The sequence below is a fragment of the Paenibacillus aurantiacus genome (genome assembly GCF_042431225.1).
Classification (GTDB): Bacteria; Bacillota; Bacilli; order Paenibacillales; family Paenibacillaceae; genus Paenibacillus_Z; species Paenibacillus_Z aurantiacus.
The window spans coordinates 1-46,523 of record NZ_JBHMDO010000016.1 but is presented as its reverse complement, the minus strand read 5'-3'; the positions used below and the strand labels follow the sequence as shown (position 1 = coordinate 46,523).

The following is a 46,523-nucleotide window of genomic DNA, read 5'->3' as shown; positions in this document are numbered from 1 at the left end:
CTACTTTACTGTTTTACTACTTATTACCCCACTCACTTCCTTAACCTGACAGCATTGCCCCTCCGCTGAGGGGAACCATAGGACTTTGCCCTCTGGACTCCCTTCTTCGTGCAACCACCATTGTTCGCGCTCGGCGGGTTGCTTCGAGCTGGCACGCTTTTGTCCTAGCGGACAAAGCTTCAGTCGGTTTTGAAGTTCTAAGACATAAGCCTGTCATCTATAGGCCATGGGTGGCTTCACCGGCATGCTTTTGTCCTGACGAACAAAGCTTACGGCGCTTCTCCCCTTTGAAGGGGCACATCGATGCTATAGCACTCCCTTCGTACTTTGCCGACAACGCAAAAAACAGCCGGAATCCTCCGGCCGTCCTGTGCGAACATGCATCATTTGTTCATTCTGCATCCGAAATAATCGAGCAGGAACCGTTGGAACACCGTCGCCACGAGCGGCAGCTTCTCGTTCGAACGGTAGATGAGCCCGATCGTGCGGGTGACGCGCGGCGACTGTACCCGAACCTTGGCCGGTTGCAGCGGCCCGCTCGCGTAGAGTGCCATCTCCGGTAGCAGGCTGACGCCCATGCCAGCCGCGACCAGTCCGCGAATCGTATCGGTCTCCTCGCCTTCGAACCCGATGTTCGGCGTGAAACCCGCCGCCAGGCAGGCATCCCACACAATCGGACGCAGCGAGTAGCCAGGGCTGAACAATACGAATGTCTCGTCCTTCAGCTGGGCCAAGTCGATGACGGCCTCGCCCGCCAGCGGATGGTTCGGCGGCATGATTGCATACAGCTCCTCGGTCAGCACCGTCTGTCCGCTTACATGCTCGTGCGACTCCGGGCACGGCGAGACGAACGCAAGATCCACCTCGCCCTTCATGACATCGCGAATAAGCGACGGATACATGCCTTGCTTGAAGCGGAATTTGACGTTCGGGTGCTTCTTGCGGAACGCCGCCACGACCTCCGGAATGAGCGAGATGCCAAGGCTGTGCGGGAAGCCGAGACGAATTTCGCCGCGCTCCGGATCTAGAAATTCATGCACGTCCATCACCGCGCGCTCCAGATCGGCCAGGATCACCTCCGCCCGCTTCAGGAACAGCTGCCCGACCGGCGTCAGCTGCAAATTACGGCCCTTCTGCAGGAACAGCTTGGCGCCAAGCTCCTCCTCCAGCTGGTGAATTTGACGGCTGACCGCTGACTGCGCCACGTGAAGCTCTTCCGCCGCCTGCGTCACATGCTCCTTGCGCGCCACCTTTACGAAATAATATAACTGCCGAAGCTCCATGAAGTCCCCTCTTCCCCTCGCGCTGACAATTGCATTCCGCCGTTACTTTCTCGTATTCAGAATCCGATCATACCAGAAGATGTAGAAAAATCCGGCGACGGCCCCGCCTAGATGCGCCCACAGATTGATGTTCGGAATCAACACCGAGTAGATGACGCCGAACGCCAATATCGTATAGACAGTCTTTTTCGATGCCTCGTCGAGCGCTTTTTTGAACAACGCCAAGTACAAGAAAGCGCCGTACACGCCGTAGATCGCGCCTGATGCACCTACGCTTAAAGTCGGCTCTTGCGCGAACAATGCGGTGAACGCATTACCCATAATGCCGGCGAACAAATAGAAGAATGCATATCTGACGCTGCCCATCAGCCGCTCAAGCGGTGGCGCGAACACGAGAATTGCGAAACTGTTGAACAATAAGTGATCGAAGCCGCTGTGCAGGAAGACCGACGTCACATAGCGCCACAACTCATCCTCGCTGTAGTAGCTGCCCGGATAGACGAGCATTGCGCCTCGCTCGGTAAGGGCATGGCCGCTCACGAACCACGTATCCAGCAGATAGACGATAATATTGATGGCTATAATGACAGCAGTCACCGGATACAATCGCAGATAGGACCGAAATCCTTCATATCTCAAAAAAATCATCACATATGCTCCTTTGGCAGGTATTGGACAAGCTCAAATCAATATGCTTATAATTAACAGGGTACCGACCATCCATTAAAAGGAGGCTATTGAATCCCAATGGCACAAGAACGTACAGGCGTTGCGACGCTGAAAGGCAATCCGATCACCCTGATCGGTCCCGAGCTGAAGAAAGGCGATCAAGCGCCGGCATTCACGCTGAACAAATCCCTCGTGGAGGCTGTCTCGCTCTCCGATTACGCGGGCAAAATCAAGCTCATTAGCGTCGTGCCTTCGATCGATACCGGCGTATGCGACGCGCAAACGCGCCGCTTCAACGAAGAAGCCGGCAACCTCGGCGACAACGTCGTCGTGCTGACCGTCAGCGTCGACCTGCCAATGGCGCAAGCGCGCTGGTGCGGTGCGGCAGGCATCGACAAAGTGACCCTGCTCTCCGATTACAAGGATAACAGCTTCGGCGAAGCCTACGGCGTGCTGATCAAAGAACTTCGTCTGGACATGCGTTCCATCTTCGTTATCGATGGCAACGACACGATCCAATATGTCGAAGTGCTGAGCGAAATGACCGAGCATCCGAACTACGAGCAAGCGATCGAAGCCGTTAAAGCTCTCGTATAACCCTACATACGAACCTATACGCGAATCGTGGCAAAGAAAAAGCGAGTGAGGGCTTTCCCTCCTCGCTTTTTTGTTACGCGCCGGAAGTTTTGTAGGCGCTTAATTTCTTGTCCAGCGTGCGATAGATATCCAGAATAATTCGGTAATTAGAGCCCAAATCGCCGAAAGAGCCGCGGGATGCGGAATAAATATCGACGGCCGACGTCACCGGATTGACGGCAATGACGGATACGGTAATATCCATCGTGCGTCCGGTCATGGTCCGCTTCTCCAGTACGATCTCACCGACCGACTGTACTTCGTGAAGCACTTTGTACCCTTGCATCTTCTTCAGGGTTGAGACAACCTCTTCCCAAGCCTTATCCTTCGAAAGTTTGTAATAATGGGATTTCAGTAACGGATCTTTTGCCTTATCGCCAGTCAATTCGTGACTGCGCAGCAACCCCATCAGGGTGCGCTTCAACAAAGATGATCTCCCCCTCCGACATCTATGTACGCTACATGTTATGATAGCACATATAAACGCATAAAAAAAAGGGGTTGCCCCCTTCTTGCTTGAAAGATGGAACCCGCTAAAGCCGTCCGACTTGCTTGTTTCTGAACCCGCTCTCGCAGGTGGGTGTCCGCAGAACCGGATTTGAGATCCCTTCCGTAAAGGGCGTGTCAGCCTCGTTTCGATGTAGGACTCCCGTGAAACAGCCATTGGTTCAAAACAATTTAAAGTCGTAACGAGCAAAAGCAGGATGTATTGCTATTATAGCCGTATGCGAAGCAAAAGTAAACGTGGCCTTCTCGGCTAATTATTTCCGGCTGTGCTGCTCATGGCTGTCGTCGAGCGGCATGCCGATCTCATCGGCTTCCTTGCGCGCCTCTTCCGCTTCAGCGGCAGCCGCTTTCTCCGCCTGCATTTGAAGCTTCATATAGATGCCGTAGAAATTCCAGAACGCAATCGCTGCCACCACGCTGCCCGTGAAGAACGGGATAAGGAACATCAATTTCGGGCTGCTCAAGCTGATGTAGATGACCACGCCGCACATGACGGCCGTCGAGATCGAGCGGAACGGCCGGCCGATCGTGATGAATAGCGCATTCTTAATAAGCTGGAACGTCTTCATATGATAGTGCACAACCATCGAGAAGAAGTTAAAGAGCGAGACGCCGAGCAATATCAGCAGGGCGATAAACAAATACGAAACAAATTGAAGGTCCTTCAGCTCCCCGCCATACACTTGGAAGTCGACGATCATGACCGCGAACAGAACAACATAGATGATGCCGGCAATCATGCTCTGCAGATAACTGTCCTTGTAATTACGGAAGAAGGTCTTCAGGAGCGGAGCGTCGACTTCGCCCATAACCCACTTACGAGCTACGCCGAACATGGCCGACGTCGCGGGGAACAGCGTGAATGGCGCCACGATGCCCGCTAGGATGAACCCTTGCTTCATGAAGTCTCCGGCCTGCTCTTCCGAGACGGTTCCCGTCGCGACCGCCATGAAATGGGTAAACACCAAAAACATAAACGGTAAGGAGCAAATCACCCAGAGGATGTTCGTTACCGATAGGCGCATAATCCATTCGGATATTTTGTAAAGTCCACCCATCATGCCTTTCATTTCCATGCTAGCTTATCCCCCTGACCTTTCGCCCGGCCGGCCGGTTATTCGCCCGCTTTCGGGGCCGCACCATGCGCAAGCGATTTCATAACCCTATCATAATATAGGTTGGCCCCATAACGCCAGCGCCCATTTTGTCCGGGTATAGGCCATTGCCTTTGCGACGTCGACCTATCCGCATATAGATATAGTGTACTTCGGATTCAAACAACTTTCTAAGGGAGGCATCATCACATGAGCAATGTCGGTTACGGCGCAGGCGCTAGTGCGGCCAGTTTCATCCTCGTTCTGTTCATCCTACTGGTCATCGTTTCCCGCGGTGTCCTGTACTAATTCCCTGACGGTATTCATGCACCATCCCATAAAAATAAAAGGAGGCAATTTCATATGAGCAATGTTTACGGTGGCGGATACGGTGGCGGATACGGTGGCGGTATCGGCACGGCGGCAGGCATTATCCTCGTTCTCTTCATCCTGCTGGTAATCGTTACTCGCGGCGTTCTGTACTAAGAATGCCCGACAAGCACAATTAGCAGAACACACAGTTAAACGACAAGGAGGGGAATCCACATGAGCAACGTTTACGGCGGAGGTATCGGCACAGCGGCAGGCATTATCCTTGTTCTCTTCATCCTGCTCGTCATCGTCACGAAGGGCGTCCTGTACTAATACCAGTGACCCCCTGGCTGTACTTAGCCAGGGGGTCTTCCCCAAACGATCACACAAGGGAGGGAAACCATCCATGAGCAACGTCTATGGCGGCGGCGGCTACAACAGCGCGGCATTTATCCTGGTCCTCTTCATCCTGCTCGTTATTGTCACAAAAGGATTCCTGTACTAGGAGTGCGGCGAGAATTAAAAAACGGGGCGTCTCCCAGCCGATCTAGCGGCGGGAACGCCCCGTTCTTGTATTCATCCGCGCGTAGCGCGAACGAACATTATCCTACATAGCACAAAGCTTATTGCTCTTGACGCGGGCGACGGTATTCGCCGCTCGAGCTGCGGCCGCCGCCGCTGCCGCCGTCACGGCTACCACCGTAACCGCCACGGTTGCTGCTGCTGCTGCTTCCGCCATCACGGCTGCCGCCGTAACCGCCACGGCTGCCGCCACCGCTACCGCTGTATCCGCCACGGCTATCGCCGCTGCGTCCGCCTTCGGAACGTCCGCGAGGGCCGTTGCCGCTGCGGTTGCCGCCGCCGAATGGACCGCCGGAGAAACGGCGTCCGTTCGAACGAACATCCGGTCTGCGTTTCTTCGCGCGAATCGGATCTTCCGGCGTCAGTTCGATGTTCACGTCTTTCTTCTCGCCCGTGATCAGTTTGATCGCGGCAGCCAGGAGGTTAACGGAATCGTACTGCTCTAGCAATTGGATCGCGATGCCTTTGTATTCGTTAATGCTCTCTTCTTGAACGAATTCAAGAATCCGCTCAGCCGTTACGCGTTGTTTGCCTTCGATCGCTTCGGCAATGCTTGGCAGCGGCTTCTTCGGAATTTTGTGGCGCGTCACTTTCTCGATGAAGTGCAGGTGATCGATCTCGCGCGGCGTGACGAACGACCAAGCCGTACCTTCTTTGCCTGCGCGACCCGTACGGCCGATGCGGTGAACATAGCTCTCCGGATCTTGCGGCAGGTCGAAGTTGATAACGTGCGTTACGCCAGATACGTCCAGACCGCGCGCAGCCACGTCAGTAGCAACGAGCACGTCGATGCTGCCGTCGCGGAACTTGCGCATAACCGCGTCACGTTGATTCTGGGACAAGTCGCCGTGCAGACCGTCAGCAGAGTATCCGCGCTTCTGGAGTGCTTCGCTCAGCTCATCGACGCGGCGCTTCGTGCGGCCGAAGATGATGGCAAGCTCCGGCGATTCCATGTCCAGCAAGCGGCTAAGCGCTTCGAACTTCTGGCGCTCGTGCACTTCGATGTAAGCTTGATCGATCAGCGGTGCGCTGACTTGTTTTGGTATAACCGATACGTGCTCAGGGTTCTTCTGGAATTGGGCGGCAAGACGCTGAATGTTCGGCGGCATTGTAGCCGAGAACAGCATGGTTTGACGTTCTTCCGGTACGAGAGAGAGGATGCTCGTGATGTCTTCCATAAAGCCCATGTCCAGCATTTCGTCGGCTTCGTCTAGGACAACTGTCTGCACGTCGTCGAGCTTGATGGTCTTGCGGTTGATGTGATCAAGCAGCCGTCCCGGCGTGCCGATGATGATTTGAGGACGTTTCTTCAGCGAGCGGATTTGGCGACCGATCTCTTGTCCGCCGTAGATCGGCAGCGAGCGGAGACCTTTGTACTTCGTCAGCTTTCCGATTTCTTCCGATACTTGGATCGCCAGTTCGCGCGTCGGCGTCATGATGAGAGCAACGATCCGATCTTCGCTTGTCGGGATTTTGTTAATAAGCGGTATCGAGAACGCAGCCGTCTTGCCCGTTCCCGTCTGAGCTTGACCGATTAAATCGCTGCCGGTGAGCGCAATAGGAATGGACTTGGATTGAATTGGGGTTGCTTCTTCAAAACCCAATTCCGTAATGGCCTGCAACACTTTTGGTTCCAAGCCGAATTCAGCAAATGTTTTCAAACTAACTCAAACTCCTTTAATCTGCATCCACAGAAAATATACAGTTTATTATAGCACAGTTACCTTTACGAATACCAGCTAACGGCAAAGTGGCATAATATCCGGTAAAAGGTCCGGCCATTGAAATTGGGGTATTCTGGCGTTTCTTGTCGAAACAGCATACAATAGGGTTCGAAAACATAACATGTCGAGAGGAACGTTTCCACAGATGTCGATTCAACATGCGCGCACCGCGGCTGCCGTCGCCATAAGCTCCTTGCTCATCGCGTTCGGATTCAACCAGTTTCTGATTCCCCACAAGATGATCAGCGGCGGCGTATCCGGCATTACCATGATTATTAGCTATGGCACGGGCCTGCATATAAGTTGGCTATATTTCGTGCTCAACATTCCGATATTGCTATGGGGCTGGAAGCAACTCGGCGCCCGCTTCGTCGGCTGGAGCGTGTTCTCCGTCATTGCGACGACGCTCGCCCTTCAATTCGTTCCGGTCAAACCCGTCGTCGACGATCTGACGCTCGGAGCCGTGTTCGGCGGCATCATCGTCGGGTTCGGCAGCGGACTCACCCTTCGCGAAGGCGCCTCTTCCGGCGGCTTCGACATCGTGGCAGCGATCATTTCGCGCAAGCGGGACATGTCGCTGGGCATGCTCATCTTCCTGATGAATGGCCTTATTATCGCAGGACTCGGCGCCATGACAGGCGATTGGGATATCGCGCTGTACTCGCTTGTATCGATTTTCACAACTGGCAAAATCATCGATCTGATCCATATCAGCCATATCAAAATCACGGCTTACATCGTCACCAACGAACCGGACGCGATGGTCAAAGCGATGATCCCGCTTCACCGCGGGGTGACCATTATCCGCACGCGCGGCGCGTACACGCAGACCGAGCGCGACATGCTGATGACCGTGACGACGCGCTACGAGCTGGCGGAGCTCAAGCGCATTATCGAACAGACCGATCCGCGGGCATTCGTCAATCTGGTCGAGACGGTAGGCATCATCGGCCAGTTCCGCAGGTAACGCGCGAGGTTACGCGCGACTGGCCCCGATAGTGTGCCAATATCGCAGTACCCGGCATTCATGGAATTTCTAGCCTGACCCTAGGTTTTTCAAGCAGCCGCTGATATAATAAGGATATCCCGTAGTGCATACGTGTTTCATGCCAAGCGTTTTACCCTACTCTCTACCGGAAAGGGTGATGCTTCAATGGATATGGAAACTGTTAAACTGTCGCGGATCGTGGAGAAGCTTGCACCGGAGCTGATCCCATTTCTTACCAAGCGCGAGCTGAATCTGAATATTGTGCTGCGGGACGGAATGGGCATTCTGGAACCGGAAGACGCGATGGAGATTGTGCAGCACAGTATATGCGAGCACCAGAAGGAAGTTTTACTGCAATAGCAGCTGATGAATATGAAAGTCCAGAGAACGGGAACGCCCTTCGGCGTTCCCGTTCTTTTTTGTCGTCCGATTCCGATGGGACAAGGACGGTTAATATCCTTCCAAATACCTCTGTGACGCTAGCTCAAACTGCTTTATAATTTGGTTGAAATGCGATTCGCATCAAGGGAGAGGACAGCGATGGATACGATATTAGCCTTCATGCTTCTGTTCTACCAGCTGCTTGGCGGCAGCTCGGGTGAACAGTCGACCGCAGCCCGCGAGACGCTGCATACGATCTACGCGGCGAGTTTGAGCGCTGAGACGGGAACGGTCTCTCCCGCCAGACCGGCAAGCGGGACTGGGCCGGACGTTCAACCGGCTGCCGCCATGAAGAAGGATCCGCAGCCGGGCTCGCCGAAAGTCAAAGGCATCTACGTGACCGCGCACAGCGCCGGCGGATCCCGAATGGCAACACTGCTTAAGCTGCTCGACGATACCGACCTGAACGGGATGGTCATCGACGTCAAGGACGATTACGGCTACATTACGTACCCGACCGAGAACCAAGAGCTGCTCAAGCTTGGCAAGCCACAGAAATACATACGCGATATGCCCGCCTTGATGAAGAAATTGAGCGACCACGACGTATATCCGATCGCGCGTATCGTCGTCTTCAAGGACACGATCCTGGCTCGCAGCCATCCCGAGCTGAGCTATCGCCGCCAAGACGGTTCGGTCTGGGCGAACGGGAAAGGCGACAGCTTCGTCAACCCGTACAAGAAGGAAGTCTGGGATTACAATATCGCGATCGCCAAGGAAGCCGTTAAGCTCGGCTTCAAGGAAATTCAGTTCGATTATGTCCGCTTCCCGGAAGGTTTCGAGAAGAAGGCGGACAGTCTCGTATTCGACAAGACGAAGGAAAGCCGCGTCGACGCAGTTGCCGGGTTCGTCAAATACGCCAAGGCCCAGCTGGAGCCGCTTGGCGTGCGCGTGTCCGTCGATATATTCGGCTATGCCGCTTCGGTTCCCGCCGCGGAAGGCATCGGCCAAGATTTCGTCAAGATCTCGAAATACGTCGACGTGATCTGCCCGATGGTGTATCCGAGCCATTACAGCACCGGCTGGTTCGGCGTCAAGGAGCCGGATACGAATCCGTACGCGACGATCAAAGGCTCGATGGTCGACACACACAAGAAACTGGATCCGATCGGGTCCTTCAAGCCGGTCATCCGGCCGTGGATTCAGGACTTCACCGCCAGCTGGCTTGGCAAGGGCCACTATATCAAATACGGCAAGACAGAAGTCGAGGCGCAGATCAAAGCTTTGAAAGATACCGGCATCGACGAGTACTTGCTCTGGAACGCAGGCAACAAATATACCTCGGACGTTATCTATTAATTCTACCCTTACGAAAAGGCAGCTCCCTTCGTCATGCATCATGGCAGGGAAGCTGCCTTTTTGCAATGCCTGGGAGCCGAGCTGGCCGATTCGCAAACAAAAAAGCCCTACGGATCCGGCGCTCATCGGCGCCTTGTCCATAAGGCATCTGTACTGTTCTATTATAGCGACAAGCGGCTTGCCAGGTTATACATGTCCATGTTGAATGGCTTCTTCGTGTGGACAACCTTGTCAATATCCGTCACGACAAGCTCACCGTTGATGATGCCGCACGCTTTGCCCGAGTCGCCTTCCATCAGCTTGCGCACCGCGAAGTCGCCCAGCTGGCTCGCCAGGATCCGGTCGTTGTGCGTCGGGCTGCCGCCGCGTTGAATATGGCCGAGCACCGTCACGCGCGGCTCGATGCCGTTGCGCTGCGTGATGCCTTGCGCGATATCTTCGCCGCTGCCGACACCTTCCGCGACGAGGATGATGCTGTGGCGTTTGCCGGATTGGAAGTTCTCCTGCATTCTGCGCGCGACCAAATCCAGGTCGAACGGCACCTCCGGTACGAGAATCGTCTCCGCGCCGCTAGCTAGACCCGCGTACAGGGCGATATCGCCGCAATGACGGCCCATTACTTCCACGACCGAGGAACGCTCGTGCGAGGTCATCGTATCGCGCAGCTTGTTGATCGCGTCAACCACGATGCTCACCGCCGTGTCGAAACCGATTGTGTAGTCCGTGAACGGAATGTCGTTGTCGATCGTGCCCGGCAGACCCATCGTCTTGATGCCTAGCTTGCTCAACTTGTTCGCGCCTTGGTAGGAGCCGTCGCCTCCGATGACGACCAAGCCGTCGACGCCGCGTTCGCGCAGGATGTCTGCGCCTCTCTGCTGCCCTTCCGGCGTCAGAAACTCTTTACAGCGCGCGGTCTGCAGAATTGTGCCGCCGCGTTGGATGATATCACCCACGCTGCGCAGGTCCATCGGACGCAGATCGTCGTTGAGCAAACCTTGATAGCCGCGCTGCACGCCGTAGACTTCGAGACCGTGGTACAGGGCGCTCCGAACGACCGAACGCACAGCCGCGTTCATGCCCTGCGAGTCGCCACCGCTTGTAAGTACTGCAATCGATTTTACTGCTGTCATAATCTTCCACTCCTCAAGATGACATATGTCTATGGTTTAAGATTGTTGCTTGCGAATCCATACGCTGTTCCCCCAGAAGAATAATCGGGTGAGGGGACTACCCCGCATCAGCCTTCTCGATACGAGGCGGACGCTGTCTTGCATCCGCACTTTCGGATCGGAAAGGTAGAGCGCGAGCAGCCCTTCGATAATCATCCGGTGAAACCGCCACGCAGGCAACCTTCGAACATCCGCTCTCGCGCGCTCGACGAACTCGCCAAGCCGCATGATTAGCTGAGTCTGATCGTCATAGTAATTACAGAAGTTCAAATCTCCGCCAACTCGGTCCTCCTCTTGATCGATTAAGTAATCGAGCAGAATATGGAGACCGCATACATGCGGAAAATAAGCGCTTCGAATTCCGCTCGCTTGACTCTCGGTGAGCGCCGGGTCGCAAGCCGCCTGGAACAGCATGAACATCCCGAGAGTCGAGCCCGTCGCCGCCGCGAATTCGTTCCAGCGCAGATCACCGTAACGCTTCTGATGGACGTCCCACCATGCAAGCAGCTTGGGTTCTCGCAAATCCTTGCGGATATGCTTGTACACCTGGAGATCCCCGTACAACTCCACCAGCTCCCGGACGTGGGGCTGCGCGCTCTTGTACCCCGGCAGCATGCGGATGCTGCGCTGGCAAGTGCGAACCAGCTCTCCCAGATAACCACCGTCCTCGCGTTCAGCCCGCAGCGCGTAATAATCTCGCGCTTGCGCATCCGGATCGACTGCATCCAGCATCGATTGATGCAATAGGCGGAAATCGTCCGGATCGAGCGAAGTGCTTCTATCGCACAGATTATCCAGGTAATCGCTGATGGTCTGGAGCGATACGATGAGCGGAATCAAGATGTGCCGGTTGCCCAAATCGGCCGCGGCATAGACGCCGCCGCCTTGGCAGTGGAATTCCTTGCTCGCCATGCTGGCGAGCGCCTGCGTCCGAAGCTCTCCGTCGGGGATCGCCTCAGCCAGCTCGCGCAGTCGGCCGAGCTCAGCCTTCACTTCCGGCAAAATGTATTTGTACATGCGGTACATCAGTTTCACGGGCGAAGCCGGAACGCGTCTTCTCGATATTAAACGGTTCATGATGTGAGGCGTCCTCCTTCGACCGCGGTCCGACTAGGCATGACGGCGTGGCTCAATCTCCTGATCGATCCGGTACCAAATATGCAAATCGTTGATTCTGCTGGCCAGTTCGGCAATATCCGAATTGAGCAGGCACGACCGCTCGAAATCGTCTTCCTCGCAGAGGAGCGCCTGCTTCTCATTGATGAGAACCTCGAACCGGACCACCAAATCCGGAATACGTCCGCGGATAGTCTCCCACTGCTCAACGATGGCCGTCCGTTCGGCCTCGCTATAGCCGTCCCATTCCCGCGTAAGCGTCGGAAGGGCGATCCCAAGCCTTTCGTTAAACACGAAAACATGATTCACCGTACCAACCCTCCAGCACTAATGTACCATTTCATACCGTAATAATCCAGTCTATTGCGCGCAGGCCGCTTTCAAAAGTCAGACTTCCGCCCCTCCCTGCAATTTCCGAATATTATGCAACAAACAAGGCGCAAGCGTCCGTATTATCCATGCTATACTGATTTACAAAACATTCATGATATTGTCAGACGGAGGTTACACGCGATGGAAGCAACAGAACCGGTCCCCGACGCTTCGCGGCCAGGCGATCAAGACCCGCGGGCGCGGCGCGCAACGGCGGCTAAAGAGACGAACCTGCTTCGTTCCTTCACCTTCTCGGTATATATGACGCAGGCAGTTATCGTTTCGTTCCTGCCCCTTTATTTCATGGATAAAGGGTTCAGCACGTCGCAGATCGGGATTCTGTATTCGACAGGACCGTTCATCTCGATTTTCGCCAACCTGCTTCTAGGCATCGCCAGCGACAAATACCGGACGCTCAAGAAGATCTTCCACCTGCTGCTGATCGGCCAACTGATCATGGTCGCGCTGCTGTTCCAGAGCACGGCTTTCGCCAGCGTCTGCTTGGTGATGGTCGCGTTCTACTTCTTCCAGACGCCGATGAACCCGCTAACCGACAGCTTAATCCTGCTCTCCACCCAGTATACCGGCAGACCTTATTCACTCGTGCGCATTTTCGGCTCGCTCGGCTTCGCCTTGTCGGCGTACGGGTTCGGGCTGCTGCTCAAGCAGACCGGCTCGGATTTGACACTGGTGCTGGCGCTCCTGACGGTCGGCACGACGCTCGCCTTCTCCTTTACGCTGAAGGACTATCAAGGCTCGCTTCGCAAAATGGAATTCGGCGGCTTCTTCCAGCTCATCCGCAAGCCCGATATTCTGATCTTCTTCCTGATCGTGCTCGTCATCTCGATCTCGCACCGGATGTACGAAGGGTTCCTAGCCGTGACGATGCGAGAGATGGGCGCGAGCGATTCGCTCGTCGGGCTTGCTTGGCTCGTCTCGGCCGTCAGCGAAATCCCGATTCTATTCTTGCTCGGCAAGTACGGCCACAAATACAAAGAACTGCCGCTGCTCGCCATCGCTTGTATCATGTATGCCATTCGTTTCTGGCTCGTCAGCATCATTGACACCCCCGAGTGGATCATCCCGGTGCAGGCGATGCATAGCGTGACGTTCGGCATCTACTTCGCCACGGCGCTTCGCTATCTCTCAACCGTCATTCCCGACGAATTCCGTTCCTCGGGTCAGGCCGTCTACGCGATCGTATGGTCCGGCTTCGCCGGCATTATTAGCGGCACGGCGGGCGGCAGCGTGTTCGAATACTTCGGCCGGTCGCGCTTCTACCAGCTTGCCATGGCGCTTGCGCTGTTGGCCGCAGTCGGCTTCCTAACGAAACATATGCTGAACCGTCGGGCGGAGAACCGCTTGCCTTAATCGTGAGGACAAGTACAGCGGAATCGGCCGCATTAAGAATGCCGCATAACAAAAAGAAACCCCTGACTCGTCAGGGGTTTTTGGCTTATTCGTGCTTTATGGGAGCGTCCAGACGGATGGTATCGCGACAACCGAAGGTTGCGCCATATCCGCCTTCGAACGTTTCGCTTACAGCTTGATTACGTTCGCAGCTTGTGGTCCACGGTTGCCTTGCGTAATTTCGAATTCGACCGATTGACCTTCATCCAGCGTCTTGAAGCCGTCGCCTTGGATCGCGGAGAAATGAACGAATACGTCGTCGCCGTTCTCCACTTGGATGAAGCCGTAGCCTTTCTCTGCGTTAAACCATTTTACTGTTCCTTTCAATTGAACAACCTCCTAAAATAAGTCGCCGCTTGCGCGTGCGATTGGTCCAAGTATACACCTGCTGGCAAGGAATTGCAATCAAAGCTTAATTTGCAAGCCCTGTTCCGAACCTGGAATAAAGGGGAGCGCCGAACGATACAGCTCCGGTGTGCCTCCCAACCTGCTGGCTGCTTTCATTATATGCGGCAAGTGCGGATACGGCTCCCATTTTAGCGACAGGAGCGGATATATTTTGACGGTGCCGCCCGGCGCGCAGACGCGTATCATTTCCGCGACGGCCCGTTCATGGAAGTCTGGTCCAAATTGATCGGCATACAAAAACAAAAAGTGGCTGCACAGTACGAGACTGAACCGGTCGTCCTCGAAAGGCAGCTCCGGCAGCGCGCCCGCTTCATATCGCGATCTGCCTGCTGGGCTCGCCAAATGATCGGCGAACTTCCGCAGCGACGAGACGCGCCCCTCCCGGTGACGGTCGATATCCCCGTAATACGTCCAATCGAATTGCCCCGCGAGCGCGGCAAGCTTAGCGGTCGACGTCTCGATCTCCTCGCGCGCTTCGGCGATCCATGCATCGGCATCAGGCAAGCCGTATCTCGGATCGAGCGCCATGCCCTGGAAGCCCCGTGCGCACAGCTCCGCCGTGAAGGATGAACCTCCGCCGGCGATATCCAGCACCTCGCCTTGCGAAATCTGCGCCTCGTTCAAATCGAACATCCGCATGTATTCGTCAAACCCGCGGCACGTCATGGCCACGCCTACCTGCGCGTATTCCTGCTTCGTACTCATCTTCTCTCATCTCTCCTCGGCTCTTCTATACTCGGCTCAACTCTGCTCATCCTGCGGGCGAATAAGATCCCGCTGGATTTCCACATTTTAACACGGGCTGCATTTGATTTCTACCCCTCGTTATCGCTATCATGGTAGGATAACCTTTTCTTATAATGGAGGCTTTCTATATGTTCAAAAAACACCAAATCTACAAAACGGATAACTACAATATGCTTTCCGTCGAAGTCCAGGGCAAGACGCTTGTCGTTCGCGAAATTTCCGATCAATGGGGCGAGGAATGCCATACGTTCGTCAGCCGTCCGCAGCTGATGCACTGGGCGGAGAACCGCTTCCGGGCCGAGGATTTCGTCGGCCGTGAGGACGAGCTGGCCGAGATTATGGCGCGTTTTCGCGAAGTTTAGGCGAAATGTTGCTCCCGGCATAGCCGGGTGCAAACCAATTGGATGGGCGAAATGTTGCATCCGGCATAGCCGGGTGCAAACCAATTGGATGGGCCAAATGCTGCTCCCGGCACAGCCGGGTGCAAACCAATTGGATCGGCCAAATGTTGCATCCGGCTTTGCCGGAAGCAAGACAATTGGCCGTTGCAGGAAATATTACCCTTCCTGTCGAATAACAGTCACCGTGCACGCATAGGTTGTGCGAAAGGGAGATTACTGCCGTGGACATGTCCGCAACGATTATTTTTATCATCGCCGCCTTTTCGCTGGGCCTGATCGTCATCTTGCAGCGGAACAACATTCCGCCAAGCTTGCGCAGAGGACTTGCGATCGCCTCGATCGCATTTATCTCGTTCGCCTTTTTCTTGATTGTTTATAGCCTGGCAACGATGGGGTCATAATGAAGCCGCGGACGGGTCACACTAGGGGCAAACCGGTAATTGGAGCGTGATTCCAGTTGAAATGGCTGCCCCTAGTTCTGTCCCTGTCTTTGCTGCCGGGCGCTTCCGCCGTCTCGGCTAAGCCCCCCGGCGCGTCAGCGGACTCATCCACTATATACCAACCGAGGAGGATACCGATGAATCACGTACCGAAACGTTCCGAAACCGCACCCGAGCACCGCTGGAAGCTGGAAGACCTTTTTGCCGATCAGTCTGCATGGGACAAGGAGTACGCGGAAGCGAAAGAACTGATGAAAAAGGTGTCCGCCTACGAAGGCAAGCTGGCCGATTCGAATCAATTGAAAGCCTGCTTCGAGCTGGAAGACGAACTGTCCCTCCACGTGGAGCGGCTCTACGTCTATGCCAACATGAAGCATCACGAAGACACCGCCGAGCCGACGTATCAGGCGCTCTCCGACAAATCGAAGAAGCTGTCCGTCGAGACCGGCGAGTCGCTCTCGTTCGTGACACCGGAGGTGCTCAGCCTCTCCGATGACCAATTGAACGCGTTCATCGCCAACCCCGATCTGGCCAAATACCGCCATACCCTCGAGGAGATGCGCCGCCAGAAAGCCCACGTCCTATCCAAATCCGAGGAGCAGCTGCTCGCGCAAGTCGGCAACGTCAGCCAAGCGCCGAATACGATCTACAGCATGCTGAACAACGCCGACCTCAAGTTCCCGAAGGTGAAGAACGAAGAAGGCGAAGAAATCGAGCTGACGCAGGGCCGCTACATTCAATTCCTCGAGAGCAAAAACCGCGAGGTGCGCAGCGCCGCGTTCAAAGCGATGTACGATACATACGGCAAGCTCAAAAACACGATCGCCTCCACGCTGAACGCGAACGTGACGAAGAACATTTTTTACTCGCGTGCCCGCAAGTACCCTTCGGCGCTGGAGATGTCGCTGTACGGCGATAACATTCCGAAGAGCGTCTACACGAACCTGATCGACACGATCCACAAGCATTTGCCGCTTATGCACCGCTACATGGAGCTGCGCAAGAAGCTCCTCAAGGTCGACGAACTGCATATGTACGATCTGTTCGCGCCGCTCGTGGACGAATATAAGCTCGACATCACGTACGAGCAAGCGAAGAAAACCGTGCATGAGAGCTTGAAGCCGCTGGGCGAGGATTATTTGACCGTGCTGCAGCAAGGTTTCGACAACGGTTGGATCGACGTGTACGAGAACGAAGGCAAGCGCACCGGGGCTTATAGCTGGGGCGCCTACGGCACGCATCCTTACGTCCTGCTCAACCATAAGGACAATTTGAACAGCATGTTCACGTTGACGCACGAGATGGGCCACGCGCTGCATTCCTACTACTCGGACGGCAACCAGGACTACCGCGACGCGCAGTATACGATCTTCCTCGCCGAGGTTGCCTCGACGTTGAACGAAGCGCTCCTGATGGACTATCTGCTCAAGAAGTCGACCGATCCGAAGGAAAAAATGTACCTGCTCACCTACTACGCCGACCAGTTCCGCACGACGGTGTTCCGTCAGACGATGTTCGCGGAATTCGAGAAACTCATTCACGAGAAGGCCGAAGCCGGCGAGTCGCTCACTCCGCAGGAACTGAGCAAGATCTACTACGACCTCAACGTCCTCTACTACGGACCGGGCATGGTCGTCGACAAAGACATCGAGATGGAGTGGGCGCGGATTCCGCATTTCTACACGAGCTTCTACGTGTACAAATACGCAACCGGCTTCTCGGCGGCGACGAGCTTCTCGAAGCAAATTCTCGAGGAAGGCGCCCCGGCCGTCGACCGCTACCTCGGCTTCCTGAAGAGCGGCGGCAGCGACTTCTCGATTAATATCCTGAAGAAAGCCGGCGTCGACATGTCCTCGCCAGAGCCGATCGAGCAAGCAATGAGCGTATTCGAGGACTTGATCGGCCAGATGGAAGAGCTGACGAAATAACCGGCTGCTCAAGCCGCGGCGGAGGCGAACGTCACCGCAGCTTAAGGCATTCCAGTCGAATCGGGATGCGCCGTCCTTCGCGGCGGCGCGCGATTCGTGCCGGAGAGATGTGAAAGAAGCTTTGCCCTTCAAATCCGGGTTACCGGACCGATGCGGCAAAGCTTCTTTCATTTGTGTTGGCCGCGCAGCAACGAACCAGACTCGCCTTTGCCACAGCGGCAAAGACGATGAACGCCTAATGAGCGGCATATGCATATAAGAAGCCTACCGCCTTGCGCTAGCCGGTCTGCACGTTAGCCGCGGCCGCTAGCCGAGCAGTACGCCAATCCCGAAAGCGACCAGTCCCGCGGCCGCGGAGGACACCATGTTGACCGCGTCGTTGGTCATGAATCCAAAGCCTCTCGTTCGGCGCGTGGCGATACCGCAATGGCTCGCCCGCTCCGTCTCCGCCCCGCAAGCGGGACAGCTGTACATCGCCTGCACCGTCGCCCCGAGGAATGAATCCGCGAAGGCGCCGAACAGCCCCCCGATCGCGGCAGCTGCGATCACCGCAACAGCCGGGTAGCCCATATCTCCGGACAGCAAGACGACGCTCACGCCGATTAATAGTGCCCCGCCTGCCGCGGCCGCGCTTCCAAGCGGCGTCACGCCACCGCTCGTACCAGCCTTGACGACCTTGCCGCTTAAGAGCGACCGCGGCGCCGAGCGGCTAAGCGCGCCAATCTCGGTTGCCCACGTGTCGGCATTCACCGCCGCCATGACGCCAGCGAACGCATACAGCCATCCTTCTGCGGGCCAGAGAGCGTTCGCCGCGCAGAGCGCCAGGCCCAGCCCGCCGTTCGCCCACACTTGTCCGGCATCCCGGCGTCCGCTCTTCGCGTAGTTGGCTTCGGCGGCCTGCTTCTGCCGGTGCCGCTTCTTCCACTTCGACCAAAAGGAGGAGGAGACGAAGAAGACGAGCAGCGTCCCGATCCACACCGGGGACCCGAACGCCATGAAACCCGCCCCCATCGCGAACGCGGACCAAGCCCCGCTGGCCGACAGCGCCCGCGCCCGCCACGCGGCGGCACCCGCCAGGCCGCTGCCCGCCAGTATCGCAAGCAGTCTCACCCACCAGATGTCCATCCAATCATGCATTGCTTCATTCCCCATTTCCTGCTACATTAATCGTAAGCTCCCTCTAACTTCGTTCGACACACCGCAACTATATTCGACAGGAGTTCATAGATCCATGTCGAATTGCTACTAATATCAATTTCCTTCTTAGAACCTAACCCGCCACTTATTAACAGCAAGGAGTGTCTCGCATTGCCAAATGAACGACGCGATAACGCGGGCACCGACGGCCCTCGCAAAGAGCATACTCCCGAACAGCTGCTTCGGATTATATTCGAATATACCGCCAAGATCGCGCATGAACGAAGCTTGGACAGCGTGCTTCTCCTGATGGCCGACATGGGCCGCGAGATGATCCTGGCCGACCGCTGTACCGTCTGGCTGATCGACCAAGCGCGCGGCGAATTGTTCACCAAGGTCGCCCACGGCGTAGAGCATATCCGTATTCCGCTCGGTTCGGGATTCGTCGGGTACGCGATCTCCTCGGGTGAACCCCTTCTTGTTGAGGATGCGTACACCGATCCGCGGCACAACGCCGACAACGACCGCAAAACCGGTTATCATACGAAATCCGTTATCACCGTTCCCTTCGTCGGCAGCGACGGCAGCATCATCGGCGCCTATCAGGCGATCAACAAACAGACAGAGGATGCACAGTTTACCTCAGCTGACCTCGAGCGTTTGGTCCTTGCCGCGTCATACGCCGGCAAATCGCTCGAATCGGTCATGCTGCATGAGGAAATCGCCGCCACGCAGCGCGACATTATTTTCGCCATCGGAGAGATTGGCGAGAATCGGTCGAAGGAAACCGGCAACCACGTCAAGCGCGTTGCGGAATACTCCTACGTCTTGGCCAGGGGCTACGGATTGAGCGAGGAAGAAGCCGAACAGCTCAAAATCGCCTCGCCGATGCACGATATCGGCAAAATCGCAATTCCCGACGCCGTTCTGCTGAAGCCGGGCAAGCTGTCTGAAGCCGAATACGAACTGATGAAAGAGCATACGGAAATCGGCTATTCGCTGCTTCGCTCGTCCGGCCGCGCGCTGCTCAACATCGCCGCGACCATCGCCTACCAGCATCACGAGAAATGGGACGGAACGGGATACCCACGCGGTCTCCGCGGCGAGGAAATCCATTTGTTCGGCCGAATTACGGCGATTGCGGACGTATTCGACGCGCTAGCCAGCGACCGGGTCTATAAGAAAGCGTGGGAACTCGGCCGAATTCTGGCGCTGTTCCACGAGGAGCGCGGCCGTCATTTCGACCCGCGCCTGGTCGACGTCTTCTTCAAGCTGCTGCCCGAACTGCTTGATATTCGCGACCGCTATAACGACTAATAGAACCGGCCTCCTTGCGGATGCCGGTTCCTTGGCGTTCTATAAGCCGAATGCCTGCGCATACCGATCCGGATAATTCGTACAAATCATCACTCCCGGATGAATGCCAGCCAGCTTTCTCATCGTCTGCGCATCGTTCACCGTCCATACCATGACCTCTACGCCTTCCTCCTTCATCACGGAAACCAGCGGTGCGGACAAGAAAAAATGGCCGAGCGACAGGAAGTCGGCCTTCAGCTCCCGCAAATCGCCGACAAGCGTGGAAGGCGCGCCATCGATGATGAGGCCGGTCCGAATGTCCTCGGAGAGCGCGCGTACTTTGCGCAGCGCCTGCTGGTCGAACGATGTGATGACCGCGTCGTGCTGAAGCCCCTTATCGTACAGCAGCTCGACCACGCGGCGTTCCAGCTCGGGATACCGGCCGCCGTACGTCTTCAGCTCGATGTTCAGGCGGCACCGGCCGATCGTCTCGTCCAGCAGCTCGGCGAGCGTTGGGACGCCTTCGCCCGCGAACGTCTTGTTGAACTTCGCGCCAGCGTCGAACTTCGCAAGTTCGGCCGCCGTGAATTCGCCCACCCGTCCGCTCGCGGTCGTCGTCCGTCTCAGCGTGTCGTCATGGATGATGACCGGCACGCCGTCCCGGGACAGCTGCACATCCAGCTCCATCCATTGCACGAAAGGAAAAGAAAGCGCCTTGCGGAACGCCGCCATCGTATTCTCCGGCGCGAGTCCGGATGCGCCGCGATGCGCGCATGCTTGTACCATTGACATCTACTCCTTCGCTTTCACGTAGCCTTGCGTATCGACCGTTGCGCCAAAGGAATTGCCGGAGAGACGGGCAAGCAGCGCCTTCGCCGGTTCGCCTTCCAGCGGAACGGGCTGCGACTGTTCGGACCGCATCGGGTGAAACTGCAGCTCGCAGCTGCCGGTTTGGGTACAGACGGCGTCGAGCACGCCTGTGTCTTTCGTTTTGTCGGTCTTCGTCATATTAAATATATAATTGCCTAAGCTGTATGCGATCCACTTGCCCTTATACGTCTCGAAACCTTGAAGCACATGCGGATGGCTGCCGATGACAAGATCGGCCCCCGCGTCGATGAATCTTCGGCCAAGCTGCTTCTGATATTCCTGTGGCTTGTCGTCTTTCTCGATTCCCCAATGCACCATGACCACGACCAAATCCGCTTTCGCCTTGGCCGCTTTGATCGCTTCGATCCCTTGCTTCGCCTCGCCGTAAGCTTCCGCGACGCCCGCGCGATCCGGGGCAGCCTTCCACGAGCCGACTGGCAGTACGCGAGATAGCCCGACGTAGGCGACCTTGACGCCTTTCGCTTCCAGAATCACCGGCTCGTAAGCTTCCTGATCGTCGCTCCCTCCTCCCGTATTCGGGAGGCCTGCTTCATCCAAATACCCGATCGTATCGAGCAGTCCTTCTACGCCTTGGTCGAGCGTATGGTTGTTGGCGAGACTGACGACGTCGAAGCCGGCTTCCTTCAGCGCCGGCAGCGATTCCGGCGTGCCCTTGAAGACGAACTGCTTATCCTGCGCCGGCGTGCCTCGCTTCGTGATCGGATTCTCTAGATTACCCGCCATCAAATCCGGTCCCTGCAAATACGAAAGCGACTTGGCGTACGGGTAATCGTACCCGTTCTTCGCCATGAGCGCCTGGACGTTGGCCGCGAGCAGAATATCGCCGACGAACGATAACCGGACCGTCTCGCCGGACGGTTCCGGGCCGCCTGCGCCTGCTCCCTCCTCGTCTGCCGGCATGCCGGGGCTGGGATCGCCCGCGCCGTCATCGCCAGCCGAAGGCGAGTCCGGCTGTTCGTCCGGCTCGCGCGCCGCCGCTCCCTCGCCCGTGCCGGCAAGATCCTCATCCGCCGCTCCGGCGTTCTCGCCAGCTGCGCCATCCGCCCCTGCGCCGGAATCAACCTCTCCCTCGTCCTCGCCGGCTTCGTCCGTCGGTTGTCCGGCTGCCCCGTCCTTGACGGCTTCTTCGCCGCCGTTCTCGCCGTCCCCAACCGAACCATTCTCGGCCGCCGTGCCTTGCTCCCTTACGCCTCGAAGCGAATCGAGCCCTTCCTTGCTTTCGCTGCCTGTCAGATAGAAGGCCGCTATCAATACCCCTATGACAGCCAGCATCGACATATTCACGATAAACAGTCGCTTCATCCGCCTGCTTTTTCGCTGCTTGTCCTGTTTGTGCGACTCCGAGCGCGATACGTGCATCGATCCGAACCCCTTAGCAAACACATTTTTTAGGATAATCCATATCATTATACCAGCGCTCGTCCGCTCCCGTAAGGGGCTTCTTATCCGGCTGGCGAATAAAGGATCTCGCCCGCTGACTCCGAAGCGGCCAGACGGCCGGATCGTGCCAAATACACCAGGTGAGCCAGCGTCTCCGCCATCGCGAAGCGGAGATTGTGGGCACTACCCGCGATCCGTGCGCCGAACAACGCCTCGCACAGTGCGTAGCCCGTCTGCATGCCCGCGGCTGCCAGCTCCTCGATCTGAGCCAATCGCCGGTCGTGATGCGCTGCGATCGCCCGAATCCGGCCGCCAAAATCGGCGAACGGGTCCCGATGGCCCGGGAAGGCGAGCCGAACCTCAAGGCGGCCGAGTTCAGCCAGCGAATCGAGGAAGCGCGCTAGCGGATCGGCGTCTTCGCCGGGCACGACGCTAATGTTCGGCGTGATGTCCGGGAGCACCTGATCGCCGCAAATCATCCAGCCGGCCTCCTCCGCGTAGAAACACAGCTGCCCGCGGGCGTGACCCGGCGCATCCAGAGCGACCCAATCCACTCCCCCCATTCGCAGCCTCTCGCCTGCTTCGAGATACGTCACTTCCGGCTGCGGCGTCACCCGCTCCACGAAGCTCTCGAGATGCGCCGCGACCGCCTCCAGCTGCGGGGCCGGCATGCCGTGCAGGGCGAACAAACCAATCAGCTCGGCGTTGAACGAACGGTTCTCGCCCCACAGCCGCTTCGTATACGCGTGCGATTGCCTGGACATTCGCACCGGGGCGTCCGAACGCTCCTGGAACCAACCCGCGAGCCCGTAATGGTCCGGATGCTGGTGGGTCAGCACGATCCGACGAATATCCCCGAAACCGAAGCCAAGCTCCTCCATCGCTCGCGCCCACGCGGCCTCCGCCTCTTCCGTGCGCAGCCCCGGATCGATGAGCGTATAGCCGCCCTCTTCCGGAACCAAATAGCTGTTCACCCATTTGAGCGAGAACGGCAGCGGGATTTTGACCTGGATAATGCCGCCCGGCCAAGTCGTGATTCCTTCCGTCTCTTTAGCGGTCCGTGCCATCAAGCCTTCACCCTCCCTGCGATAATCATCCGCTGGGATGCGTCCGGAGCATAATGGGCTCCGCCGTAATTCCCGTAGACGCGATCAATCCTCAAGCCCGCTTGATCAAGCGCCTGCTCGAACCATTCGAGCGGCAGCAGACGCACGCGCTCCTCGTACGTTCTGGCTGGTTCGCCGGGCAAGCCGATCCCGATTCGCTTCGTCACCCAGCCCTCCGCAATTGACCGGCATTCCTCGATGACGAGTCCCGTCTGCTCGTCAATCCGGCGCGAGTGCGGCACCAGATGCTTCTTGACGTACGCCGGATTCATGAAGTCGATCAAGAACTGCCCGTCCGGCCGCAGGACGCGCCGGATCTCGCGCAGCACTTGGTCGTTGTCCGCTTCCTCCTCAAAATAACCGAATGACGTGAACAGATTGACCGTCGCCCGGAACGCCGCGTCACCATATGGGAGCTCGCGCATGTCCCCTTGGCTGAACGTCACGCGCCCTTCTTTGTTATGCGCCTTCGCCTCTGCGAGCAGTGCCTCGGACAAGTCGACGCCGCTGACGCGATAGCCCATGTCCGACAGCGCCTGCGCGTGCCGCCCCATCCCGCAGCCGATATCCAGTACCTCGGCCCCTTCCGGCAGCTGCAACCAGCCGGCCATCCGCTGCGCTTCCGCCGCCGCCTGCGCTCTATTCCGGTGTCTGTATACGATCATATAGTCAGAGCCGAAGCTCCTCTCGAACCACGCCTTCATCGTTACGCCCTCCCAAGCCATCACCGTGAATGATTCTCGTATTATTGTACTGTACCCGCCGCATATCTGGCAAAATCTGCGTAGATTTCTGGCATACTTTGCCTCCCTTCCGGCGCATACTAACCAAACTGTGGTCAATCTGCATGCAGTGGAAGGGAGGCGCGAACACGATGCTTAACCGGATCGGCACCATGATGGCGCAAGCTAAGGATCTGAATACGCACCGGCTTCAGAACAAGGAGAGGATCATCGAGGTGGCCTACATCTCCTCGCTCTGCGACGAAAGTAAAGTGAGCGATTTCATTATCGTCCCTTTCATGAAAGAAGAAGAAGATTACTTGACGACGCTCACCCATAACCCGAACTTCACCGAGCTGGACGACGTGGCCAAATGGACGGACACGCTGCTTCGCGGTTTCGTGCTGATCTGCGCGGAGCAGCGAATCTTCACGCTTGACGCGGCCCGGATCATCCGCAACTCGAGCCCTCAGACCCAAGTCGAGACGGCCATCATGGGCTCCCAAATTTCGCTCAGCGAAGACTTGATCGACTCGATCAATATTATCCGCAACCGCTATCCTACGCCGGAGCTGAGCGTAGAAGAGTTATCGCTCGGGAACTTGTCGCGAACGCGCACGATGCTCTTGTTCGACAACAGGCGGGTCGACCCGACCGTGCTCGCGAATGTACGGGAAAGTCTGCGCAAGCTGGACGTCGATTTCGTCCAGGCGGCCGGACAGCTGGAGCGGCTCATCAGCAGCCGCAAGCGCAGCCTGTTCCCGACGATGCTCATCACCGAACGCCCCGACCGGATCACGAGCAGTCTCCAGGCCGGCAAAGTCGTGCTCTTGCTTCAAGGCTCCGGCTTCGCGCTCATTCTACCCGCGACGTTCTTCGATTTCATGCACGCGGTCGATGACGAGTACGATTCCTTCTGGATGACGCGCTTCCTGATCGTTCTGCGGTACGGCGCCGTCATTCTCACCGTCCTGCTGCCTTCGCTATACGTCGCGGTCGTCTCGTACAATCCGGAGCTGTTCCGGGTGCAGCTCGCATTCTCGATCGCGGGCAGCCGCTCGGCCGTGCCCTATCCTTCGTTCATCGAAGTCATGATCATGCTGTTCATGATCGAATCGCTGATCGAGGCCAGCGTCAGGCTGCCCAAATATATCGGCTCCACCGCCACGACCGTCGGCGGTCTCATCCTCGGCCAAGCCGCGCAGCAAGCGGGCCTTGTCAGCAGCATCATGATCATCGTCACGTCGGTCGTCGCCATCTCGAACTTCGTCATCCCGGTGAACAACATGTCATTTGCGATCCGATTTTTGAAATATCCGCTTCTCGTGCCCGCGATCTTCTTCGGCCTTAGCGGCGTCACGGTCGGTATTTTCGTCTACATCGTGTACTTAGCGGATTTGCGCAGCTTCGGCAAGCCCTACTTCCGGATTATCGGGCCGACGAAGAGGCATACGGGCGACATCGGGCAGGTGAAGCCGTCTTGAGCCGTTATTTCTACTATCACATCATGCTCGTCGCGCTGCTGAATCTGATGCTGTTCGTTCCCCATATCCTGATCCGCTATCGGTTCCATGGTGCCCTGACGTCCATGGCGCTGTCGGTCGTCATCGGAACGGGGCTGTGTTTGATGTTTACGTCGATCATGTGCAAATTTCCGGGCCAAGGGCTGCCGGAAATTTTGAAGCAATTTCTGCCGCGCTCGGTCATGCTCCCGTTCATGCTCTTCATGGCGATCATGTGGATCATCGGCCCTTCCATCGCGGTCGTCACGTATGCGGTGCTGATTAACCGGTTCATCAACCCGGATACGAGCCCGCTCCTCGTGCTCGTGCTGCTGTGCGCGGTCTGTCTCTACGCGGCGACCCGCCCGACGATGACGATCATTTTCCTCATTGAAATGGGGATCGTGCTCAACCTGCCGCTCATTATGTTCATCCTGTTCAAAGCGGTGCGCAGTGACGCCATCAACTGGGACGCGATCCACACGGTCGCCAACTATTGGACGCAGATGCCGAAGTGGAACGCCATCGGCGCGGCATCCTACATTTTCACCGGGTACGTGAGCATGGCCATCTATAATCGCACCATGCCGCCGAACGTGCGGATTCGACACCGCTGGACGATTCCGCTCATCGGTATGCTTGTGCTAGGACTCACCTTCTTCGTGCCCATCGGCTTTCACGGGACGGAGACCGTGGACGACTACCTTTACGTGTGGAGCTTGACGGCGGATTCGATGGTCATGAACTACGGGTTCATCGAACGCGTCATCTTCGTGTTCCTCATCATGTACTTGAATTTGACGCTCATCTATACGGCGTCCGGCTGGCATCAAGCGATCGAATTTCTGAAGGGGCTGGCCAAAGACTACAAGCCCGACATCGACAGCGTTCCGATGAAACGTGCCGGAATGCTCATCGGCGCCGCCATCGTGGCGGCTACGGTGCTCTACCTGTACTTGTTCAACGAGAAAATCACCTTCGAGCTGTCCGAATACTGGCTCGGCTTCCGGCTGATCGTCGAGATCGGAACGGTGGCGTTCTTGTTCATACTCGTGCGAAGGGGGAAAACCCGTTCATGAGGGGAAAAGGGCTTCTGGCGGTTCTGCTGCTGACGCTCCTTATGCCGCTACTGGCCGGATGCGGCTTCAAGGATATCGATAAGCGCTTCTTTATCGTCGCGCTGGGCATCGATCCCGCCGATGAAGGCAAGGGCTTCAAAGTGACGCTGCGGCTGGCCGTCCCTTCGCCCAAGATCGAACCGGGATCTGCGCTGTCGCAAGTGAAGACGCTCCAGGCGACGACAATCGCCGAAGCCGTGCGGCTGGCCAAATCGCATGTGGACAAGGAGCTGGATTTTGGCCACTGTAAAGTGTTCGTGCTCGGGGAGAAGCTGGCCAAGACGAACTATTCCGATGTGATGGAATGGATGACGCGCAGGCGGGACATTCAATCCGTCTCGTATTTGGCCATCGGGCGCCCGGACGCCCAGACGATCGTGAAGATCGCGCCCAAAACCGAGCGGTACCCGGGCAATTCACTGTTCCTTGCGTTCGGCGAGGATGGGACAGAGTCGTCCTATTCCATCTCCACCTATCTCTTCGACTTTAATCGTCGTTTCGGCGAGCACGGCATGGACCCGGTCCTGCCGCTCATCCGCAAGTCCCCGCAGGAGGAGGATTATTTCATCTCGCGGATCGCCTTGCTGGATAAATCCAAGATGGTGATGCTGCTGACGCCGCAGGAATCGCAGCTATACAACCAAATCGCCAACCATTTCAAGAAGTCGACCATCCGCGCGACGATTGATGAAGAGCAAGTCGTGCTGGCTGCTAACTCAGTCTCCTCCCGCTACGATGTGGTCAGCGGCGCGGGCGGCACGCAAGTGCTGCGGCTGAAACTGAAGGTCAGCGGCCTGTTCGAAGAGGCGCCTATCGGCATCTACAATCAGAACTGGCAGAAGCTCGAGCAGAAGTTCGGCGAACAATTGGCGGGACAAATTAAGCGGATGCTCGTCAAAATCCAGAAAGCCGGGGTCGATCCGTTCGGCTTCGGACTCCGGTACCGGGCCACGCACGCGGGCAACGAACAAACCTGGAAAGATTGGCAGAAGATCTACCCTCAGCTCGAGTTCGACGTGAAGGTCGACGTTCATGTGGAAGGCACGGGGTTGTCGAGATAACGGACTTCCGTCATCGGCGCGAAAAGGAACAGGCGGTATATGCCTCTCGCGCGAGAGGCATATACCGCCTGTTCCGAAATATTGCGCATCTTATGCTAATACGCCGTCAACAATGCGCCGCGCAGCTCGCCCAGCGTGCCCGCGCCGACGCCGAACATCGCCGTCCGCAGCTCGAATTCGATCCGCGCCATCTGGTCGTGCACCGCGCTGCCGCGCATGCCGTCCGCCGACGCGCAATCAGTCGCCCCGCCAAGCAGCGTCCGGCCGTAACCGGCCAAATCAGCGCCAAGCGCGATCGCCTTCGCAGCCTCGACGCCAGTCTCAAGACCGCCGCTTGCGATGACCGTGTGGGCAGGCAGCGCCTCGCGTACTTCGCGGACACATTCAGCGGTCGGGATGCCCCAGTCGGCGAAGGCTGCGGCCGCTTCAGCCCGCATCGCGTCCCGCGAACGATATTTCTCGACTTGGCTCCAGGACGTGCCGCCTGCGCCAGCCACGTCGATGAACGCGACGCCAGCCTCCGCCAGCCGAACCGCCGTGCGGCCGTCGATGCCCCAGCCGACTTCCTTCACCCCGACCGGAATGCCAGCCTGCTTGCAGACGGCCTCGATCCGGGCAAGCAAGCCGCGAAAATCGGTGTCGCCTTCCGGCTGAAACACTTCCTGCATGCTGTTCAGATGCAGAACGAGCGCGTCTGCTTCGGCCAACTCGACCGCCCGGCGGCACTGATCAACGCCATAGCCGTAATTAAGCTGCACCGCGCCGAGGTTGGCGATGATCGGCGAAGTCGGCGCAACATGGCGCACGCGGAACGTATCCGCCAGCCCCTCGTCCTCGACGGCGGCGCGCATGGAGCCAAGCGCAATCGCCCAGCCCCGCGCCTCAGCGGCCTCCGCCAGGCGGTGGTTAATGGCCGCGGCCTCGGCCGTCCCGCCCGTCATGGAGCTGACGAGCAGCGGCGCCTGCAGCGAGCGGCCCAGAAAGCGGGTATGTAAATCGATGTCGGCAAAGCGGATCTCCGGCAGCGCGCAGTGGCGAAAACGGTACCGTTCCAGCCCGTTGCCGGCTGCTTTGCTTTGCACATCTTCCTCCAGACAAATCCGGATATGTTCGGCCTTGCGCTTCGCGGTCTGGTTGCCCGGCGCAGCGCCCGGCTGTTGGTCTGCCATCCAGACTCCTCCCCTGTTCCTACGTGTGCGGCATTGTCATGATGTCTTTCCACGCGTTTTCTACCATCATGACATATCAGGTACGGACCCGCAACCAAGCCCAAAAGTACATGAGCGGTTTATGTGTCTCATGTTCATCATTATGACACATATGATTGTAATGATCATTTTTGTGATTTTTATAATCATTTTTATTGTTATCTCGATCTTGATCTATTACAATAAAGGTATTAACTTTGCATTTCATCTGAATATTACGCATACATGCAACGACCCATTCCTTAGGAGGTATACCTATGATTATCCGCTTGTTCGACACCCGAGAAGAACTGGACCAGTACGCGGCTGGGCTGTTCGTCGAATTGCTAAGCGTCAAGCCGGACGCCGTGCTGGGCCTTGCAACCGGCTCGACACCGATCGGCATTTATGAAAAAATAGTAGACAGCTACAACAAAGGACAAGTGACGTTCAAGGACGCAACGACCTATAACCTGGACGAATACGTCGGCCTGCCGCGCGAGAACGAGCAAAGCTACGCCTATTTCATGAACCACCATCTGTTCCGCCACATCGACATTCCGGCGGAACGGACGTATCTTCCGAACGGTCTGGCCGCCGATCCCGCCGCGGAGTGCGCGCGTTACGATGGGATGCTTTTGTCCCGCCAGGTCGACATTCAGCTGCTCGGTCTTGGCCATAACGGCCACATCGGCTTCAACGAGCCGGACCGCGAGCTGCACGCCGGCACGCATATCGTCGATCTTCAGAAAGAAACGCTGGAAGCGAATGCGCGTTTCTTCGCCTCAATGGATGACGTGCCGAAGCAAGCGATCACGATGGGCGTCGGTTCGATTCTGAAAGCGAAGACGATTCTGCTCGTCGTCAAAGGCGCCGACAAGGCCGAGATCGTCAAACGCGCGCTGCAAGGTCCGATCACGACAGAGGTCCCGGCCTCGCTGCTGCAAACGCACGCGAACGTCATTGTCCTGCTTGACCAAGAAGCAGGGAGGTTGCTGCATGATGTCCAAATCCCAAGCATGGCGAATCGGTAACGTTCATATCGTTGCGGACGGCGCAACGTTCGAAGGCGAGGTCGTCGTCGAAGACGGCGCGATCACGGCCGTCTCCCCGACCGACGTGTCGGCAGAACGGCCGGCCCATCAAGCCGATGCCCCTTATATTGACGGCGAAGGCGGCTGGCTGCTGCCCGGCTTTATCGATGTGCACGTGCACGGCGGCTATGGCGCCGATTTCATGGATGCGACGCCGGAAGCCTTCGATACGATCACGAAATTCCACGCTTCCCACGGTACGACCGGCATGTTGGCCACGACGGTCACGCAATCGCCTGAAGCGCTTGAGGCCGTCGTCAAGACTGCTGCCGCATACCGGGAAGGCGTGATGCCGTATGCGTCGCTGCTCGGCGTCCATCTCGAAGGCCCGTTCATTAGCGAGAAGTGGTCCGGCGCCCAGAACCCCGCTTACATCGTACCGCCGCATACGGAATGGCTGAAGCGCTGGACCGTGGTGTATCCGCAGATTATCAAGATGATGACGCTCGCACCCGAGAAGGAAGGCGCGTACGAGACGATCCGCTGGCTGACTGATAACGGCATCGTTGCGGCTTGCGGCCATACCGACGCGCTGTATGAAGAGATTAAAGGCGCGGCAGAGCACGGCTTGCGGCATGCGGTGCACACCTACAACGCGATGCGCGGCCTCCATCACCGCGAACCCGGCACGCTTGGCGGCGTCCTGACAACCGATACGATCAGTGCGGAGATCATCGCGGACGGCCAACATGTCCATCCGGCCGCCATCGACGTGCTGCTGCGCGCGAAGCCCGCGGATAAAGTGCTGCTCGTCTCGGACGCGATCTCGGCAGCCGGCCTCAGCGACGGCGACTACGATCTCGGCGGCCTGCCCGTCATCGTCAAGGACGGCATCGCACGCCTCGCGGAAGGCGGCAATCTGGCCGGCAGCACGCTGACGATGATGAACGCGTTCCGCTTCATGCTCAGCAACACGAAGCTCACGCCCGCGGAGGTCAGCCGTCTCGCCAGCGGCAATCCGGCGCAACTGCTCGGCATCGCCGACCGGACAGGCTCGATCGCGAGCGGCAAACGGGCCGACCTCGTCTGGACCGATGCCGACTTCAACATCCGCCGCACCTGGGTGAGAGGCTGCGAAGTGTATTCAGGTGACTAGCATCCCGCATATGTGGGAGGGCTGAACCCGTCTTGCGCCTACAACGACAAAAAGAAAGACCATGAGCGACGCCCTTACGGCGAATCTCATGGTCTTTATTCTTGTTAGAGGTTAAGGGGAAACGTTCAGGTGAAGCCACACGTAGCCCATAGTCTACAGGCTTATGTCCTAGGATTCCCTTCAAAACCCACTGAAGCCTTGTCCGAGAGGACAAAAGCGTGCCACGCTTAAGCCACCCCGCCGACCGCGAACAATGGTTGCTGCTCGAAGAAGGGTGTCCAGAGGGCGAAGTCTGAGCGTTTTCCAACGGAAAGCGCACTTCGGAAGCATATGCTTGGTTCCCCTCAGCGGAGGGGGAAGGGGGAGGAGGCAATAAATGTGGAGTAAAAGGGGCGAAGCCCTTTATTCAACCACATGCACGCTAATGCCGTGCAGCCGCGCGGCCGACTCCAGATGATGCGGCAGCGGCGCATCGGTGATGAACCCCTGCAGCTCCGCTATCGACGCGATCGAGAACAGGGAAGTTCGGCCGACCTTCGTATGGTCGAACATCGCGTATGTCGCTTGCGCCCGGCGAATCATCGCCTTGGCGATATGCGCTTCCTGCTCGGAATACGTCGTAATGCCGCTCGTCGACGAGACGCCGTCCACGCCGAGAAACATCTTGCCGATGTTCAGCTGGCTGATCATGCCTTCGCCGAGCGGACCGCACAGCTCGAAGCTGTTGTGCCGCATCATGCCGCCGGTCACAACGACGCCGATCTCGCTTCCGGCCAGCTCCATCGCGACGTTCACCGCATTGGTGACGACCGTGATACCCCGCCTGGTCTTCAGCATCTTCGCGAGCAAATAATTCGTCGTGCCCCCGGATAACCCAACGACGTCGCCCTCTTCGATGAGCGAGGCGGCCGCCGCCGCGATCCGCTCCTTCTCGAGGTAAGACAGTCCTTCTTTCTCCGCGAAAGGAAGTTCGCGCACCGCGTTCATGCCGTCGTACATCGCGCCGCCGATCGTCCGGATGACCGGTTCGGTCTTCTCCATCATCTCCAGGTCGCGGCGGGCAGTCGCTTCGGATACGCCGAAGCGCTCGACCACCTCCGGAATGGTGATGCGGCCTTGGCGCTTCAGCACGTTCATGATCTGCTCCCGCCGGCGTCTGCCTTTGGAAGCCTGCGCATCCATCGTCATTTAACGTTCCACCCAGCCTTGTCCTTGCAATCGGCGCTCGACGGCGCTCCACTCTGGCAGCGCTTCCCAGTCGCCGCGCATCTGCACGACGAGCGAGCCGTTGATGCTGCCGATTCTGACCGCTTCCGTCGGGCTCTTCCCTTGCAGAATGCCCGCCAGGAAGCCTGCGCAGAAGCCATCGCCCGCACCAACCGTATCGATCACCTGATCGGCTGGATAGAACGGTACGCTCGTCTCCTTGCCATCCTCAAGCACGACGGTTGTGTCGCCGACGCCTTTAATGACGGTGACGGCAGACAGCGCGGCAAGCTTCTCTTTCACTTGCTCGTAATCATCCGTATCATACAACAACCGAAGCTCGTCCCAGCCTGGCAGGAAGTAGTCCGCTTGCTCAGCAAGGGGCAGCACCACATCTCGGGCCTCCTCGATCGTCCACAGCTTCAGCCGCAGGTTCGGATCGAAGCTGACCTTCACGCCCGCCTCTTTCGCCGCGGCTACCGCCGCAAGCACCGTGCGGCGCGCGCTCTCGCTAATCGCGAGCGTGATGCCCGTGACGTGCAGCAGCTTGCATCCCCGGATGTAATCCAAATCCAAATCCTCCGGGCGCATCCGGCTTGCCGCGGAATGCTTGCGGTAATAATGGACGGCCAGCTTGCCTGCCACGGTCTCGCGGAACATGAGCCCCGTCGACTCTCCCTCGACCAGCCGGGCGCGGGACACGTCGACGCCTTCGCCGCGCACCCGCTTCAGAATTGTGCTGCCGAACGGGTCCTGCCCGAGCGCGCCGAACCAGCCGACCGCGCAGCCAAGGCGCGCCGCGCCGATCGCGACGTTGCTCTCCGCGCCGCCGAAGCTCTGCTCCAGTGAGGCCGCGCCTTCCAAACCCCGATATTCAGGCGACATGAACAGCGCCATTGTCTCTCCAAACGTGAGCAAATCCGGTGATTGCATCCTCGAACTCTCCCTATTAGAACGGCGTTATTAGTCTTTCAGAATCGGATATTTCATGAAGTAGATGATCACCAGGTACAGCACCAGCACGACGATGCTCAGCACGCGCGCTTTGGCGATGTGCGCCGATGCGCTGCTGCCGGATTGAATCTCGATCGCGATGCGTTTGAGCGGCTTCGTGATGATGCCGCCGAGCGCGGCGATCGCCAAGAACAGCAGCGTAATAATGATCATCCAGATGACGGCGTAATCGCCCTGCGACATCAAGTATCCGCCCGTAAGCAGCTGCAGAACAAGGAAGTATTGGGCGATGCGGTTCGCGGAGACAAGCCCTTCCGCCAGACCGGCTTGTCCGGCTCCAGCCAGCTTGGAAGCCCGGCTGACGAGCGTCGGCAGCACGAGATAGAAGCCCATCCCCGCCGCGCCGATAACGTGCAGCAACAACATAATTTTAAACATTGCATTTCCTCCTGAGTGGTAATAGGCACCTTCATGCCTCTAATGCACAATCCCCATAATTATACTAAAGAAAGCTTAGTTTTCAAAGCAATCACGCTTGATTCGCCGTCAACTTCTGCTTCGTCAACACGGCCTTAATCGCGAAATAATCGATCTCCTCCGGCAGCAAATCCTTGATCGGCCGCAGCTTGTCCGCGCCAGCTTCCTGCGCAGCCGCCAGAATGAGTCTCTCCTGCTCCTCCGAGAAGAATTGCCGCCAATCGACCTCTTCGCCCTCTTCCGCGCACCGAATGATATGATTCTCGACCGTGACACGGCTCATGTCCCGCAGGGCGGCGATATCCGATAGCGAGCGTCCTGCCTGCAGCAGCGCCAGCGACTGGTAGTGGCTTGGCAGTTCAGCATTCTCTTCGAGCAGAGCGGCAGACTCATCGTCCGGAGGCGTTGGTACAGATGTAGCCGACGCTCCGGAAAGCGTGGCCACCGCCCGGTCTGCCAAGTCCGCTTGCCCCTGGGCATCCGGCCCGCCTTCAGCGCCTTCACGCTGGTTGGCCGTATCGAACGAACCACTTGCCAGCCCGTCCGAAACCGCACCTGCCCCGCCTTCCCGGAATCTCCGCACGATCTCCAGCACCTCGAAGCCGTACTTGCGCACCTTCGCTTCCCCGACGCCCTTCACGCCGAGCAGCTGTTCGCTGTTCGCCGGCGCGACATCCGCGATCTCGCGCAGCGCCGCGTCGAAGAACAGCATGAACGGCGGCACATGCTCCTTGGCCGCGGTCTGCCTGCGCCATTCCCGAAGCGCTTCGAACAGCGGCGAGTTCGCGACTGACGGACCAGATGCGCGGCGCTTGGCCGCCGTGCTCCGCTTGCGCAGGACCGTCTTGCTGCCCTCGAGCACCGGCAGCGCCTCCTGCGCGAGCGATACGGTCGGATATTCGCCGTCGCTAATCCGCATGTAGCCTTCGGCCACGAGCCAGTACAGCCAATCGGAAATTTCTTTCTCCGCCCAATTCGAGAATAGCCCGTACGTGGACTGGCGGTCCAAGCCTAGCTCGAGCAGACGCTTGTCCCTGGAGCCTTTGAGCACTTTGGCCGCCATCGTCACGCCAAAACGCCCCTTCAACCGGCCAACGCACGACAGTGCCTTGCGCGCCTCTTCCGTCATGTCGACCTTCTCGCTTTGATCCAGGCAGTTGCTGCATTTGCCGCACGGCGTCACGTCCGCCTCGCCGAAGTAGCTGACGATATATTGCAGCAGGCAGCGGTCCGTCCGGGCGAAATGCATCATCGTGTACAGCTTCGCCGACTGGATCGACCGCCGCTGCGGATCCTGGGTGCCGCGTTCGATCAGGAACCGCTGCACCTGTACATCCTGCGGCTCGAACATGAGCAAGCAGTCGCTCTCTTCGCCGTCGCGTCCCGCGCGTCCCGCCTCTTGGTAATACGACTCGACATCGCTCGGCATCTGCCAATGGACGACGAAGCGGACGTTGGGCTTGTCGATCCCCATGCCGAAGGCGTTCGTCGCGACCATGATCCGGATGTCGTCGAACCGGAATTTCTCCTGCGCGGAAGCACGCTCATGATCCGACAAGCCGCCATGGTACTTATCCGCCGCAAGGCCGAGCTTCTGCAGATCCGAGCATACTTCTTCGACTTCCTTGCGCGTCGCCGCGTAGATGATGCCGGACTGATCCTGCCGCTGGCGGAGGAAGTCTCGTAGAAATTTACGCTTGTCCACCCCGGTCACGACGGACAGCGACAGGTTCGTCCGGGCGAACCCGGTGACGAATACGTTCGGCTCCCGCAGGCCGAGCATGTCCGCGATATCGCGGGATACCTCCGGCGTCGCCGTCGCCGTGAAGGCCGCTACCGGCGGCCGGTGCTCCAGCCGGCCGATCCAATGCGCGAGTTGGCGGTAGCTCGGCCGGAAATCGTGCCCCCATTGCGAGACGCAGTGCGCCTCGTCGATCGCGATGAGCGGGATTTGGAGCTGGCTGGCGAGCGATTCGAACATCGTGCCGTCGAGCCTCTCCGGCGCAACGTACAATAGTTTATAGGCGCCCTGCGTCAAGCCGCGCATGACTTCCCGGTAGGTCGCGGCGTCCAGCGAGCTGTTCAAATAGGCAGCCGGCACGCCGAGACGCGTCAGCGCATCGACCTGGTCCTTCATCAGCGAGATGAGCGGCGAGACGACGATCGTCGTCCCCGGCAGCATGAGCGCCGGAAGCTGATAGCAGATCGACTTCCCTCCGCCCGTCGGCAGAATCGCCAGCGTATCGCTGCTCCCCAAGATGCCGCTAATAATTTCGCTCTGTCCCTTGCGGAACGCATCGTACCCGTATACCTGCTTGAGCAGCCGCTGGGCTTCTTCCATCATCGTGTTTCCCCCTCCCGTATCAGGCAAAAAGGACCCTGACGGTTCATCCCGCCGGGGTCCCATGTACTTCATGAGTATAGTGGAACTATGCGCCTGTTACAACCTGAATGACGCTGCGAACGGAATTGGCGGATTTCTCCAGAGCCGCCTTCTCGTCCTCCGTCAGCTCCAGCTCGAACACCTTCTCGATGCCGTCGCCGCCGAGAATGACCGGTACGCCCATGAAGAGGTTGTCGTAGCCGTATTCGCCCTGGAGCAGCGCGATGACCGGCAAGATCCGCTTCTTGTCCTTCAAGATCGCCTCGGTCATCTGGACGAGCGATGCGGCCGGCGCGTAGTACGCGGAGCCGTTGCCGAGCAGATTAACGATCTCGCCGCCGCCGACGCGTGTGCGCTGCACGATCGCTTCGATCCGGTCGGCCGGAATCAGCTTCTCGATCGGAATGCCGCCGACGTTGGAATACCGGACGAGCGGCACCATGTCGTCGCCATGGCCGCCGAGCACGAAGCCGCGCACGTCTTCGACCGACACGTTCAGCTCCTGCGCGATGAACGTACAGTAGCGCGCCGTGTCGAGCACGCCGGACTGGCCGATCACGCGGTTCTTCGGAAATCCAAGCGCGTTGTATGCCACGTATGTCATGGCATCAACCGGGTTCGAAAGGATGATGACGTATGCGTCGGGGCTCGTCGTCTTAATGTTCTCGCAGACGGACTTGACGATGCCCGCGTTCGTGTTCACGAGATCGTCGCGGCTCATCCCCGGCTTGCGCGCGATGCCCGCCGTGATGATGACCACCTCAGAGCCTTTCGTGTCGGCATAATCGCTCGTCCCTGTGATGCGGGCGTCGATGCCTTGGACCGGCGTCGATTCCAGCATGTCGAGCGCCTTGCCCTTCGTCGGGTTCTCCAGCTGCGGGATGTCGACCAGCACGACGTCGCCGAGTTCCTTCTGCGCCAGCATAAGCGCCGTCGTGGCGCCGGTGAAGCCTGCGCCGACCACAGTAATCTTGTTACGTTTAATCGCCATATCACGAACCTCCAATGTCCATATTGTAAAGGGTTGCGTACAAAAACGTCTGCCCCATGCAGACGCGCGTTTCCCGGCAAGTACAACCGAATTACGTTAGTCAGTATGGGGCAGATGACTTGGCTTTTAAACTAATAGAGGTTGTTCAAAAAGTCGCCAATTGATCACGAAGCATATCAAGGCGTAAATTACGCATCGAATCTGGCGGTCAGGCTTGAAGTCCGGCGCTCATTTAGGTTTGCCTAAACTCCGCTCCTCCCTCTTCGCCTTCTCGCCACCTTCTCGGTGCTGAATCGTCGACTTTTTGAACGCTCACCCTTATGTGCGTACGATTACAGGTTCGCGATGATTTGGTCTGCGAACTCGGAGCACTTCACTTCGGTCGCGCCTTCCATCAGACGAGCGAAGTCATACGTGACCGTTTTGTTGTTGATCGACGTTTCCATGCCTTTGTAGATCAGGTCAGCCGCTTCCTGCCAGCCCAGGTGCTCGAGGAGCATAACGCCGGAGAGGATAACGGAACCTGGGTTCACGACGTCTTTGTCCGCATACTTAGGCGCAGTGCCGTGCGTCGCTTCGAAGATGGCGTGTCCCGTCAGGTAGTTAATGTTCGCGCCTGGCGCGATGCCGATGCCGCCAACTTGCGCAGCCAGGGCGTCGGACAGGTAGTCGCCGTTCAGGTTCAGCGTCGCGATGACGTCGAAGTCGGTCGGACGTGTAAGTACTTGCTGCAGGGCGATGTCGGCGATTGCGTCTTTCACGATCAGCTTGCCGGCTGCTTCCGCTTCCGCTTGCGCTTTGTTCGCCGCGTCCACGCCTTGCTCTTCTTTAATGCGGTCGTATTGACCCCATGTGAAGGTTTGCTCCGCGAACTCTTGCTCGGCCACTTCGTAGCCCCAGTTCTTGAACGCGCCTTCGGTGAATTTCATGATGTTGCCTTTGTGAACGAGCGTCAGCGATTTGCGGCCGTGTTTCAGTGCATATTCGATTGCGGCGCGCGCCAGACGCTTCGAACCTTCTGCCGATACAGGCTTGATGCCGATACCGGAAGTTTCCGGGAAGCGAATTTTGTTCGCGCCCATCTCGTTCTGGAGGAACTCGATCACTTTCTTCACTTCCGCGGAGCCTTCTTTGTACTCGATACCTGCATAAATGTCTTCCGTGTTCTCGCGGAAGATGACCATGTTCACGAGTTCAGGGCGCTTAACCGGGGAAGGTACGCCGTTGAAGTAGCGGACAGGACGCAGGCACACGTACAGGTCAAGCTCTTGACGCAGCGCAACGTTCAGGGAACGGATGCCGCCGCCGATTGGCGTCGTCAGCGGGCCTTTGATCGCAACGATGTATTCGCGGATCGCTTCAAGCGTGTCGTTAGGCAGCCATTCGCCATATGTGTTGAATGCTTTCTCGCCGGCGAACACTTCGTACCATGCGATTTTCTTCTCGCCGTTGTACGCTTTCTCTACAGCAGCGTCCAGTACGCGCTTGGAAGCTTTCCAGATATCGCGGCCCGTGCCATCGCCTTCGATGAACGGGATGATCGGATTGCTTGGTACTTGCAGGACGCCGTTGTCGATCGTAATTTTCTCGCCTTCAGTTGGAAGCGCAAATTTCTCGAGTTTCATGAGTAGAATTCCTCCTTCAATATAGTAGAGATGAATAGCGGCGATCACAGCATGACGGGTGTCCGCGGCCCAGGCTCCTCGCCCGATGCGCAGACACCCTCCACGTGAAGCGGTATGTAAGCAAAAGCCGGGCATGCTCCGAGGCGGCACGTCTCATGAATCGAGGTGCCGTATCGGGATGCGCCTGCTTTGTCTATTGCCGCTCGGCGATCGGCGTAACCTTCTGGTTCACCGGCCCCGTGTATTCGGCGCGCGGACGGATAAGACGGTTGTTCTCGTATTGCTCGAGAATGTGGGCTGTCCATCCCGATACGCGGCTGATGGCGAAGATTGGCGTGAACAGGTCGCGCGCGATGCCAAGCGTAGTATATACGGAAGCGGAGTAGAAGTCTACATTAGGCTTGAGACCCTTCTGGCCTGTAACGAGTTCTTCGATCTTCACCGACATCTCGTACAGCTCCATGTTCCCGGTCAGCTTGCCCAATTCGCGGGACATCTTCTGCAGATGCTTCGCGCGCGGGTCGCCGTTCTTGTAGACGCGGTGGCCGAAGCCCATGATTTTCTCTTTGTTGGCGAGCTTCTCATTAATCGTCGATTCAACCTTGTCGAACGATCCGATTTCCTCGAGCATCACCATAACCGCTTCGTTCGCGCCGCCGTGCAGCGGACCTTTAAGCGCGCCGATCGCGGACGTAACGCCGGAGTAGATATCGGAGAGCGTTGCGACGGTAACGCGAGCCGCGAATGTGGACGCGTTCAACTCATGATCGGCGTGAAGCACGAGTGCTTGGTCGAGCGCCTTCACCGCAACCTGGTCCGGTTCTTGTCCGGTCAGCATATAGAGGAAGTTGTGCGCTACGGATACGCCGGACTTCGGAGCGATAGGCTCCTTGCCTTCACGGATGCGCGCGAAAGCAGCCACGATCGTCGGCAGCTGCGCCTGCAGCTTGACCGCTTTCTTCAAATTCGCCTCAGGCGACATGTCCTGCGCGGATTCGTCATACAACGCCAGACTCGAGATTGCCGTGCGCAGCGCCGCCATCGTGTTCGTGTCCTTCGGATACAGCTTAAGCTGTTCGATGACTTGCGACGGAATCGCAGCATATTCGCCCAGTTGCTTCACCAGGCCGTCCAATTCGGACTGCGTCGGAAGCTTGCCGTACCAGAGTAAATATGCGACTTCTTCAAAGGAAGCGTTCTCTGCCAGATCGTCAATATCGATCCCGCGATACGTCAGCACGCCGTCAACAATGGAGCTGATGGACGATGTCGTGGCGACGATGCCTTCCAGACCTTTGGTTGCTGTCATCTTTCTCTCTCCTTTAATTCGGGTATCCTTGCGGCAACAATTGAACAATAATTGGAATTTTAATCCGAATCGTCCCTTCAATCATATCGGATTTTGACAGGGAAGTGAACAAAATCGGACATAAAAATGCTTTATCGCCGTCATCAAAAAATATTGTTGTTTCCCGCACGGACGTTTGATTCCCCCGAAGCGGTGCGGGTATATAACCATACTGACTCAGTTTGCCTCATGTTTGGACAAAATACACGCGTCTCCCGCGGCGCTCCAAAAAAATCGCAGCTTGTGAATAAACGACAATTCCGCCTATTCAAATCCTAGAACGGCGCCTTCTTTAAGCGGCATGCGAGTAGTGGTAAAATGTTGGCATGGCAAAAACTGAACAGACCATACGATCAAATTATCCCGACCGGAGGCACACATGACGGAACAACGCATCGGCATCATCGACATCGGCTCGAACTCCATTCGCCTGGTCGTCTACGAACGGACGTCGCACGGCGCTCATCGCGTCATCGATGGCAGCAAGCGGGCGGCAAGACTATCCGAGCAAATCGACGAGCGCGGCAATGTCCCGGAAGGCGCCATCTCCGACTTAGTCGATATGATGAACCACTTCCGGCTTATCTGCGCGCATCACCGCACCGGCTATATTCGCACGGTCGCGACGGCCGCGATCCGCAACGCCGCCAACCGCGCAGACGTGCTGCGGCGCATTGAAGCCGAAGCCGGCTTGAAGGTTGAACTCCTCACCGGCGAAGAAGAAGCCGCCTACGGCTTCCTTGGCATGATTAATTCGATGGATATTACGGACGGCTTCCTCATCGATATCGGCGGCGGCAGCACCGAAGTCTCGCTGTTCCGCGACCGCACGCTGGTGCAATCCGTCTCGTTCCCATTCGGCTGCGTCAATCTCACCCGCCGCTTCGCCCCGAAGGGCGTGCTGCAGGACGAGGACTTGCGCGCGCTGGAAGCCTACGTGGAAGACGCCGTGAGCAAGGAGCCCTGGATCAGCTGGTCGCCGGACCTGCCGCTCGTCGGCGTCGGGGGCACGATCCGCGCGCTAGGCAAAGTCCACCAAGCCCACGTGAAGTATGCGTTCCAGAGCCATCACAATTATCCGATCCCCGCCGCCGAGGTCGACGACTTGTTCGAACAGACGCGCAAGCTGCCGCTGGATAAGCGCCGCAAGCTGCCGGGCTTGTCCAAAGACCGGGTCGATATTATCGTGCCCGGGATCGCCATTGCGCGCGTGCTCGGCAAGGTGGCCCGCTCCTCCCACTACGTCGTCTGCGGGACGGGGCTTAGGGACGGCCTGTTCTACGATACGCGATTTCCCGAGCAGCCCAGGCAATCCGACGTGCTAGCCTACAGCGTCGGCAATCTGGCCGCCCTCCATCCCGCCATGCCCAGACAGCATGTCGCGCAAGTGAACCGGACCGCACTGCAGCTGCTGGAGTCGCTTCGCCTTGTCCAGCCGTTGCCCGAGCGGGCCAGACTGTGGCTGGATACCGCCTCGTCGCTGTTCCGGATTGGCGCGAGCATCGACTATTACGAATACGCCAAGCATACCTTCTATCTGATGATCAATTCACAGCTGTGGGGGTTATCGCACCGCGAGCTGCTCATCTGCGCGGCCATTGCCTCCTATAAGAGCCGGAACCGGGCCAAGCTGCTCGCCGCCTCCTTCCGCCCGATTCTGGATGAGCACGACGTGCAGCTGATCTCGCTGCTCGGCACGGTGCTGCAGCTGGCGGTCGCGCTCGACCGCAGCGAGACGCAGGCAATCGGCCGCCTGGACGTGGCGATCGAAGGACCGAAGCTGCTGCTGTCGGCCACGCGCGCGGAAGGCGCGCTCGCCGTGGAACGCAAAGAAGTCGACGGCTTAGCCGACGACTTCAAGAAGGTGTGGGGACTGACGCCTCATCTGGCGATACCGCACTTCCGCTAGAACGTGCATTCCTCGCCTAGCGCTTCCAGACGCGGATGCGCTTGGCGACGAATTGGCTGCGCAGAGGATCGCCTTCAAGCGGCGTCCGGACGTAAGTTCCGCTCGGCAGCAGCTCCCGCGCTTTAACGTTATCGTTCAAGTTCAGCTCGATCACATTCAGCAGCATGCGCCGAAGCGACGAATCGAATACCGGACAGAGCAGCTCGATACGACGAGTCAAGTTACGCGTCATCCAGTCGGCGCTGGAGAGAAACACTTCATCCTCGCCGCCATTGTGGAACACCATAATGCGGGAGTGCTCGAGGAACCGGTCGACGATCGAGATGACGCGTATGTTCTCGCTCTGTCCCGGCACGCCGGGGCGCAGACAGCAGACGCCGCGCACGATCAGGTCGATGCGCACGCCCGCCTGCGACGCCTCGTACAGCTTATCGATCATCTCCTGATGCGATAAGCTGTTCATTTTGGCGATAATGCGAGCCGGGCGTCCTTCCGCGGCGTGCGCCTTCTCGCGGTCGATCAGCTCGAACAGCTTCTCCTTCAAGTCCGTCGGCGCGACGCCGAACGCTTTCCATTCATATGGCGAGGAGTAGCCCGTAATCTCGTTGAAAAGCGCGGAAGCGTCCGCCCCGATGACCGGATGGGAGGTGAAAAGTCCGAAATCGGTATACAGCTTCGCCGTATTGTCGTTGTAGTTGCCCGTGCCCACATGTACATACCGGCGCAGCATCTGCTGCTCCCGCCGGACGACGAGCAGGATCTTGGCGTGCGTCTTAAGACCGACGAGACCGTAGACGACGTGGCAGCCCGCCTTCTCCAGCTGTCTGGCCCAAGCGATGTTGCGCTCTTCGTCGAAGCGCGCCTTCAGCTCCACGACGACGGTTACTTGCTTGCCTTCCTCGGCCGCATTGGCCAGTGCCTGCACGAGCGCGGATTGGCCGCTTACGCGGTATAGCGTCATTTTGATCGCGAGCACGTCCGGGTCATGCGCGGCATCCGTCACGAAGTCGTTTACGGCTTCGAACGATTCGTAGGGATGGTAGGTCAGCACGTCCTGCTGCCGTAGCACCGCGAACATGTCGTCCGAATGTTCGAATTCTTGCGGATATACAGGCTCCATCCGCTCGAAACGAAGCGAATCGTATCCCGGCAGCGAGCTAGAGAAGCGCATGAGGAAGCTGAGATCGAGCGGTCCGTCGATTTCGAACATGTTATCGGACAGCTCCAGCTCTTCCTTCAGCAGCTGCAGCGCGTACGGATGCATCCCCTTGGCGTATTCCACGCGTACCGGCATGCCCCACCGTCTGCGGCGGAGCTCCTTCTCGATCTCTTCCAGCAGATCCTCGGCGCCTTCTTCGTTGAGCGTCAAGTCGGCGTTGCGCGTCAGCCGGAACGGATGCACCGCGATCGGCGTGTATCCATTGAACAAAGTATCGATGTGGCGTTCGATCAGATCTTCCAGCAGGACGAACTCCGACTTCTTGCTGCCGGTTCGCCCCGGCACGACGACGAAGCGCTGCAAGATCGACGGCACCTGGACGATCGCGAAGAACGGCTCTTCTTCCGGCGGCTGATCCTCTTGGTTCAGCAGCACGGCCAAATACAGCTCCCTCGTATGCAGCAGGGGGAACGGACGGCTTTGATCGACGGCCATCGGCGTCAGCACCGGAAAGACGATTTCGTAGAAATAGTCGTCGATCGCCTTCGTCTGCGCGGCGTTCAGCTCGTTAATATTCCGGAAGCAGATGCCTTCCTTCGCCAAGCCGCGCATCACTTCGCGGAACGTCCGGTATTGGTCTTGAACCATCTTGCCTGCTCGTTTAATCAAACGTTTCCACAGTCCGGCCGGCGTATATCCGGTAAAATCCTTCTTCGTGTATCCTGCCTTCATCTGATCCTGGATGCCTGCCATCCGAACACTCATAAACTCGTCGAGATTGCTGGAGACGATCGCCAGGAACTTGGCTCGCTCGAGCAGCGGATTATCGGCATCCTGCGCTTCTTCCAGCACTCTGCGGTTAAACTCTATCCAGCTCAAATCGCGGTTCACATACGGGGGCAGCGGTCTGTTCATTCCAATGATCCTCCTAAGAACACGTTCCGTTATCGATCAATCTTGCTTGCGTACTGGCAAAAACATGAGTCTGTCCCAGTATGAGGGCTGAATATTCGAGACATGTTAATGAATTGTAAAGAGAACGTTAACGAGAGGCGTTTACTCCGTTTTTTTGTCAATTTTGGTCGTGTCTGGACGGCAATGCTACAATCGTTGTATGACGACAATCGGGGGGAAGCTCATGGATCGGACCACCTCACGCCGGCTTTGGCGAGCGCTGTTCGTGCTGTTCGTACTTGCCGTAACCATCCTGCTGCTTATCTACGTCACGCCGCTCGTGTATCCATTTGTAATCGGCTGGCTGCTCGCTTATGCCATCAATCCGCTCGTCACCGGCATGCAGCGCAAGTGGAAAGTCCCACGTTGGATCGGCGTCACCGTTACGCTGCTGCTGTTCGTAGCCGCGATGCTGACGGTCGTCTCGGCGCTGGTCACGCGGATCGTCGTAGAGATCATCCACCTCTCCAAATCGCTCAACAGCACGATCGAGTGGTGGAGACGTCAATTCGAGCAATTCATCGCCGCGCCGGAAATCCAGGATTTTATCGATAAGCTCAGCACCTTTTACAAAGAAAATCCCAACTACCAAGATACGATCAATTCGCGGATATCCGATACGGCCAATCTAGTGGCATCCAAAAGCTCCGCGATCCTGACGTCCATCCTGAACGGTATTGTCACGCTGATCTCTTCGCTTCCGAACGTCGCCACCATTCTCGTGGTCGTGCTCTTGGCCGCCTTCTTCATCAGCAAGGACTGGTACCGGCACGTGACCAAGATGTCGTCCTGGTTCCCGCAGACCGTCCGCCAATCGACCTCGGTCGTCTGGACCGACCTGCAGAAGGCGCTGTTCGGCTACTTGCGAGCCCAATTCATCATGATCTCCATTACCGCCTGCGTCGTCATCGCCGGGCTGATGATCCTGAACGTCGAATATGCCATCTCGATCGGCCTGTTGATCGGCCTTGTCGACCTGCTCCCTTACCTCGGGGTTGGAGCCGCCATGGTGCCGTGGATCGCGTATACGTTCATCTACGGCGACATCTCGCTCGGCATCGGCCTGTCGATTCTATACGCCGTCATTCTGGTCGCACGCCAAATGCTCGAGCCCAAGGTGCTCGCAAGCAGCGTCGGACTCGACCCGCTTCCCACGCTCATCGCCATGTTCGTGGGCTTAAAACTGTTCGGCGTCTTCGGGCTCATCATCGGTCCGGTATCGCTCGTGATTCTGTCTGCCATTCACAAGGCGAACGTGTTCCGCGATATTTATAGCTACATCATGCGGGGGGCCAAGTAGCGGCCCCTCTTCGCATGCATACGGATTACCACCTGCGAATCGTAAAGGTTCCCCGCCCGATCTGCTTCTCGATGAACCGGTAAATTAACTTCCGGTAAATCGGCCGCGTGAGCGGGAACAACAGCGTAATGCCGACGATATCCGTGAAAAAACCCGGCATGAGCAGCATTAACCCGCCGATGAGGACGCACAGGCCGTCGAGCATGGCGAATCCCGGCGGCTGACCACTTTGAATTTGGCGCTGCACCTCGGTTAAAGCCTTGCGCCCCTCGGATTTCGACAGATACGCCCCGGCAAAACCGGTGATCAAAATGAGCAGGAACGTCGCCCAGCCCCCGATCAGGTGGCCCATCTGAATAATGCCCCACATCTCGATTGCGGGAATGATGATAATGGCCGCAAAGATCCATTTCAGCATGCTACTCGCCTCCTTCTTCGCGCACAGCCCGCTGAAGCGCGGCGTATTGCGCCGGCATCGCTTTGTCGAGCCGGCTCGGACGAAACTCCGCGTTCACCCACACGTGCTTGGTGCCGCCCTCCACCAGCAGCTCGCCCGGCGGGAACGCGCCTACGAAGCGTCTTCCTTGCCACGCTTCCTCCGGGACGCGCCTTACCTCCGATCGGAACGAAATGCGAACCGGCGAGAATTGTTCGACTGCCGTGCAGACAAGCACCGTATCGTCGTATTTGGCCGGCAAGATAAACTTGCAGGCGAGATCGACGACAGGCAGCAGCAAGCCGCCAGCCTCGATCTCCTTGTACGAAATGCCCAAATGCCGCACGAGCTCCGTCCGGCCGATCTCGAACCAGGTCGCATAATTGCCGTGGAAGACAACCCCCATCTGGTCGGTCTCCTGGTAACGCACCCGCAGCGGATGCAAATACCACACAAGCGACTTCTCCTCCTTGCGTTGCTCCATTTGCCTTCTCCTCTCTGCCTCTCCAGCTGACGATAAGGGCTTCGCCCGTCCAAACCCTTTTTTTCCTCGCCCCTTGTAGTTACCTCCCCCTAGTTGGTCCCTCCCCCTTCCCCCTCCGCCGCAATGCTGTTAGGTTAAGCTTTACAGGCTGCGCCGTTTGATGGAGGAGTACCTATTTGCG

General features: G+C 57.8%; 45 protein-coding genes, 1 other RNA gene and 2 pseudogenes. 21 read left to right on the top strand and 27 right to left on the bottom strand.

The annotated features are described in order from the left end of the window. Positions 1-383: 383 nt before the first annotated feature. Together gltC and ACFFSY_RS08930 are read right to left on the bottom strand one after the other, a co-directional pair. Positions 384-1,283, bottom strand: coding sequence for a glutamate biosynthesis transcriptional regulator GltC (gltC, locus tag ACFFSY_RS08935; protein ID WP_377492937.1), 900 nt, complete (start codon positions 1,281-1,283; stop codon positions 384-386). A gap of 42 nt (positions 1,284-1,325) precedes the next feature. Next, positions 1,326-1,931, bottom strand: coding sequence for a rhomboid family intramembrane serine protease (locus tag ACFFSY_RS08930; RefSeq protein WP_377492935.1), 606 nt, complete (start codon positions 1,929-1,931; stop codon positions 1,326-1,328). 99 nt (positions 1,932-2,030) lie between these two features. Here ACFFSY_RS08930 and tpx point away from each other — a divergent pair, with 99 nt between their 5' ends. After that, a complete protein-coding gene (tpx, locus tag ACFFSY_RS08925; protein WP_377492933.1) occupies positions 2,031-2,549 on the top strand; it encodes a thiol peroxidase in 519 nt (172 codons plus the stop codon). 107 nt (positions 2,550-2,656) lie between these two features. Beyond that, positions 2,657-2,695, top strand: a pseudogene (locus ACFFSY_RS08920) (hypothetical protein). Positions 2,696-2,724: 29 nt separating this feature from the next. On the opposite strand, the pseudogene ACFFSY_RS08915 reads toward ACFFSY_RS08920, so the two are convergent. From ACFFSY_RS08915 to ACFFSY_RS08905, 3 genes and pseudogenes are all read right to left on the bottom strand, one after another. Next, a pseudogene (locus ACFFSY_RS08915) lies at positions 2,725-2,997 on the bottom strand (DUF1499 domain-containing protein); the annotation flags it as partial. 114 nt (positions 2,998-3,111) lie between these two features. Next, a non-coding RNA gene (gene ssrS / locus ACFFSY_RS08910) (6S RNA) lies at positions 3,112-3,297 on the bottom strand. Positions 3,298-3,349: 52 nt separating this feature from the next. Further along, positions 3,350-4,171 carry a YesL family protein gene (locus tag ACFFSY_RS08905; protein ID WP_377492931.1) on the bottom strand — a complete coding sequence of 274 codons (822 nt, stop codon included), beginning with the start codon at positions 4,169-4,171 and terminating at the stop codon, positions 3,350-3,352. Positions 4,172-4,399: 228 nt separating this feature from the next. Between ACFFSY_RS08905 and ACFFSY_RS08900 the strand changes: the two genes are divergently transcribed. From ACFFSY_RS08900 to ACFFSY_RS08885, 4 genes are all read left to right on the top strand, one after another. Continuing rightward, positions 4,400-4,498, top strand: coding sequence for a dihydroorotate dehydrogenase (locus ACFFSY_RS08900; RefSeq protein ID WP_377492929.1), 99 nt, complete (start codon positions 4,400-4,402; stop codon positions 4,496-4,498). Positions 4,499-4,552: 54 nt separating this feature from the next. Continuing rightward, positions 4,553-4,675: a dihydroorotate dehydrogenase gene (locus ACFFSY_RS08895; protein WP_377492927.1), complete on the top strand. Its 123-nt coding sequence runs from the start codon at positions 4,553-4,555 to the stop codon at positions 4,673-4,675. 60 nt (positions 4,676-4,735) lie between these two features. Next, positions 4,736-4,834 carry a dihydroorotate dehydrogenase gene (locus ACFFSY_RS08890; RefSeq protein ID WP_377492925.1) on the top strand — a complete coding sequence of 33 codons (99 nt, stop codon included), beginning with the start codon at positions 4,736-4,738 and terminating at the stop codon, positions 4,832-4,834. A gap of 73 nt (positions 4,835-4,907) precedes the next feature. Next, positions 4,908-5,006, top strand: coding sequence for a YjcZ family sporulation protein (locus ACFFSY_RS08885; RefSeq protein ID WP_377492923.1), 99 nt, complete (start codon positions 4,908-4,910; stop codon positions 5,004-5,006). A 118-nt stretch (positions 5,007-5,124) separates the two neighbouring features. Here the strand turns inward: ACFFSY_RS08885 and cshA are convergent, their stop codons facing one another. Further along, positions 5,125-6,744, bottom strand: coding sequence for a degradosome RNA helicase CshA (gene cshA, locus ACFFSY_RS08880; protein ID WP_377492921.1), 1,620 nt, complete (start codon positions 6,742-6,744; stop codon positions 5,125-5,127). A gap of 208 nt (positions 6,745-6,952) precedes the next feature. Here cshA and ACFFSY_RS08875 point away from each other — a divergent pair, with 208 nt between their 5' ends. The 3 genes from ACFFSY_RS08875 (at position 6,953) to ACFFSY_RS08865 (ending at position 9,535) form a co-directional block, all read left to right on the top strand. Next, positions 6,953-7,774: a YitT family protein gene (locus tag ACFFSY_RS08875; protein ID WP_377492919.1), complete on the top strand. Its 822-nt coding sequence runs from the start codon at positions 6,953-6,955 to the stop codon at positions 7,772-7,774. A gap of 186 nt (positions 7,775-7,960) precedes the next feature. Continuing rightward, entirely contained in the window at positions 7,961-8,155 is a 195-nt protein-coding gene (locus ACFFSY_RS08870) for a hypothetical protein (RefSeq protein ID WP_377492917.1), read from the top strand. Between the two features lie 180 nt (positions 8,156-8,335). Continuing rightward, positions 8,336-9,535, top strand: coding sequence for a putative glycoside hydrolase (locus ACFFSY_RS08865; RefSeq protein WP_377492915.1), 1,200 nt, complete (start codon positions 8,336-8,338; stop codon positions 9,533-9,535). Between the two features lie 161 nt (positions 9,536-9,696). Here the strand turns inward: ACFFSY_RS08865 and pfkA are convergent, their stop codons facing one another. Genes pfkA through ACFFSY_RS08850 form a run of 3 tightly spaced genes read right to left on the bottom strand, consistent with a single transcriptional unit; the run spans position 9,697 to position 12,129 of the window. Then, positions 9,697-10,665 (bottom strand): 6-phosphofructokinase, encoded by a 969-nt coding sequence (gene pfkA, locus ACFFSY_RS08860; protein WP_377492913.1) that lies wholly within the window; start codon positions 10,663-10,665, stop codon positions 9,697-9,699. 36 nt (positions 10,666-10,701) lie between these two features. Beyond that, positions 10,702-11,781, bottom strand: a complete 1,080-nt coding sequence (locus ACFFSY_RS08855) for a tetraprenyl-beta-curcumene synthase family protein (RefSeq protein ID WP_377492911.1) — start codon at positions 11,779-11,781, stop codon at positions 10,702-10,704. 33 nt (positions 11,782-11,814) lie between these two features. Continuing rightward, positions 11,815-12,129 carry a hypothetical protein gene (locus tag ACFFSY_RS08850; RefSeq protein WP_377492910.1) on the bottom strand — a complete coding sequence of 105 codons (315 nt, stop codon included), beginning with the start codon at positions 12,127-12,129 and terminating at the stop codon, positions 11,815-11,817. Positions 12,130-12,333: 204 nt separating this feature from the next. On the opposite strand from ACFFSY_RS08850, the gene ACFFSY_RS08845 reads away from it, so the two are divergent. Further along, positions 12,334-13,563 carry an MFS transporter gene (locus tag ACFFSY_RS08845; protein ID WP_377492908.1) on the top strand — a complete coding sequence of 410 codons (1,230 nt, stop codon included), beginning with the start codon at positions 12,334-12,336 and terminating at the stop codon, positions 13,561-13,563. Between the two features lie 168 nt (positions 13,564-13,731). On the opposite strand, the gene ACFFSY_RS08840 is transcribed toward ACFFSY_RS08845, so the two are convergent. Together ACFFSY_RS08840 and ACFFSY_RS08835 are read right to left on the bottom strand one after the other, a co-directional pair. Continuing rightward, positions 13,732-13,929: a cold shock domain-containing protein gene (locus ACFFSY_RS08840; RefSeq protein WP_377492906.1), complete on the bottom strand. Its 198-nt coding sequence runs from the start codon at positions 13,927-13,929 to the stop codon at positions 13,732-13,734. Positions 13,930-14,007: 78 nt separating this feature from the next. Beyond that, positions 14,008-14,715, bottom strand: a complete 708-nt coding sequence (locus ACFFSY_RS08835) for a class I SAM-dependent methyltransferase (RefSeq protein WP_377492904.1) — start codon at positions 14,713-14,715, stop codon at positions 14,008-14,010. A gap of 170 nt (positions 14,716-14,885) precedes the next feature. Between ACFFSY_RS08835 and ACFFSY_RS08830 the strand changes: the two genes are divergently transcribed. The 3 genes from ACFFSY_RS08830 (at position 14,886) to pepF (ending at position 17,526) form a co-directional block, all read left to right on the top strand. Next, positions 14,886-15,119, top strand: coding sequence for a hypothetical protein (locus ACFFSY_RS08830; RefSeq protein WP_377492902.1), 234 nt, complete (start codon positions 14,886-14,888; stop codon positions 15,117-15,119). Between the two features lie 260 nt (positions 15,120-15,379). Beyond that, positions 15,380-15,559, top strand: coding sequence for a hypothetical protein (locus tag ACFFSY_RS08825; RefSeq protein WP_377492943.1), 180 nt, complete (start codon positions 15,380-15,382; stop codon positions 15,557-15,559). Between the two features lie 176 nt (positions 15,560-15,735). Continuing rightward, on the top strand, positions 15,736-17,526 hold the full coding sequence (pepF, locus tag ACFFSY_RS08820; RefSeq protein WP_377492900.1) for an oligoendopeptidase F: 1,791 nt from the start codon (positions 15,736-15,738) through the stop codon (positions 17,524-17,526). A gap of 306 nt (positions 17,527-17,832) precedes the next feature. On the opposite strand, the gene ACFFSY_RS08815 is transcribed toward pepF, so the two are convergent. After that, complete coding sequence (locus tag ACFFSY_RS08815) at positions 17,833-18,663, bottom strand: DUF92 domain-containing protein (RefSeq protein ID WP_377492898.1); 831 nt, start codon at positions 18,661-18,663, stop codon at positions 17,833-17,835. A gap of 171 nt (positions 18,664-18,834) precedes the next feature. Here ACFFSY_RS08815 and ACFFSY_RS08810 point away from each other — a divergent pair, with 171 nt between their 5' ends. Beyond that, on the top strand, positions 18,835-19,980 hold the full coding sequence (locus tag ACFFSY_RS08810) for an HD domain-containing phosphohydrolase (protein WP_377492896.1): 1,146 nt from the start codon (positions 18,835-18,837) through the stop codon (positions 19,978-19,980). 39 nt (positions 19,981-20,019) lie between these two features. Here the strand turns inward: ACFFSY_RS08810 and ACFFSY_RS08805 are convergent, their stop codons facing one another. The 4 genes from ACFFSY_RS08805 to ACFFSY_RS08790 form a co-directional block, all read right to left on the bottom strand. Then, positions 20,020-20,745, bottom strand: a complete 726-nt coding sequence (locus ACFFSY_RS08805; RefSeq protein WP_377492894.1) for a glycerophosphodiester phosphodiesterase — start codon at positions 20,743-20,745, stop codon at positions 20,020-20,022. Positions 20,746-20,751: 6 nt separating this feature from the next. Further along, positions 20,752-22,209, bottom strand: coding sequence for a CapA family protein (locus ACFFSY_RS08800; protein WP_377492892.1), 1,458 nt, complete (start codon positions 22,207-22,209; stop codon positions 20,752-20,754). An 83-nt stretch (positions 22,210-22,292) separates the two neighbouring features. Beyond that, entirely contained in the window at positions 22,293-23,297 is a 1,005-nt protein-coding gene (locus ACFFSY_RS08795; RefSeq protein ID WP_377492890.1) for an MBL fold metallo-hydrolase, read from the bottom strand. After that, positions 23,297-24,040, bottom strand: a complete 744-nt coding sequence (locus ACFFSY_RS08790; RefSeq protein ID WP_377492888.1) for a class I SAM-dependent methyltransferase — start codon at positions 24,038-24,040, stop codon at positions 23,297-23,299. Before ACFFSY_RS08790 ends, ACFFSY_RS08795 begins: the two co-directional genes overlap by 1 nt. A 170-nt stretch (positions 24,041-24,210) precedes the next feature. On the opposite strand from ACFFSY_RS08790, the gene ACFFSY_RS08785 reads away from it, so the two are divergent. The 3 genes from ACFFSY_RS08785 to ACFFSY_RS08775 are packed head-to-tail and all read left to right on the top strand — an operon-like array spanning position 24,211 to position 27,739. Further along, complete coding sequence (locus ACFFSY_RS08785) at positions 24,211-25,542, top strand: spore germination protein (protein ID WP_377492885.1); 1,332 nt, start codon at positions 24,211-24,213, stop codon at positions 25,540-25,542. Then, on the top strand, positions 25,539-26,639 hold the full coding sequence (locus tag ACFFSY_RS08780; protein ID WP_377492883.1) for a hypothetical protein: 1,101 nt from the start codon (positions 25,539-25,541) through the stop codon (positions 26,637-26,639). The genes ACFFSY_RS08785 and ACFFSY_RS08780 overlap by 4 nt, the downstream gene beginning before the upstream one ends. Continuing rightward, positions 26,636-27,739 carry a Ger(x)C family spore germination protein gene (locus ACFFSY_RS08775; RefSeq protein WP_377492881.1) on the top strand — a complete coding sequence of 368 codons (1,104 nt, stop codon included), beginning with the start codon at positions 26,636-26,638 and terminating at the stop codon, positions 27,737-27,739. Before ACFFSY_RS08780 ends, ACFFSY_RS08775 begins: the two co-directional genes overlap by 4 nt. 95 nt (positions 27,740-27,834) lie before the next feature. Here ACFFSY_RS08775 and fni read toward each other — a convergent pair whose 3' ends face one another. After that, a complete protein-coding gene (gene fni / locus ACFFSY_RS08770) occupies positions 27,835-28,908 on the bottom strand; it encodes a type 2 isopentenyl-diphosphate Delta-isomerase (protein ID WP_377492879.1) in 1,074 nt (357 codons plus the stop codon). 296 nt (positions 28,909-29,204) lie between these two features. On the opposite strand from fni, the gene nagB reads away from it, so the two are divergent. Both nagB and nagA read left to right on the top strand, forming a co-directional pair. Continuing rightward, positions 29,205-29,960, top strand: a complete 756-nt coding sequence (nagB, locus tag ACFFSY_RS08765) for a glucosamine-6-phosphate deaminase (RefSeq protein WP_377492877.1) — start codon at positions 29,205-29,207, stop codon at positions 29,958-29,960. After that, complete coding sequence (gene nagA / locus ACFFSY_RS08760; protein ID WP_377492941.1) at positions 29,929-31,116, top strand: N-acetylglucosamine-6-phosphate deacetylase; 1,188 nt, start codon at positions 29,929-29,931, stop codon at positions 31,114-31,116. Before nagB ends, nagA begins: the two co-directional genes overlap by 32 nt. A gap of 402 nt (positions 31,117-31,518) precedes the next feature. Here the strand turns inward: nagA and ACFFSY_RS08755 are convergent, their stop codons facing one another. The 7 genes from ACFFSY_RS08755 to citZ all read right to left on the bottom strand — a co-directional run bounded on the left by ACFFSY_RS08755 (position 31,519) and on the right by citZ (position 40,061). Then, a complete protein-coding gene (locus ACFFSY_RS08755) occupies positions 31,519-32,298 on the bottom strand; it encodes a DeoR/GlpR family DNA-binding transcription regulator (RefSeq protein ID WP_377492939.1) in 780 nt (259 codons plus the stop codon). A 6-nt stretch (positions 32,299-32,304) separates the two neighbouring features. Next, positions 32,305-33,255: a sugar kinase gene (locus ACFFSY_RS08750; protein ID WP_377492875.1), complete on the bottom strand. Its 951-nt coding sequence runs from the start codon at positions 33,253-33,255 to the stop codon at positions 32,305-32,307. Between the two features lie 30 nt (positions 33,256-33,285). Then, positions 33,286-33,714, bottom strand: coding sequence for a hypothetical protein (locus ACFFSY_RS08745; protein WP_377492873.1), 429 nt, complete (start codon positions 33,712-33,714; stop codon positions 33,286-33,288). A gap of 91 nt (positions 33,715-33,805) precedes the next feature. Further along, complete coding sequence (gene recQ / locus ACFFSY_RS08740) at positions 33,806-36,097, bottom strand: DNA helicase RecQ (RefSeq protein WP_377492871.1); 2,292 nt, start codon at positions 36,095-36,097, stop codon at positions 33,806-33,808. A gap of 85 nt (positions 36,098-36,182) precedes the next feature. Beyond that, the gene (mdh, locus tag ACFFSY_RS08735) at positions 36,183-37,127 is read right to left on the bottom strand and encodes a malate dehydrogenase (protein ID WP_377492869.1); all 945 of its coding nucleotides are present in this window, start codon (positions 37,125-37,127) and stop codon (positions 36,183-36,185) included. A 332-nt stretch (positions 37,128-37,459) separates the two neighbouring features. After that, positions 37,460-38,752, bottom strand: coding sequence for an NADP-dependent isocitrate dehydrogenase (gene icd, locus ACFFSY_RS08730; RefSeq protein WP_377492867.1), 1,293 nt, complete (start codon positions 38,750-38,752; stop codon positions 37,460-37,462). A 193-nt stretch (positions 38,753-38,945) separates the two neighbouring features. Continuing rightward, complete coding sequence (gene citZ / locus ACFFSY_RS08725) at positions 38,946-40,061, bottom strand: citrate synthase (RefSeq protein ID WP_377492865.1); 1,116 nt, start codon at positions 40,059-40,061, stop codon at positions 38,946-38,948. Between the two features lie 418 nt (positions 40,062-40,479). Between citZ and ACFFSY_RS08720 the strand changes: the two genes are divergently transcribed. Further along, on the top strand, positions 40,480-42,009 hold the full coding sequence (locus ACFFSY_RS08720; protein WP_377492863.1) for a Ppx/GppA phosphatase family protein: 1,530 nt from the start codon (positions 40,480-40,482) through the stop codon (positions 42,007-42,009). A gap of 16 nt (positions 42,010-42,025) precedes the next feature. On the opposite strand, the gene ppk1 is transcribed toward ACFFSY_RS08720, so the two are convergent. Continuing rightward, entirely contained in the window at positions 42,026-44,083 is a 2,058-nt protein-coding gene (gene ppk1, locus ACFFSY_RS08715; protein WP_377492861.1) for a polyphosphate kinase 1, read from the bottom strand. 223 nt (positions 44,084-44,306) lie between these two features. On the opposite strand from ppk1, the gene ytvI reads away from it, so the two are divergent. Then, positions 44,307-45,422, top strand: coding sequence for a sporulation integral membrane protein YtvI (ytvI, locus tag ACFFSY_RS08710; RefSeq protein WP_377492859.1), 1,116 nt, complete (start codon positions 44,307-44,309; stop codon positions 45,420-45,422). Between the two features lie 25 nt (positions 45,423-45,447). Here the strand turns inward: ytvI and ACFFSY_RS08705 are convergent, their stop codons facing one another. Next, on the bottom strand, positions 45,448-45,840 hold the full coding sequence (locus ACFFSY_RS08705; RefSeq protein ID WP_377492857.1) for an FxsA family protein: 393 nt from the start codon (positions 45,838-45,840) through the stop codon (positions 45,448-45,450). Between the two features lies 1 nt (position 45,841). Beyond that, positions 45,842-46,342 carry an acyl-CoA thioesterase gene (locus ACFFSY_RS08700; protein WP_377492855.1) on the bottom strand — a complete coding sequence of 167 codons (501 nt, stop codon included), beginning with the start codon at positions 46,340-46,342 and terminating at the stop codon, positions 45,842-45,844. Between the last annotated feature and the right edge of the window lie 181 nt (positions 46,343-46,523).

What these genes read in the sequence shown, in the direction of transcription:
- gltC (WP_377492937.1), bottom strand. Translation starts at nt 1,283, where the DNA reads ATGGAGCTTCGGCAGTTATATTATTTCGTAAAGGTGGCGCGCAAGGAG.
- ACFFSY_RS08930 (WP_377492935.1), bottom strand. Translation starts at nt 1,931, where the DNA reads ATGATTTTTTTGAGATATGAAGGATTTCGGTCCTATCTGCGATTGTAT.
- tpx (WP_377492933.1), top strand. Translation starts at nt 2,031, where the DNA reads ATGGCACAAGAACGTACAGGCGTTGCGACGCTGAAAGGCAATCCGATC.
- ACFFSY_RS08905 (WP_377492931.1), bottom strand. Translation starts at nt 4,171, where the DNA reads ATGGAAATGAAAGGCATGATGGGTGGACTTTACAAAATATCCGAATGG.
- ACFFSY_RS08900 (WP_377492929.1), top strand. Translation starts at nt 4,400, where the DNA reads ATGAGCAATGTCGGTTACGGCGCAGGCGCTAGTGCGGCCAGTTTCATC.
- ACFFSY_RS08895 (WP_377492927.1), top strand. Translation starts at nt 4,553, where the DNA reads ATGAGCAATGTTTACGGTGGCGGATACGGTGGCGGATACGGTGGCGGT.
- ACFFSY_RS08890 (WP_377492925.1), top strand. Translation starts at nt 4,736, where the DNA reads ATGAGCAACGTTTACGGCGGAGGTATCGGCACAGCGGCAGGCATTATC.
- ACFFSY_RS08885 (WP_377492923.1), top strand. Translation starts at nt 4,908, where the DNA reads ATGAGCAACGTCTATGGCGGCGGCGGCTACAACAGCGCGGCATTTATC.
- ACFFSY_RS08875 (WP_377492919.1), top strand. Translation starts at nt 6,953, where the DNA reads ATGTCGATTCAACATGCGCGCACCGCGGCTGCCGTCGCCATAAGCTCC.
- ACFFSY_RS08870 (WP_377492917.1), top strand. Translation starts at nt 7,961, where the DNA reads ATGGATATGGAAACTGTTAAACTGTCGCGGATCGTGGAGAAGCTTGCA.
- ACFFSY_RS08865 (WP_377492915.1), top strand. Translation starts at nt 8,336, where the DNA reads ATGGATACGATATTAGCCTTCATGCTTCTGTTCTACCAGCTGCTTGGC.
- pfkA (WP_377492913.1), bottom strand. Translation starts at nt 10,665, where the DNA reads ATGACAGCAGTAAAATCGATTGCAGTACTTACAAGCGGTGGCGACTCG.
- ACFFSY_RS08855 (WP_377492911.1), bottom strand. Translation starts at nt 11,781, where the DNA reads ATGAACCGTTTAATATCGAGAAGACGCGTTCCGGCTTCGCCCGTGAAA.
- ACFFSY_RS08845 (WP_377492908.1), top strand. Translation starts at nt 12,334, where the DNA reads ATGGAAGCAACAGAACCGGTCCCCGACGCTTCGCGGCCAGGCGATCAA.
- ACFFSY_RS08835 (WP_377492904.1), bottom strand. Translation starts at nt 14,715, where the DNA reads ATGAGTACGAAGCAGGAATACGCGCAGGTAGGCGTGGCCATGACGTGC.
- ACFFSY_RS08830 (WP_377492902.1), top strand. Translation starts at nt 14,886, where the DNA reads ATGTTCAAAAAACACCAAATCTACAAAACGGATAACTACAATATGCTT.
- pepF (WP_377492900.1), top strand. Translation starts at nt 15,736, where the DNA reads ATGAATCACGTACCGAAACGTTCCGAAACCGCACCCGAGCACCGCTGG.
- ACFFSY_RS08815 (WP_377492898.1), bottom strand. Translation starts at nt 18,663, where the DNA reads ATGCATGATTGGATGGACATCTGGTGGGTGAGACTGCTTGCGATACTG.
- ACFFSY_RS08805 (WP_377492894.1), bottom strand. Translation starts at nt 20,745, where the DNA reads ATGGTACAAGCATGCGCGCATCGCGGCGCATCCGGACTCGCGCCGGAG.
- ACFFSY_RS08800 (WP_377492892.1), bottom strand. Translation starts at nt 22,209, where the DNA reads ATGCACGTATCGCGCTCGGAGTCGCACAAACAGGACAAGCAGCGAAAA.
- ACFFSY_RS08795 (WP_377492890.1), bottom strand. Translation starts at nt 23,297, where the DNA reads ATGGCACGGACCGCTAAAGAGACGGAAGGAATCACGACTTGGCCGGGC.
- ACFFSY_RS08790 (WP_377492888.1), bottom strand. Translation starts at nt 24,040, where the DNA reads ATGAAGGCGTGGTTCGAGAGGAGCTTCGGCTCTGACTATATGATCGTA.
- ACFFSY_RS08785 (WP_377492885.1), top strand. Translation starts at nt 24,211, where the DNA reads ATGCTTAACCGGATCGGCACCATGATGGCGCAAGCTAAGGATCTGAAT.
- ACFFSY_RS08775 (WP_377492881.1), top strand. Translation starts at nt 26,636, where the DNA reads ATGAGGGGAAAAGGGCTTCTGGCGGTTCTGCTGCTGACGCTCCTTATG.
- fni (WP_377492879.1), bottom strand. Translation starts at nt 28,908, where the DNA reads ATGGCAGACCAACAGCCGGGCGCTGCGCCGGGCAACCAGACCGCGAAG.
- nagB (WP_377492877.1), top strand. Translation starts at nt 29,205, where the DNA reads ATGATTATCCGCTTGTTCGACACCCGAGAAGAACTGGACCAGTACGCG.
- nagA (WP_377492941.1), top strand. Translation starts at nt 29,929, where the DNA reads ATGTCCAAATCCCAAGCATGGCGAATCGGTAACGTTCATATCGTTGCG.
- ACFFSY_RS08755 (WP_377492939.1), bottom strand. Translation starts at nt 32,298, where the DNA reads ATGGATGCGCAGGCTTCCAAAGGCAGACGCCGGCGGGAGCAGATCATG.
- ACFFSY_RS08750 (WP_377492875.1), bottom strand. Translation starts at nt 33,255, where the DNA reads ATGCAATCACCGGATTTGCTCACGTTTGGAGAGACAATGGCGCTGTTC.
- ACFFSY_RS08745 (WP_377492873.1), bottom strand. Translation starts at nt 33,714, where the DNA reads ATGTTTAAAATTATGTTGTTGCTGCACGTTATCGGCGCGGCGGGGATG.
- recQ (WP_377492871.1), bottom strand. Translation starts at nt 36,097, where the DNA reads ATGATGGAAGAAGCCCAGCGGCTGCTCAAGCAGGTATACGGGTACGAT.
- mdh (WP_377492869.1), bottom strand. Translation starts at nt 37,127, where the DNA reads ATGGCGATTAAACGTAACAAGATTACTGTGGTCGGCGCAGGCTTCACC.
- icd (WP_377492867.1), bottom strand. Translation starts at nt 38,752, where the DNA reads ATGAAACTCGAGAAATTTGCGCTTCCAACTGAAGGCGAGAAAATTACG.
- citZ (WP_377492865.1), bottom strand. Translation starts at nt 40,061, where the DNA reads ATGACAGCAACCAAAGGTCTGGAAGGCATCGTCGCCACGACATCGTCC.
- ACFFSY_RS08720 (WP_377492863.1), top strand. Translation starts at nt 40,480, where the DNA reads ATGACGGAACAACGCATCGGCATCATCGACATCGGCTCGAACTCCATT.
- ppk1 (WP_377492861.1), bottom strand. Translation starts at nt 44,083, where the DNA reads ATGAACAGACCGCTGCCCCCGTATGTGAACCGCGATTTGAGCTGGATA.
- ytvI (WP_377492859.1), top strand. Translation starts at nt 44,307, where the DNA reads ATGGATCGGACCACCTCACGCCGGCTTTGGCGAGCGCTGTTCGTGCTG.
- ACFFSY_RS08705 (WP_377492857.1), bottom strand. Translation starts at nt 45,840, where the DNA reads ATGCTGAAATGGATCTTTGCGGCCATTATCATCATTCCCGCAATCGAG.
- ACFFSY_RS08700 (WP_377492855.1), bottom strand. Translation starts at nt 46,342, where the DNA reads ATGGAGCAACGCAAGGAGGAGAAGTCGCTTGTGTGGTATTTGCATCCG.